Raw genomic sequence first — 43,199 nt, 5'->3', positions numbered from 1 at the left:
CGCTCTACCGGCACTTCCGCGGCCGCGAGGCCCTGCTGGAGGAGGTGGCCGAGCGGGGCTTCTCGGAGCTGGCCGCCCGCCTCGCCCGCGCCCTGCGCGGCCCCGGCACGCCGCTCGAGCGCTTCACCCGCATGGGCGAGGCCTACCTGACCTTCGCCGAGGAGGAGCCGGGCTACTACGCGGCGATCTTCGAGGCCCGCCCTCCCGGCCCGGACGGCTGCGCGCCGGTGCAGCCGCCGCGCGACCGCGACGCCTTCGGGCTCCTGGTCGAGGCCCTGCGCTCGACCTTCCCGGACGGCTTCTCCGCCGGCGTCGATCCGCGCTTCGTCGCCCTCGAGGTCTGGGCTCTCTCCCACGGCATCGCCACCCTGGCGGCTGCTGGCCGCCTGCCGACGGGGCCGGGCCTGCCGACCAAGTACGATCTCCTGCGGGCCGGCGTGCTCGCCATGGTGCACGGGGCCTCGGTGCGGGCAGGAGGGTGAGGCCCCCGGACGGCCGGAAGCGGATGCCGCGCTCGTCCGCGGTCCCGGTGCATTTTTACCCTGATCACCCTCCTTGAAACCACCAGGTCGGCCCCGCATGTAAATGTCGTTCACATTCACATCCTCCGGGAGGTCGTGACGTGTCGTATTCCTCTGCCCCCTGGTCGAGCGGTCGCGCCTGCCGCAACGGCCCGTTCCCGCGCCGCTCCATCGAGATCGGCGCGATCGTCATCGGTTTCATCTACGCGTGGCCCTTGGCCGCTGCCTACGTGGTGTGGAAGCTCATGGGATATCCGGCTCTCAACGAGATGAAGGCGTTCGCCGAGCGCTCCGTCCGCGGCGGCTTCGCGGGCTTCGGCGCCGCGCGCCAGGACAGCGGCAACTGGGCTTTCGAGGAGTATCGCCGCAAGGAGATCGAGCGCCTCGAGCAGGAGCGCCGCCGCCTCGAGGAGGAGAGCCGCGCCTTCACCGAGTTCGTGGACGAGCTGAAGCGCGCCCGCGACCGCGAGCAGTTCGACGCCTTCATGGCCCGCCGCCGCGCCGGCTCGAACTACTGATCGGCTGACGGGTGGCCCCCGCTGCCGCCAAGTTGGGCGCGGCGCCCAGGCCTTCGGCTTGACGCCACGAATCGCCTGGGCCACCCTCCATAAGGTCAAGCACACGACAGGCTCTCCGCGGCCCCCGCGGGGAGCCTTCTCCGTTGAAGGACGGCGCGGCCGCATGACCACTTCGAACCGCTCGACGCATATCCGGCTCACCTCGCATCCCGAGCCGGGCGCCGCCCGCTGGCCGATCCGCTGGGGCGCCGCCGATCCGCGCGAGCGCGGGCCGATCATCGGCACCGTGACCAACCCGGCCGACCGCAACGTCATCGGGGCGAATGGCGGCGCCTACTCCCTCTACCGGGCGCTCGCGATCGCGGGCCGGGCCCTCAACCCCATGACCCGGCCGGACCTCACCAACACCCATCCGGTGGTCGAGATCGGCCCGCACCCGCAATGGGCGGATCCGGAGAAGATCGTCTCCCTCGATCCCTGGGGGCATAGGCCAGGGGAGGTGTTCCGGGAGGCGATCGCGACCGGCACCGACATCCGGCCGACCATCGCGGTCACCAAGGCGCGGCTCAGCCTGCCCGAGATCCTGGCGGCGATGGGCGCCCATCGTCTGGCCGCCGACGGCACCGTGCTGCACACCACCGGCGACATCTCGGTCACCAAGATCGCGGTCGACCCGGTCTGGTACCTCCCGGGCGTCGCCGCCCGCTTCGGCACCAGCGAGACGGCCTTGCGCCGCACCCTGTTCGAGCAGACCGGCGGCATGTTCCCCGAGCTCGTCACCCGGCCCGACCTCCAGGTCTTCCTGCCGCCGATCGGCGGCTGCACCGTCTACGTGATGGGCGAGGTGGCGGGCCTGTCCGACCCGCGCCGGCGCATCGCCTGCCGGGTTCACGACGAGTGCAACGGCTCAGACGTGTTCGGCTCCGACATCTGCACCTGCCGGCCCTACCTCACGCACGGCATCGAGGAATGCGTGCGCGAGGCTCAAGGAGGGGGCACCGGCGTCATCGTCTACAACCGCAAGGAGGGGCGGGCGCTGGGCGAGGTGACGAAGTTCCTGGTCTATAACGCCCGCAAGCGCCAGGAGGGGGGCGATTCCGCCGCCACCTACTTCGAGCGCACCGAGTGCGTCGCCGGCGTGCAGGACGCCCGCTTCCAGCAGCTGATGCCCGACGTGCTGCACTGGCTCGGCATCCGCCGGATCGACCGGCTGATGTCGATGTCGAACATGAAGTACGACGCGATCACGTCCTCGGGCATCGAGGTCGGCGAGCGGGTGCCGATCCCGCCGGAGCTGATCCCGCCGGACGCCTCGGTCGAGATCGAGGCCAAGAAGGCCGCGGGCTACTACGCGCCGGACGGCACCACCGACGCCCTCGACGCCGTGAAGGGCCGCGACCTCGAGCGGTTCTGAAAGGAACCGAGCGGTTCTGAGCGAACCGAGCGGTTCCGAGCGAGCCGGCTTCGGCGCCCGCGCGACTTGCCTTTGGAGATGCCCGTGCCTGAGTTTTCGACCGCCCGCAGCCTGCTCTCGGCCCGGGCGGTGCGCGCCCGCGCCGAGACCCTGCTCAAGGCCGGGTTCGAGGGCCGGCTCGACCACTTCGTGGTCGATGCCGACCGCCTCGGGCCTTGCGCCGACGCGGTGGTCGAGACCATCCGGGACGCCTATCCGGACCTCGCGATCCCCTATCACGCCCGCTGGCGCCACTTCGCCGTTGGCGGCTTCGAGCGCTGGGGCTCCCTCGTCCACGCCGCTCCCTTCGCGGATCCCGCCGAGCAGGCCCGCGCCGCCTTCGACCTCGTGGTGGTGAGCGTGCTCCTCGATGCCGGCGCCGGCCCGACCTGGCGCTACGAGGAGGGCCGCACCGGCGAGACCTACGCCCGCTCCGAGGGGCTGGCGGTGGCGAGCTTCGACATGTTCGTGTCGGGCCTGTTCTCGTCCGAGCCCGAGGATCCGTTCCGGGCCGACGCCCGGGCGCTGGCGAGCCTGACCGAGGCGGAACTGGCGGAGGCCTTCCAGGCCGGGCCGACCAACCCCCTCGTCGGCCTGTCCGGCCGCACCGCGCTCCTCAACCGCCTGGGCCAGGTCGCGGCGGCCGACCCGGAGGGATTCGGGCCGCAGGCCCGGCCCGGCGGCCTGTTCGACCGCATGAAGGCCAGGGCGCGCGACGGCGAGGTGTCCGCCGAGACGGTGCTCGAGGTGCTGCTGACCCATCTCGGGCCGATCTGGCCCGGCCGCATCGTCCTCGACGGGGTCGATCTGGGGGATACCTGGCGCCATCCGCTGGCCGGCGGCATCGGGCCGACGGAAGGGCTGGTGCCGTTCCACAAGCTGTCGCAGTGGCTCGCCTACTCGCTCCTGGAGCCGCTGGAGGAGGCGGGCCTGACCGTCACCGGCCTCGGCGCGCTCACCGGCCTGCCCGAGTACCGCAACGGCGGCCTCTTCCTCGATACCGGCGTGCTCTCCTTGCGCCGTCCCGAGGAGGCGTCCCGGCCGCACCCGGTCGATTCGCGCCTCGTCGTCGAGTGGCGGGCGCTCACCGTCGCGCTCCTCGACCTGCTGGCCCCGCTGGTGCGCGAGCGGCTCGGGATCGCCGATCCGGACGCCCTGCCCCTCGCCAAGGTGCTGGAGGGCGGCACCTGGGCCACCGGCCGGCGCCTGGCAAGGTCCTTGCGCCCGGAGGGCGCGCCGCCGCTTGCCATCGACAGCGACGGGACGGTGTTCTGACCGCTATAGGAGTCCAGTGATCGTGAACGGGGAGACGGCGATGCAGGGTGCGGGTGCGCGCGGAGGGACGGGCCTGGCGCCGGTCACGGTGGTCGATCATCCGCTGGTGCAGCACAAGCTGACCCTGATGCGGGACAAGGCTCGCTCCACCAAGGGCTTCCGCCAGCTCCTGAACGAGATCGGGACGCTGCTCGCCTACGAGGTCACCCGCGACCTGCCGCTCGAGCCGGTGGAGATCGAGACGCCGCTGGTGCGGATGCAGGGGGCGCAGATCGCCGGCAAGAAGCTCGTGCTGGCGCCGATCCTGCGCGCCGGGGTCGGCTTCCTCGACGGCATGCTGTCGCTCCTGCCCTCGGCCCGCGTCGCCCATGTCGGGCTCTACCGCGACCCGGATTCGCTGGAGGCGGTGGAGTACTACTTCAAGGCCCCGTCCGACCTCGGCGACCGCACCGTGCTGGTCCTCGATCCGATGCTGGCGACGGCGAACTCGGCGGTCGCCGCGGTCGACCGGCTGAAGGAGCGCGGCGCCCGCGACCTGCGCTTCGTCTGCCTGCTCGCCGCGCCGGAGGGCCTGGCCAGGTTCCAGGGCGCCCATCCCGACGTGCCGGTCTGGACCGCCGCCATCGACAGCCACCTGAACGAGCACGGCTACATCCTGCCGGGCCTCGGCGACGCCGGGGACCGGATGTACGGCACGCGCTAGGAACAGGACGGGGCTGCCCCTTGCCGCCCCGCAGCCGGCGCGGCAGGTAAGGACGCGTCGCATCCCGCACAGCCGGAGCCGTCCCATGCCGTCGATCCCCGCCACCATGCGCCAGGTCCGCTTCAACGGGGCAGGCGGTCCGGAGGTGATCGGGATCGAGACCGTGCCGGTGCCGCGGCCTAGCCCGAACCAGGTGCTGGTAGAGGTCGTGGCAGCCGGCGTGAACCGGCCCGACTGCCAGCAGCGCGCCGGCAAGTATCCGCCGCCACCCGGCGCCACCGAGGTGCCGGGCCTCGAGATCGCCGGCCGCATCGTCGCCTTGGGGAGCGGCGTCACGGATCTGCGCGAGGGCCAGGAGGTCTGCGCGCTGACGATCAGCGGCGGCTACGCCGAGTACTGCGTGGCGGATGCCGCCCTCTGCCTGCCCCGGCCGGCCCCGCTCTCCCTCGTCGAGGCGGCTGGCCTGCCGGAGAACTACTGGACCGTCTGGACCAACGTGTTCGAGCGCGGCCGCCTGCAACGGGGTGAGCGCTTCCTGGTCCATGGCGGGTCGAGCGGCATCGGCTCGACGGCGATCCAGCTCGCCAAGCAGTTCGGCGCCACGGTCTATGCCACCGCCGGTTCGGCGGAGAAGTGCGCCTTCTGCGAGTCTCTCGGGGCCGACTACGCCATCAACTACCGCGAGGCCGACTTCGCCGCCGAGGTGAAGCGCCTGACCGAGGGCCAGGGGGTCGACGTGATCCTCGACATGGTCGGGGCCGCCTATCTCGAGCGCAACGTGAAGTCCCTCGCCCTGGAGGGACGGCTGGTCATCATCGCCTTCCTGCAGGGCTTCACGGCGGAGAGCTTCAATCTCACCCCGGTGATGATCCGGCGCCTCACCGTGACCGGCTCGACCCTGCGCCCCCGTACCGTGGCCCAGAAGGCGGCCATCGCGGAGGGCCTGCGCCGCGAGGTCTGGCCGCTCCTCGAGGCCGGCACCGTCAAGCCGGTGATCCACGCCACCTTCCCGCTGGAAGAGGCGCGGGCGGCGCACGAGCTGATGGAATCGAGCGCCCATCTCGGGAAGATCATGCTGCTGACAGGGAAGTAACCCGGGGAGCGCCCGAGGTCCGGCAGGAACCTCGGCCGATCGGTGACGTTGGCTGGTCACGACGATCATCGCTCGGTGCGACTGTCCGCCGAGCCCACCGCGAGGTGCCGCATGGATACCAACCGCCCCATCGAGACCCCGACCGAAGCCCGCCAGGGCGCGAAGGGCCGTCCCGTCCTCTACGTGCTGCTCGGCAGCCTCGCCCTCCTGGCGATCGCCATGGTGGCGCTGCTCGGCTGGAACGGCGCCAACGCCCCGAAGGACTACGCCAGCCAGAGCCAGGACGCCTCGCGCCAGCAGATCACCGGCTCGACGACGGGCAGCGGCAGCGGCACCTCGTCGGCGAACAGCGGCGGCGTGCCGGCCGGCAACCCGGCCTATCCGGCCCCGGCCGAGCCGAAGGCGACGGGCTCGACCAACGCCAAGTGAGGCGTCACGCCTGACGTGCGAAGGGCTGCCCCTCGGCCGAGGGGCAGCCCTTCGGCTATTCGGGGATGGGTCACCGACAGCCTTCGGCCTCTGATCGGCGATGTCCGAGCAGGTTCGGGTGATCAGACCTGATGATCTCGCGAAACCCGCCGCCCTGGTGCCGCTGATAGCTGGCGGCAAGGACGATGAGAGCCGATTCCAGGATGGCCCGGCACGATCGATCGGCCCCGGTCACGGAATCCGCTTCGCACGGAGATTTGATTCCGTTCAGCCCGACGCCTTCCGTAGGTTGTCGTTCCCTGCTGAGGGATCGTGTCGTAGCGATGCGACGCTTGATGAAGTTCCTTCACACGATGGGGGCCATCGGCCTGATGGGCGCGATGGCGTCCCTGATCGTGCTGCTGGGCCTCGTTCCTTCGCCATCCGCCTTGCCCAGCTACGCCCTCATGCGCGGCGCGATGGCCGCGGTGGCGACCTGGATCTTCCTCCCGTCACTCGCGCTGATGCTCGTGGCCGGATTGCTGGCGATCGCGCTCAACCGCGCCTTCCACACTGCCGGCTGGGCTTGGGTGAAGCTCGCGACCGGCATTCTGATGTTCGAGTACGGCTTCGTGGGCGTTCAGGGGCCGATGCAGCGGGAGGCCGATCGCAGTGCGCAAGCGCTCGCCGGCCGGGTCGACCCGGCAACGTTGGCCGAATCTCTTGGTGCGGAGCGAGGCACGCTGTGGGTGCTGCTCGCGATCGCGACGGCGAATGTCGTGCTCGGTGTCTGGCGACCGCGCATCATGATCCGGGTCCGCTGAAACGGGCCGCGGCGTCTCGCGAGGCGCCTGCTCGGAGCGGACGCGCCTCTCGAACCCCGGCGGCCGCAGGGTCGAAGCGGGACGAGCCCTCAGCGGGTCGGGACCGGCTCCGCCCCGCGATAGTCATAGAAGCCGCGCTTGGTCTTGCGGCCGAGCCAGCCGGCCTCGACGTACTTCACCAGGAGCGGGCAGGGGCGGTACTTCGAATCGGCCAGGCCCTCGTAGAGCACCTGCATGATCGACAGGCAGGTATCGAGGCCGATGAAGTCGGCGAGCTGGAGCGGGCCCATCGGGTGGTTGGCGCCGAGCCGCATCGCGGTGTCGATCGAATCGACCGAGCCGACGCCCTCGTAGAGGGTGTAGATCGCCTCGTTGATCATCGGCAGCAGGATGCGGTTGACGATGAAGGCCGGGAAATCCTCCGAGACCGTCACGATCTTGCCGAGGCGCTTCACGAAAGCCTTGGCCGATTCGTAGGTCGGGTCCTCCGTGGCGATGCCGCGGATCAGCTCGACGAGCTGCATCACCGGCACCGGGTTCATGAAGTGGATGCCGATGAACCGCTCAGGCCGGTCGGTCGAGGCGGCGAGCCGGGTGATCGAGATCGACGAGGTGTTGGTCGCCACCATCGTCTCGGGCCGCAGGGACGGGCAGAGCGCGTTGAAGATGCTGCGCTTGATCGCCTCGTCCTCGGTCGCGGCCTCGATCACCAGGTCGCAGGGGCCGAAATCGTCGAACGTGTCGACCGGCACGATCCGCTCGATCGCGTCCCGCCGCTGGTCGTCGGTGATCGCGCCCTTCGAGACCTGGCGCAGCAGGTTGCCGTTGACGGTCGCCAGCCCGTTCCTCAGGCGTTCGGGATCACGGTCGTTCATCCGCACGTCGAGCCCGGCCAGGGAGCAGACATGGGCGATGCCGCTGCCCATCTGACCGGCCCCGATGATGCCGACCGTCTTGATCTCGATGCCCATCACACCCCTGCCTTCCCACCGCGCCGACCCGAGCGTTCATATCACCGCGCCTTCGCAGATGCGAAGGGTTCCAGTGGACCCCGGGTCTTTGTACCGCCCCTCGCGCGGTTCCGCGCGAGGGGCGGCGTTCCTCAGCCCTTGGCCTTGGCGATCTCCTGCTGCAGGTCCGGCACCACCTGGAACAGGTCGCCGACCAGGCCGTAATCGGCGACCTGGAAGATCGGCGCTTCCTCGTCCTTGTTGATGGCGACGATCACCTTCGAGTCCTTCATCCCGGCCAGGTGCTGGATCGCCCCCGAGATGCCGACCGCGACGTACAGGTCCGGCGCCACCACCTTGCCGGTCTGGCCGACCTGCCAGTCGTTCGGGGCGTAGCCCGCGTCTACCGCTGCCCGCGAGGCGCCGACCGCCGCGCCGAGGGTGTCGGCCAGCGGCTCGATCAGCTCCTTGAACTTGTCGGCCGAGCCCAGCGAACGCCCGCCGGACACGATGATGCGAGCCGCCGCCAGCTCCGGACGGTCGGACTTGGCGATCTCCTCGCCCTTGAACGACGACTTCGTCTCGGGAGCGGCGGCCGCGGCAGCGGCCTCGACCGGGGCGGCGGCCCCGCCCTCGCCCGTCGCCTGGAAGGCGGCGGTGCGCACCGTGATCACCTTCTTGGCGTCGGTGGCCTGCACGGTCTGGATCGCGTTGCCGGCGTAGATCGGCCGCTCGAACGTGTCGGGCGAGACCACCTTGATGATGTCCGAGACCTGCGCGACGTCGAGGAGGGCGGCGACGCGCGGCAGCACGTTCTTGCCCTCGGTCGAGGCGGCGGCGATCACGGTGTCGTAGGCAGCGGCCAGCTCCGCCACGAGCGCGGCGGTGGGCTCGGCGAGCAGGTGATCGAAGGCGGCATCGGAAGCCACCAGCACCTTCTCGACCCCGTCGAGTTTCGCGGTCGCCTCGGCGGGGCCTTGCGCGTCAGCGCCGAGCAGCAGGGCGTGGACGGGTGCGCCGAGCTGCTTGGCGGCGGTGAGGGCCTTGACGCTGGCGTCCTTCACGGCGCCGCCGGCATGCTCGACCAGCAGGAGGGTGGTCATGGCGTGATCGTTCCTTCCGGTTGAGGGAGGCTCGGGCGTCCTCAGAGGACCCCGGCCTCGACCTTCAGCTTGTTGACGAGCTCGGCGGCGCTGGCGACCTTGACGCCGGCCTTGCGGCCGCCCGGCTCGACGGTCTTGAGCACCTTCAGCCGCGGCGCGACGTCGACGCCGAGCGCCTCCGGCTCGACCGTGTCGAGAGGCTTCTTCTTCGCCTTCATGATGTTGGGCAAGCTCGCGTAGCGCGGCTCGTTGAGGCGCAGGTCCGTCGTGACGATCGCGGGCAGCGTGAGGTTCAGGGTCTGCAGGCCGCCGTCGATCTCGCGGACGACGTCGAGGCTGCCCTCGGCCACCTCGAGCTTGAACGCGAAGGTGCCCTGCGGCCAGCCGAGCAGGGCGGCGAGCATCTGGCCGGTCTGGTTGGAATCGTCGTCGATCGCCTGCTTGCCGAGGATGACGAGATCCGGGCTCTCCTTCTCCACCAGCGCCTTGAGGAGCTTGGCGACGGCGAGCGGCTCGACGGCGGCGTCGGTCTTGACCAGGATGCCGCGGTCGGCGCCCATGGCGAGCGCGGTGCGGATGGTCTCCTGCGCGGCCTGCGGGCCGATCGAGACGGCGACGATCTCGGTGACCTTGCCCTTCTCCTTGAGGCGGATCGCCTCCTCGACCGCGATCTCGTCGAAGGGGTTCATCGACATCTTGACGTTGGCGAGCTCGACGCCGGATCCGTCCGGCTTGACCCGGATCTTGACGTTGTAGTCGACCACCCGCTTGACGGGCACCAAGACCTTCATGATCGTCGCATCCTTCAGGACCAAGGGACGATCGTGGCCGGGCCCTCCCTCGGCCAGCCAGCGATCATCCCCGATGAGCAAGGTGGCGCGGACCGTAGCGGCCGATTTTCCGAATTGTCAACGCGCGCCGGAGGGCCGCGCCTCCCCGTCAGGTGCGGGTCTTGCCCGGCACCCAGAGCACGTCCGCGGCGCCCCCGTCATTCGCCACCCGGGCGGCGACGAACAGGAAGTCGGACAGGCGGTTCAGGTACTGGATCGCCACCGGCGAGACGGTCTCCCCGGGCGTGGCCGCCAGTGCCACCGCCAGGCGCTCGGCCCGGCGGCAGACCGTGCGGGCGAGGTGGAGCGCGGCCGCCGCGGGCGAGCCGCCGGGCAGGACGAAGGAGCGCAGGGGCGAGAGCCCGGCATTGAGCGCGTCGATCTCCTGCTCCACGCGCTCGACCTGGGCGGCCACGATCCGCAGGGGCTCGTAGGAGAGGGGCTCGCCGGTCTCCGGGGTGGCGAGGTCGGCGCCGAGATCGAACAGGTCGTTCTGCATCCGGCCCAGCATGGCGTCGAGTTCGCCCCTGGTGTGCAGACGGACGAGGCCCAGGCAGGCGTTGGTCTCGTCGACCGTGCCGTAGGTCTCGACGCGCAGGTCGGCCTTCGAGCGCCGCTCGCCGCTGGCCAGGGCCGTGGTGCCGGAATCGCCGGTGCGGGTGTAGATGCGGTTGAGGACGACCACGGGCACTCTCCGTCTCTCGCGTGGAGCCGCCCAGAGGCCCGCATGCCCGTCCACCGCGGGCGGGCCCGCTTCGGCGGCAGGGTTCGGGCGACCCTATATCAGATCGCCCCTGTCCGCTGCCGCCGGGATGCCGTCAGAAGGTGTAGGAGATCTTGCCGCCGTAATTGGTCAGGCCGCGGTTCTCGACGCAGAGGCCGGCATTCGACATGTGCTCGATCGTCGCCATCACGCTCCAGCGCTCGTTGATCCGGAAGCCGATGGCGGCACCCTCGCGGAACAGCGGCGAGCAGCCGAGAGAGTTGTAGATCTTGGGCACGTAGAGCTTCGGCCCGGTATAGCCGTCGTGGAACGCGGCGCCGAAGAAGCCCTCGACGAAGATCCGGTCCGTGACGTCGAAGGTCCAGGTGGCACCGAGATAGGCGTAGCTGGTACGGCCGTCGACGTTGTAGCTGCCGCCGACCGTCGGGCGCGGCACGAAGGCCGCCCAGAACCGGTCGAGCCCGGTGACCGGCTTGGCGAACAGCAACTCCGCGTTGATGTTGCTGGTGTTCTTCTCGTTGCTGCCTGGGTCCTGGGCGGAGCCGCCGATGCGGAACTCTGAGACGATGCTCAGCGGCTGGACCGGCGGCCGGTAGGACGGGACCAGGACCGAAGGTTCGGCGGCCTGGGCAGCCGGCGCCGCCATGAGGAGTGCGGCCGCGAGGCTCGGGGGGATTACGCGCATCTGTCGAAACGGTCCACCGCCCCTTGGTGGGGCGGCGTTCACCCTAGCCAGAGGCCTCGCGTCTCGTCTCGCTTAACAATCCGTCTCGCCGCGGTTTTCCACCCCGTGCGACCGCACCGCCACACTGCCGCAGGGTCATCCCCCGCGCCACCACAGCACCCCCATGATGACCAGGATGGCGACGAACTGAAGCACGACCCGCAGCCGCATCAGCCGCTGCGAGAGGTTGGCGCTGCCGCCGCGAAGCATGTTGGCGAGGCCGAACAGCAGCACCACGGCGACCGCGAGGCAGGCGATGAGAACGACGGTGTTGCCGGACATGGATGAGGAGGCTCGCGACAGGGAACGGCCTGATAAGGCCGATCCCGGCCTGCAGGGGAGGCGGCCCCGCGACGCAGGGAATGCGTGGGAGTGACGCGCGGCAGCCGGCTCGCCGGCCGACTCGTGAGCTTCCTACTCATGACCTGTGCTCAACCTGCCGTCACGACAGTCCCGCGAAGTCGACCGGCGGCATTGGGACGGCGCGTTAAGATTTAATTCATGATTAAAGCCCGTCCGCAGTGTTGCAAAAATGCGATAGACGGAACAGGCCTCAGGCGGCTATCTGCCAGGGTCCAGTCACGGCTCGCCGGAATTGTCGCGCCATCTTCAGGGCGGCGCAGGTCGCGAGCGTGGTCTTGCACATGGCTGGGTCGCTGCGCGATCGGCCGGAATCGAACAAACCGTTTGGGGATTGATAACGTGAAGTCGTCTCTGCTCGCAGCTGCCAGCCTGCTGACGCTGATGGGCGGCGCGCATGCCGCCGACCTGCCGCGCCGGGCCGCCCCGCCGCCGGTCATCGCCGCGCCGCCCGCCTTCACCTGGACCGGCTTCTACGCCGGCGTGAACGCCGGCGGCGCCGTCGGCGGCGACTTCCGCGCCGCGACGACGGCCCCGCGCCCGGCCGCCCTGCCGCCGAGCCGGGCGGAGGTCTCGGCCGCCGGCTTCGTGGCAGGCGGCACCCTGGGCTACAACTATCAGTTCACGCCCAACAACGGCTTCGTCGTAGGCGTCGAGGCCGACGCGGGCTACTCCGACATCCACAACGAGTTCCGGGTGTCGTCGGGTGCCGCCGGCACCGCCAGCGGCGGCCTGAAGACGGACACCTACTTCGTCACCGTCCGGGGCCGCGTCGGTTACGCCTGGGGGCCGCTCCTGGCCTACGTCACGGGCGGGTGGGCCTTCACCGAGATCGGGGCCCGCGGCAGCGTCGCGGCGCCGGGCCTCCTGGCCCCGGCATCGTTCAACGCCTCCATCCCGGTCGACGGCTACACCGTCGGCGCCGGTCTCGAGTACATGATCACCCCGAACCTCTCGGTGAAGGGCGAGTACCTGTACGCCGACTTCGAGCGCGACGTCCGCTTCCGGGCGCTGGGTACCCAGTTCGGCGTGCGGACCGGCCTCGACACCCACCAGCTGAAGGTCGGCATCAACTACCACTTCAACCTGTTCAACTGACGGGGCACGGCGCCCGATCGCCAGGCGGTCGGTCTGCCGTCGTTGGATGGTCTCCGCTGACGGCGCGATTCCCCCGGGGATCGCGCCGTCGCCCGTTGAAGGGCGATCTCAGTTCCGCCGCAGCAGGCGCTCGAAGTAGTCGAGCTCCTCGGCCGGGCGGCTCGGGTCGCCGAGCTTGCGCCGCAGCTCCTCCAGGATGCGCCGGGCCCGCTCGACGCCAGACTCCTCGGCGGTTGGCACGCGCACCCGGCCGTCCGAGAAGTCGCGGCTGCGGGTCGGGCGGCCGAGGGGATCGTTGTCCCGCGCGCCCTGCCGGCCGGGCTGGTTCGGGTTACCCTGGCCCTGCTGCCCGTCGGCCGATTGCTGGCCCTCGCCCTCCTGGCCCATCTGCTGCATCTGCTGGGCGAGCCCCTGCGTGCCGCGCTGCAGCCCCTCGAGGGCGCGCCCCTGCGCGTCGACGGCGGAGCCGTCCTGGCCCTGACTGATCGCGTTCTCGGCCTCCCGCATCGCCTGCTCGGCGTCGGAGAGGCCCTGCTCACCCTGCATGCCGAGCTCCTTCATCCGCCGCTGCAAGTCCTCCAGGCGCTGGCGCAGGGCCTGCTGGCGGTCGCCCAAGCCCCCCTGCTGCCCACCCTGCTGGCCGCGCTGCCCCGGCTGCTGGCCCTCGGAGCCCTGCGGCTCACCACCGCGCTGACCCTGCTGGCCGCGCTGGCCCGGCTGGCGCTGCCCCTGCTGGCCGGGCTGCGGCTGGCCGCGGTTGCCGAAGCGGCGTTCCTGCCCCTGGCGGAAGGTCTCGTCGCGCAGGCCCTGCTGCTCCCGGGCCATCGCCTCGAGATCCTGCATCGAGCGGTTCATCTCGCGGGCCGTGGGGTCGCTCATGCGCGAGTTCGGCTGGGCGGTCTGCAGGTTCTCGAGGATGCCGCGGAGCTGGTCGAGGAGGCGCTGGGCCTCCGCCACGTCGCCGCGCTTCATCGCCTCCTGCATCTGGTCGAGCATCTTGGAGAGATCGTCCGGCGTCACCGTGCGGTCGGCCTGCCGGTTGTTCTGCTCGGCCCCTTGCGGGTTCTGCTGCTGGCGCTGGGCGAACTCCTTCAGGAAGCGGTCCATCGCCTGGCGCAGCTCGTCGGTGAGCTTCGCGATCTCCTGGTCGGAGGCGCCGCGGTCGAGGGCATCCTTCAGCCGGTCCTGGGCGGCGCGCAGGGCCTTCTCGGCGTCGGAAAGGTCGCCCTCCTCGATCTGCAGCGCCATGGTCCAGAGCAGGTCCGCAACCTCGACCAGGGCCTCGTCGCTCTTGGCCGCCCGCAGGCGCCGCGCCGCCTCCTTGAGGCCGAGGAAGACGCCCCATTGCGGCGTGAAGCGCTCGGGCGCGATCAGGAGCGCGTCGAGGGACGCCTCGACCCGGGCGCGGCCGCCGTCGGGATCGAGGACGAGGCGGCGACGCTCCTCGGCCAGCGACCGGGCCAGGGGCTTCGTGAAGAAGCGGCCCGGCAGCGTGAAGGCGAGAGAGGGGCTGCGCCCCTCCTGCCCGGCCTCGTCCTTGGCCACCAGGGTCAGCAGCACCTTGGCGCCGGCCCAGGGATTGTCGGTGAGGTCGATCAGGGTGCGGGTGTCGCTGGTGCCCTGCGCGTCGGCGGGCAGGCTCAGGGTCAGGCGCGGCGGCGGCACCAGGCTGCGCCCCTTCGCCTGCGGCTCGACGAGGCCCTCGGCAGAGGCGAGGCCATAATCGTCCTTGGCCCGGTAGGCGAGGGTGAAGGTGCCGCGCCCGTTCGGTTCGGGCTGGCCCGCGAAGGCGATCTCCGGCGGCCGGTCGGGGATCGTCTCGACGGTGAGGCGGTGGCTGGTGGAGAAGCCGGTCTGCACCGTGACGTCGGCGGTGCCGCCCGTGAGGGTGAAGCGCTCCTCGCGCAGGTCGGGCCGGGGCGGCGACGCGGCGGGCAGGGCCTTGAGGCCGCTGCCCGGCGTCACCGTGGCATCGCCCGCACCCGCGACGCGCACCACGAGGGTCGAGTTCACCGGCGCCCGCAGACGCTGGCCCGCCTCCGCCAGAGTGACGATGAGGGGCGGCATCCGGGTGTAGAGCGGCGGGTCGATCCAGCCGTCGACCCGGAACGAGGGCGCCGCCGCCACCGGCCCGCGCCAGTCGAAGGCGGCGCGCAGGCGGTCGCCCGCCTCCGGACCGGCCACGAAGGCGCCGGCGACCGCGGCCAGGATCGCGCCGGCGCGCAGGGCGAAGGGATCGCGCCGGACCATCCCGGGCTGCGGCCCGGAGACCTTCAGGCGCTGCACCGCCGCCGCGGCCCGGCGCCGGTGCAGGGCCCAGAGGGCCTGGGCGCCGGGATCGTCCCGGCCGAGGGCGAGGGTGTCCTCGAGCGCCCGGGCCGGGCGATGGCTCAGGCCCGCGTCGCGGTCGATCCGCGCCAGGGCCTGCGTCCGGGCGATCCGCCGCAGGCGCAGGAGCGGCGCGAGGGCGACCGCCAGGGCAATTCCGAAGGCTGCGACCCCGGCCATGCGCAGGGTCGGCCCGGCATCGAGCCAGAGGCCGAGCCACGAGGCCGCGAGGAAGAGCAGCACCACCGCGAGGCCGCGCCACAGGATCGGCCAGGCCTGCTCCCACAGGGTCACCCGCCCGGCGCGGACCACGAGCCGGTCGAGCCCGGCGCGCACCGGGTCGGGCTGGCCGCCCGCGGCGGGGCTGCGTCGCGCGGTGTCCGGCTCGGCCTTCGTCATGCCTTGGCTCCCGGTGGCACCCGTCCGCGGACGGGCGAAGGGGGCAGGCTAGCACGCCGGCCGGAGCGGGCCAGCGGGTCAAATCGGCTCAGGGCCGGTCAGCCGCCGCGCGGCCGGTCCGCGGGGGTCTGGGGCTCGACCTCGCCCTGCCGCGCCGCCGCCTCGCGCAGGGGCTGCACCGCGCTGCGGGCCTGGGCCAGGGTGGCCTGGTGCTCGGCGACGATGCGGAACGCACGCTCGACCACGGCCTCCGCGCGGGCGAGCAGACTGCCTTGAGGCGCCATGGCTAGAGGTACTCCCGTGACATGCCGGGACCTTACCGCGAGAGGTCTGGCCGGTCGGTTCGGAAATCCCCTCGAATTTTAGCGATCTGCGTTCCGGCGCACGGTGCGTCAGCCCGCCAGCCACTCCGGCACCCGGTCCAGCCCGATCAGCTCCTCGTAGGATTGCCGTGGCCGGATCACCGCGTGGTCTGAACCGCGCACCAGCACCTCGGGCACGAGCGGCCGGGTGTTGTAGGTGCAGGCCTGCACCGCGCCGTAGGCGCCGGCGCTCATCACGGCGATGAGGTCGCCGGGCTTGACCTCCGGCATCTCGCGGGCGAGCGCCAGGTAGTCGCCGCTCTCGCAGACCGGGCCGACCACGTCGGCGGTGAGGCGGCCGGAATCCGGGCCGGGCTCGGTCACCGGGCGCAGGGCGTGGTAGGCCTCGTAGAGCGTCGGGCGGATCAGGTCGTTCATCGCTGCGTCGACGATCACGAAGGTGCGGCCCTCGCCGTGCTTCACGTACTGGACCCGCGTGACCAGCACGCCGGCATTGCCGGCGATCATCCGGCCGATCTCGAAGACGGGCTTGAGGCCCAGCGGCCGGAAATGCGGCCGCAGCACCGCCGCGAAGGCGGCCGGGTCGGGCGGAGGGGCGTTGTCGTCCCGGTACGGAATGCCGAGGCCGCCGCCGAAATCGACGTGGTGCAGGCGGTGGCCCGCCGCCATCAGGTCGCGGGCGAGGCCGCACAGCAGGGCGGCGGCGTTGTCGTAGGGGGCAAGGTCGGTGATCTGGCTGCCGATATGCATGTCGACGCCGACGAGCGACAGGCCGGGCAGGGCGGCGGCCCGGGCGTAGACCTCCCGGGCCCGGGAGATCGGGATGCCGAACTTGTTCTCCGACTTGCCGGTCGAGATCTTGGCGTGGGTGCGGGCGTCGACGTCCGGGTTGACCCGGATCGACACCGGCGCGGTCGCGCCCTTCTGGACGGCGACCCGGGAGAGCAGCTCCAGCTCCGGCTCGCTCTCGACGTTGAAGCACAGGATGCCGGCCTCGAGGGCCGCCGCCATCTCGCGCTCGGTCTTGCCGACGCCCGAGAAGACGATCCGCTCGCCCGGGACCCCGGCGGCGAGGGCGCGGCGCAGCTCGCCCTCCGAGACGATGTCCATGCCGGCACCGAGGCGCGCCAGGGTGGCGAGCACCGCCTGGTTGGAGTTCGCCTTCATGGCGTAGCACACGAGGGCGTCATCCCCCGCGAAGGCCTCGGCGAAGACCCTGTAGTGCCGCTCCAGGGTGGCGGAGGCGTAGCAGTAGAACGGGGTGCCGACCGCGTCTGCGAGCCGGGCCAGGTCGACATCCTCGGCGTGAAGCACGCCGTCGCGGTAGCTGAAGTGATGCATGAGGCTGACTTGACGGTCCGGGCGCCGGCGCGCCGAAAGAGGCGCTGCGCCCTCTACACGAAAGCGGCGGCCCTTTGCACCCTTCCGTCCGGTGCGGCCGCCGTCAGAGCAGCGGGTCGAGGGGGAACGGCTCCTTCGGGACCAGGTAGCCCTTGCGGCGCCGGGAGGAGGACTCGGTCGGAGCCGGGATCCCGGTCGGCGCCGAGACGGCCGCGGCCGGCAGCTCGTCGCCCTCCTCGGGAGCGTTGGTGCCGGCCTGGAGCCCGATCCCGCTCGGCAGGGTGTTGACCGCCGCGGCCCCGGTCCTCGGGCGCGGCGCCGTGGCGCCGGCCTGCGGCTGCACCGCCGGGGCCGCCGCGGGCGGGGGCTCGAGCGGACCGCGCCGGCCGCAGGCGGCGGCCGAGAGGGCGATCAGGCCGAGGAGGACGAGGGTACGGGTACGGAGCACGGGCGAGGTCCGGGCACTGGAGCATCCGCCGACCGAGCGGGCATGGGGTCGTCGCGGAGGATGCGTCACGATCGGAAGCCTGGAGCAGGGCCCGACAGCACCGCGACCGGGCGCCGCTCCAAGCGTGGCGGGAGCACCATAGCGGCCGGCAGCCCGCGAGGCGAGCCCGGCCGCGCGGGGCGTTGCGCGGCATTCGAGCGTGGCCGTTAAGGAGGCGTTGGACGGAGGACCGGAAGAGTGCGTCGGCAGCGTCCCGCCGATGCCCGGGCGACACACCACCCGGACAACGGCGCGCCCGGCCGGCGCCGGGCGACGGATTAGCGATCGTTTCGCTCGCCATTCCGTTAATGAACGGTTAAGCTTCTCGCCGATCGCCGCGTCGGCTTCCGTCGCGTTTGTGAGTGTCCCGTGAGCCTTTCGACGGTGCGGCTGCACCAGCTCCTCGTCGCCGCGGCCTTCCTGGTGCCGTGCGTCGTCCTGGTGGGCGCGGCGTGGTGGAACCGGGCCGAGGTCCTGCGGGAAGAGGACAGCGCAGTGGTGCGCACCGCCGCGGTGATGCACGAGCACGCCTCCAAGGTGTTCGACACCGCGGAACTCGCGATGGACCGGGTCGACGACTACGTCTTCGACCGCAGCTGGAGCCAGATCGCCGCGAGCGCCACCGGCGGCTTCCTGGCGAGCCTCAAGGCGCCGCTGGCCCAGGCCCGGGCGGTCTGGGTCGTCGACCCGCAGGGCCGGGTGCAGGCCTCGAGCCGCGAGGGCGACCTCGGCCGCGACCTGTCGGAGCGGGACGTTTTTTCGGTCCACCGCCAGCGCGACATCGGCATCTACGTCAGCCCGGCCGTCCGGGAGCCGGACGGGCTCACCGCCTTCATGGTCAGCCGCCGCCGCTCGACCGAGGACGGGCGCTTCGACGGCGTGATCGTGATCGCCCTCGGCACCGAATACTTCGCCCGCTTCTACGCCGAGATCGCCGCGCCGACGGCCCACCAGGCGATGCTGCTGCGGGCCGACGGCGCCCTCCTGGTGCGCGATCCGCCCGGCCCAGAGGCCGACGCGCGGCTGGCGCCGAGCGATCCCCTGCTGCGGGCGATCCGGGCGAGGCCGCAGGGCGGGGCGGGCTCCGGCACCCCGCCGGGGGAGACCGAGCGGCTCTACGCCTGGCGCCGGATCGGCGACTATCCGGTTCAGGTCGCCTTCTCGGTCGAGACCACGGTTGCCCTCGACCGCTGGTACGACAACCTGCGGGTCTACGGCCTCGTCGCCACCGTCTCGGCCCTGACCCTGGTCCTGATGGCCTGGCTGGCGCTCGCGCGGGCCCGGGCCGAGCAGCAGGCGCTCTCCGACCTCAAGCGCGAGCACGCCCAGCGCCTCGCCGCCGAGAGCCAGCTGCGCCAGTCGCAGAAGATGGAGGCGGTGGGCCAGCTCACCGGCGGCATCGCCCACGACTTCAACAACCTGCTGGCGGTCATCACCGGCTCCCTCGAATTGGTCCAGCGCCGCATCGCCCGGGGCGACACCGATGTCGGCCGCTTCATCGCCGGCGCCCTCGACGGGACCGACCGGGCCGCCAAGCTCACCCACCGCCTTCTCGCCTTCGCGCGCCAGCAGCCTCTCGAGCCCCGCCCCACCGATCCGAACCGCCTCATCACCGGCATGGTCGACCTGCTGCGGCGGACGCTGGGGGAGACCGTCCGGGTCGAGACCCGCCTGATGGCCGATCCGCCGGCGGTGTTCGTCGACCAGAACCAGCTCGAGAACGCGATCCTGAACCTCGCGGTCAATGCCCGCGACGCGATGCCGGGCGGCGGTCGGCTCACCCTCGAGACCACCGCCGGCACCCTCGAGGACGGCACCTCCGCCGTCGCCGTCACCGTGCGGGACACCGGCACCGGGATGCCGCCGGAGGTGGTGGCGCGGGCCTTCGAGCCGTTCTTCACCACCAAGCCACAGGGGCGGGGGACGGGTCTGGGGTTGAGCCAGGTCTACGGCTTCGTCACCCAGTCCGGCGGCCGCGTGCGCATCGACAGCCGGCCGGGACAGGGCACCGCCATCGAGCTGACGCTGCCGGTGAGCCTGGAGGGCGTGCCGGCCGAGACCGCCGGGCGGGCGAGCCTCGCCGCGCCTGCCCCCGGCCGCGCGGCCCAGACCGTGCTGGTTGTGGAAGACGACGCCGCCGTGCGCCTCGCCAGCGCCGAGACGATCGGCGAGCTCGGCTACCGCACCCTGACGGCGCCGGACGGGGCGGCGGCGCTCGCCACCCTCGACCGCGAACGGGAGGTGGCGGTGCTGTTCACCGACGTGGTGATGCCCGGCATCGACGGGCCGACCCTCGCGGCGGAGGCCCGGCGCCGGCGGCCGGACCTGCGGGTGATCTTCGCCACCGGGCATCCGCGGGACGACCAGCAGGAGGGTCCCCGGCCGGCGCCCGGCGAGACGGTGCTGCGAAAGCCCTTCACCATCGAGGCCCTGGCCGAGGCCCTGGAGGCGACGAACCGGGCCGAGGCGTCGGCGTGAGACCGCTCACGCCGCCCGAGGAGCGGGGACGCCCCCGGGCCGCTTGGATCCGGCATCGTCCCGGAGCCGCGACGCGCGGCCCGGAACGCTGATGGCGCATCGGGCGACGGCCGGCCCGACCTGCGGCCTGCCCAGTCCCGGGAGGCCTACTTGTGGGTCTGCTCGTAGTAGTCGATCGCCCGCCGGCAGTTGACCGAAATCTTTTTCATGTTCTTCTCGAAGCAGCGATCGACCTCGGGGCTCTCCGGCGGCAGGTTGCCGCAATAGGTCATGTAATCGCCGGTGCAATATTTCTTCAGATTAGGGTCGTCGCGCTGGGCGGAAGCAGGGCCAGCGAGCAGCATCAGGCTGCCGGCGGTCAGGAGGGCGAGCGACATCGGCCTGAGCATCATGTCTGTCGAAGCCTTGCAGAGGGTGGGAAGTCGCAGCGAAATGGCCCGAAACAGGCGACCTGGCAAGGGTTGCGGGACGCCGCAGGGACGCGCGGTCGATCCGATCGGGCCGGGGAGGTCGGTCGAGCGAAGCGGGAAAGTCGAGCATTGACAACGGGATAGCGCGTGTTTCCGGGGCGTTTCCAATCCGGTGCGCCGGGGCCGCGGGCGGAGGTCTCGGGCCGCGATGTGCTCTGCGGCACATCACGCCGCAGGTTCACCCGGCGGCGACGGGCGTCGGCAGCGGCGTCGCCGGGGGCAGCCGCGGCTCGGGCGGCCGGCCCTGCGCCTGCATCAGAGCATCCGCCACCTCGGCGATCCGGCGCTCCAGGGCAGCGTTCTCGGCGGCGACGCGCTCGGGCGGCGGACCGCCGGCACGCTCCGCCGCCTCCCGCAGCCGCGCGATCTCGGTCCGCGCTACCTCGCTCTCGGCGGCGTAGCGGGCGTTGAGGTCGGCCAGCGCGTCCTCGAGGGCCTGGATCTGCTCGCGGGCGGCGCTGGCAATGCTCTCGCCCGCCGCGGCCACCCGCCCGCGGGCCGCCCGCGCCTGCTCCTCGGCCAGGCCCTTCGCGGCCTCGGCCTCCACCTGGCCGCGGGTGCTGGCCTCGACCTCCCCCCGCAGGACGGCGAGATCGGCGAGCGCCCGCTGGTAGGGGCCCTCAAGGGCCCGCATCGCCTCCTCGGCCGCCGCGCGGGCGGTGCGGGCCTCGGCGAGCTCGCCCTCGGCCCGGGCGAGGCCGCCGCGGGCCTCGACGAGGTCGCGCTCGATCTCGGCGAGGCGCGCGTCCCGGCGCTCGATCTCGGAGGTGAGCGTTCCGATGCGCACGGCGCGCCGGCCCAGCTCCTCCATCTCGGCCTGGCGGCCGGCCTGTGCCTCCTCGACCCGGCGCTCGAGCTGCCGCTCGCGCACGGCGAACTCGGCCCGCAGGTGGTCCTTCTCGGCGGTGAGCTCGACGATCGACATCGGATAGAGCGCCTCGAGCCGGCGGCGCGTCAGGCGCTCGGCCCGGGCATTGAGGGCCGGCAGGATCAGCAGGGCGCACAGGCTGGCGCCCAGGAACCCCAGCGCCGCGAACATCAGGGACTCGATCACCCGGGCGATACTCTCTCGGCGTCCGCGCGCGGCCTGACGCGCAGGCCCCGGGACGCGGACGGTTGACGACACCTAAGCAGAACGGCATGCCGCAGTTCCGCTCTTCCCCTCGTTCTTACATCATTTTCGTCGCCGAACCGGGAGCCGGTTCGGCACCGGTCGCCGGCGGCCGGCACAATGATGCTGCGCGAGCATCCGCGGTCGGGCGCGGGCGTCGCGGCCGGACCCTGCCACGGGACGGCCCCGAGGACCAGCGCCGCCCTTCGCCCGCGCCGCGTCAGAACGGATTCCAGGTCGGCGAGTCGGTGAACTTCATGTAGCCGACATTGATCCCGAAGCGCGCGCCGACCCCGGCCCGGATCGGCACCACCACGATGTTGTCGGCGGTGACCGCCGACATGCCGAAGCCGCCGACCACGTAGGCCGAGCCGTCCATGCCGACGAAGCGGCGGTAGAGCGCGTCGACCCGCGGCAGGTTGTAGACCAGCATCATGGTGCGGGCGCCGTCGCCGCCGACGTCGAAGCCGAGGGACGGCCCCTGCCAGAACACCTTGCGCTGGCCGGCGTTGCGCGTGAACAGCGTGCCCTCGCCGAAGCGCACGCCGCCGATGATCGCGCCGGAGGCCTCCTGGCCGAGGATGTAGCCGTTGGGCTCGCCCCAGCGGCGGGTCGCCTCCTGCACCGTCAGCGCGAGGCCGCGCGACACCGAACCGAAGAACTGGTGGCCCGAATCGACGATCTCCCGCGGCTGGAAGGTGCCCGGATCGCCCGGGCCGCGGCCCTGGGCGGCGGCTGGGCCGGGCAGGAGCGCCGGCGCGAGCCCGGCGAGCGCCATCGGCACGGCGAGGAGGAGAGCGGCGAGGGGGCCGGAGCGGGTGCGCCGGCGCGGCGGTTCCGCGGGCTGCCGAGGCGAGACTGCTTGCCGAGCCGAGGGAGCGGAGGAGGCTGAGAGCATTCGTTAGGCATCCCGGCTTAGAGAGGTCCTGACCGACCCGGCCGGCGGACCCGGCCGAACCGGCGCGGACGGGCGGCGGGATGCCACAGTTGCTGCGGATATGGGTAAGATCTGGTTAACGCGGCGCGGCCTGCTGTCGCTTCTCGCCGCCGCGACGGCCCGGCCGGCGCGCGGCGAGACGCCCCTCGGCGTGCCGGCCCTCTACGCCGCCGATCCCCTGACCGGGCTCGCGTTGCGCGGCTTCGACCCGGTCTCCTACCGGCTCGGGCCGGAGCCGCGCGCCGGACTGGCGGCGCACGAATTCGTCTGGTCCGGCCTCGTCTGGCGCTTCTCCGGCGCGGCGAACCGGGCGGCCTTCACGCGGTCGCCCGACACCTACGCGCCGCGCCTCGGCGGCTACGATCCGGAAGGCGTGGCGGGCGGCCGCCTCGTCGAGGCCGATCCCCTGGTGGCGGTCCTGCGCGACGACCGGCTCTACCTCTTCCGCTCCGCGGAGCACCGGGCGCGGGCCGATGCCACGCTCATCGAGGCGGCGGAGGCGCGCTGGCCCGCGCTCGGCGCGGGTGCCGCGATCGGCGGGTGATCGTCCGGGTTACCGGGACGGGCTCTCCGGCGGCAGGGTGACGCGGCCGGCATAGGACGGGTCGCCGAGGGCCGCGAACGGGCCGTTCCGGTACTGGCCGGGTCGGCGGCCGTAGCCGAAGGGCCGGCCGTCGGGGCCGACGAGGCAGCCACCGGCCTCGGTGAGGATGTGGTCGCCCGCCGCGGTGTCCCACTCCATCGTCGGGCCGCAGCGGACGTACAGGTCGGCCTCGCCGCAGGCCAGCAGCCCGAACTTCAGCGCCGAGGAGGCGCCGCGCCGGTGCCCGACCGGCAGGACAGCGAGGCAGGCCTCGTCCGCCGCCTCGCCGTGGCTGCGGCTGACCAGGGCGGTCATCCCCTCCGGCGGGACGGGCCGGGCCGAGACCGGCGCGAACGCGCCGGGGCGCCCCTCAATGATCGGGGCTTCCACCGCCCCGGCGCCGGCGGCCCAGACCCGGCCGAGGGCCGGAGCCGCCAGGGCCGCCGCGACCGGCCGCTCGCCGGCCACGAGGGCGATGTTGACCGTGTACTCGCCGGTGCCCTTCAGGAAGTCCTTGGTCCCGTCGAGGGGGTCGACCAGGAAGAACAGCGCCGCGGGAGCGGCCTCGGCGGCGGTCTCCTCGGCGATGACCGGGATGCCGGGCCAGGACTGCGCCAGGGCGGCCACGATCTGCGCCTCGGCGGCGAGGTCGGCCTGGCTCGTCGGCGAGCCGTCCGGCTTGAGGTGGTGGCGGCACCCGCCCAGCTCGAACTGCCTTAAGGTCACGCCGGCCGCACAGGCGATCTCGGCGAGCCGGAGCGCGATGGCGTCGCGCTCGGCGGGGGTGGGCACGGAGCCGTGTGCCGATGGATAGGTCATCGCGTCGTCATGCCCGGCGCCGGCGCGTTTGTCGATCCGTCCCGGCGATTTCGAATGGGCTCGCCCGGGGCGGGATGGGTGACGTCGCGCTCGCCTTTTCAAACCCGCGCGCGACGGCTATCCGTGCCGGCAAACCGTGGCGAAAGCCGCCGCGACACCGAAATCCAGCCGGCCCCGCGGAGCGCGCCCCATGACCACCGTCACCCTCGACGCCCTCGACCTCTCGGCGCTGCTCTGCTCGCGGGTCTGCCACGACGTCATCAGCCCGGTCGGCGCCATCGTGAACGGCCTGGAGGTGCTCGAGGACGAGGACAGCGCCGAGATGCGCGACTTCGCCCTCGACCTGATCCGCAAGAGCGCCAAGCAGGCCTCGGCCCGGCTGCAATTCGCCCGCATCGCCTTCGGGGCGGCGGGCTCGGCGGGGGCCAGCATCGACCTCGCCGACGCCGAGAACGTCGCCCGCGGCATGTTCGGCGACGACAAGACCCAGCTGACCTGGAGCGCCCCGCGGGCGCTGTTCCCGAAGAACAAGGTCAAGCTGCTCCTGAACCTGGTGGTCATCGCCGTGACGGCGATTCCCCGCGGCGGCGCCATCGACGTCACCGTCACCGGGGAGGGCGAGGCGCCGGTCTTCGTCCTCGTCGCCAAGGGCGCCTATGCCCGCATCCCGCCCCACGTCGAGGCGCTCATCGCCGGCGAGCCGGAGAGCGGCACCGTGGACGCCCACGCGATCCAGCCGTTCTACGCCGGCCTGGTGGCCCGCGCCGCCGAGATGGGCGTGCGGTTCTCGATCGAGGGTGACACCGTCACGATCCGGGCCGAGGCCGCCTGAGCGGGCGGCGCCCCCCTAACGGCATCTAACTCCGCGGCCCGCCGCCGGGCGGACCGCGCGTTCCTCGTGTCGCCGGGGAAACGGGACCGGAACCTCGCGGTGTGAGGATTTCCGGCAACGGATCATAAAGGCTCGCATGGCAGCGTGGAGACTGCGCAGAGATCCTGCGTGGATCGACGAGTGGCCGCGATGGATGATTTGTTGCGTGAGTTCCTGACAGAGACAGGCGAGCACCTGGACACTGTCGACCTCGAACTCGTCCGATTCGAGCAGGATCCCAACAACCAGACGATCCTGCGCAACATCTTCCGGCTGGTGCACACCATCAAGGGCACCTGCGGCTTCCTCGGCCTGCCCCGCCTCGAGGCGCTGGCGCACGCGGCCGAGACCCTGATGGGCAAGTTCCGCGACGGCATGCCGGTGACGAGCGCCGCCGTGAGCCTGATTCTCCAGACCCTCGACCGCATCAAGCTGATCGTGGCCGAGCTCGAGCGCACCGCCGCCGAGCCGGCCGGGATCGACGAGGACCTGATCGGCGCCCTCGAGCGCATGTCCGAGGAGCCGGCGCCGGAGCCGGTGCCCGTGGCGGCGCCGGTCACCGCCGGCATCCTCGTGCCGCAGATCCTGGAGCGCGCGCTGAAGCCCGGCGAGGTCTCCCTCGACGACCTCGAGCGCGCCTTCCGCGACACCCCCGGCCCCGAGGCCGAAGCCCCCTCCGCCGCAGTGCTGCCGATGCCGGCACCCGAGCCGGTTCGGCAGGAGGCGGTCCAGCACGCGCCGGCGACGGTCGAGGCCCGCCGGCCCGAGCCGGCGCGGTCCGAGCAGCCGGCCGCCGAGGCCGAGGGCTCCCCGGTCAGCAAGGTGCAGACCATCCGGGTGAACGTCGACACCCTCGAGCACCTGATGACCATGGTCTCGGAGCTGGTGCTCACCCGCAACCAGCTCCTCGAGATCGCCCGCCGGCACGAGGACGGCAACTACAAGGTGCCGCTGCAGCGCCTCTCCCACGTCACCGCCGAGCTGCAGGAAGGGGTGATGAAGACCCGCATGCAGCCGATCGGCTCGGCCTGGCAGAAGCTCCCACGGGTGGTGCGCGACCTCTCGTCGGAACTCGGCAAGAAGATCGACCTGGTGATGCAGGGCGCCGAGACTGAGCTGGACCGCCAGGTCCTCGAGGTCATCAAGGACCCGCTCACCCACATGGTGCGCAACTCGGCCGACCACGGCATCGAGTCAGGGGCCGAGCGCAAGTCCGCCGGCAAGCCCGAGAAGGGCACGATCCGTCTCAACGCCTTCCACGAGGGCGGCACGATCACGATCGAGATCGCCGACGACGGCAAGGGCCTCGACCTGTCGGCGATCCGCCGCAAGGCGGTCGAGCGCGGCGTCGCGACCGAGGCCGAGGTCGAGCGGATGACCGACGCCCAGGTGGCGAAGTTCATCTTCCACGCCGGCTTCTCGACCGCCAAGGCCGTCACCTCGGTCTCCGGCCGCGGCGTCGGCATGGACGTGGTCAAGACCAACATCGAGCTGATCGGCGGCACGATCGACATCCAGACCCAGCTCGGTCGCGGCACCACCTTCACGATCAAGATCCCGCTGACGCTGGCGATCGTCGCGGCGCTGATCGTCTCGGCCCGCGAGCACCGCTTCGCGATCCCGCAGGTCTCGGTGCTGGAGCTGGTGCGGGTGCAGCCCGGGACCGACCACGCCGTCGAGCGCATCAACGGCTCGCCGGTGCTGCGCCTGCGCGACCGCCTGCTGCCGATCGTGCCGGTGGCGGCGATGCTCGGCCTCGACGCGCCCGACGCCCCGGCCTCGACGGACGAGGGTTTCGTGGTGGTGAGCCAGGTCGGGCGCCAGCGCTTCGGCATCCTGGTCGACGGCGTCTTCCACACCGAGGAGATCGTCGTGAAGCCGATGTCCTCGAAGCTGCGGCACATCCCGCTCTTCTCCGGCAACACGATCCTCGGCGACGGGGCGGTGGTGCTGATCATCGATCCCAACGGCGTCGCCCGGATGGTGGGCTCGGGCACCGCCAGCGGCCAGCCGTCGGAGGCCGAGGCCGAGGGCGAGAACGAGGAGAATGCCGGCGATCAGGCGGTGACCCTCCTGGTGTTCAAGGGCGGCGGCGATTCGCTCAAGGCGGTGCCGCTCTCGCTGGTCACGCGCCTGGAGGAGATCGATGCGGGCAAGATCGAGTGGGTCGGCGGGCGCCCGCTGATCCAGTACCGCGGCCGCCTGATGCCGCTCGTGCCGGCGGATCCGGCCCAGGCGATGAAGCGCGAGGGCGCCCAGGCCCTGGTGGTGTTCTCCGACGGCGAGCGCTCGATGGGTCTCGTGGTCGACGAGATCGTCGACATCGTCGACGAGGTGCTCGACGTCGAGCTGGTGACCGAGCGCTCCGACCTGATCGGCTCGGCGGTGGTGCGCAACCGGGCCACCGAGATCGTCAACATCGCCCACTACCTGCCCCTCGCCCACGACGACTGGGGCCAGCCCTCGCACCGCGCGGTGCCCAAGGCCCCGAGCCTGCTGCTCGTCGACGACTCGGCCTTCTTCCGCGAGATGCTAACCCCGGTCCTCAAGGCGGCGGGTTTCCGGGTTACCCCGGCGGCGGATGCCGAGGAGGCCCTGCGCCATCTCGGCGGCGAGGCCCGGTTCGACCTCGTGGTCTGCGACCTCGAGATGCCGGGACGCTCGGGCTTCGACCTGATCGAGGCGATGCGCAAGGGCGGCGGGCGGCTCGCCGGGATGCCGGTGGTGGCGCTGGCCGGCACGATGGCGCCCGACTCCCTCGCCCGCGCCCGGGCGCTGGGCGTCGCCGACTGCGTGGCGAAGTTCGACCGGTCCGGCCTGGTGGCGGCCGTGAACGAGGTCTCCAGCACCCCCCTCGAGGCCGCGGCCTGATCCGCTGATCCCGCTGTCCGGAAGGGAGCTTCCGGACGGCCCGACCGCCCGAACCGGGTGCGCCCCGCCGCCCGAGACCGCCCTTCAGGAACCCGAGCCCCGCTCATGATGGCCGCCAACACCAACACCGCCGGCACCGCGGCGCCCGCCACCGGCGAGACCACCGATTACGTCACCGTGCTGCTCGGCGACGAGCTGTTCGGCCTGCCGATCGACCGGGTGCACGACGTCTTCATCGCCACCAACCTCACCGACGTCCCCCTGGCGCCGCCGGAGATCAAGGGCCTGCTCAACCTTCGCGGCCGGGTCGTCACCGCGCTCTGCCTGCGCCGGCGCCTCGGCCTGCCCGACCGCACCGGCGACGGCCGCAACATGGCGGTGGGGCTCGAGCACGGCGGCGAGGCCTACGGCCTGCTCGTCGACCAGGTCGGCGAGGTGATGAAGCTCTCCGCCGACACCTTCGAGCCGAACCCGGTCCACCTCGACACCCGCTGGCGGGCGGTCTCGCGCGGGGTGCACCGCCTCGACGGCCGCCTGCTGATCATCCTCGACGTCGAGGCCGTGCTCGCCTTCGGCGACGATCGGCCCACCGCCAGCGCGGCCTGACGCCGAGGGATGCATGGAGAGGGACGCATGGGCATGAGAACCTGCCTGATCGTCGACGACTCGGCGGTGATCCGCAAGGTGGCGCGCCGCATCCTCGAAGGCCTGGGCTTCCGGGTGGCGGAAGCCGAGGACGGCCGCGAGGCGGTCGCGCAGTGCCGCGCCGGCATGCCGGACGCCATCCTGCTCGACTGGAACATGCCCCACATGGACGGGTACGAGTTCCTGCGCACGCTGCGGCGGCTGCCCGAGGGCGACCATCCGAAGGTGCTGTTCTGCACCATCGAGAACGACGTCGCGTCGATCGCCCGGGCGCTGCACGCCGGCGCCGACGAGTACATCATGAAGCCCTTCGACAAGGACATCATGACAGCGAAGCTCCAGGAGGTCGGCCTCACCTGAGGCCGACCCCGCCCCGGGCCTCGGATTGCGGCCGGCCCGGCCGGGACCACCGCCCCCTGCGCCCTGGCCTGCCCAGGGCCGATCCTTCCTCCTCGCCCGCCCGTTCGAGCGGCGCGCCGACCGAGAAACGCCATGGCCGCATCCGCAGCGCCCGCAAGTTCATCCCCGAGCGCCGCGCCGCGCATCCGCGTCCTCGTCGCCGACGATTCCGTCGTGGTGCGCGGCCTCGTCTCCCGCTGGCTCGAGGAGGCCGGCTGCGAGATCGTCGGCACCGCCTCGAACGGCCGCATCGCGCTCGACGCCCTCGACCGGGTGCAGCCCGACATCGTGCTCCTCGACATCGAGATGCCCGAGCTCGACGGCACCCAGGCGCTGCCCAGGATGCTGGCCAAGCGCCCGGGGCTCCAGGTCGTGATGATGTCGACCCTGACCCAGCGCAACGCCGAGATCTCCCTGCGCTGCCTGGCGCTCGGCGCGATCGACTACCTGCCGAAGCCCGAGGGCAACCGCGGCGTCACCACGCAGGCGAGCTTTCGCGAGGACCTGGTCCAGAAGATCCGGATGCTGGGCGCCGATCTGCGCAACCGGCCCCGGCCGCGCCACGCGGCCGGCCCCGAGCGGGCCGGGCCGGCGGGAGCCGGCCACTCCGGTGTCGCGCAGCAGCCCGCCGGGCCGCCCGAGCGCCTGGCGGCACCGGCGCCGCGCCCCGCCGCGGCGGTGACCGTGCGCCCGCGGCCGCTGCGCACCACGCCGCCGCGCTGCCTGCTCGTCGGCGCCTCGACCGGCGGCCCGCGGGCAGTGGGGGAGGTGCTCGAGGGCATCGGTGCCGCCACCCTGCGCCGCCTGCCGATCCTGATCGTCCAGCACATGCCGCCGGTCTTTACGGCCGTGTTCGCCGAGCATCTCGGCGCGCGGATCGGCCTTCCGGCGGCGGAGGCCAAGCACGGCGAGCCGGTCCGCCCCGGCATCGTCTACGTCGCCCCCGGCGGGCGCCACATGGGCCTGTCCGGCACAGCCGCCGAGGCGGTGATCCAGCTCAACGACGGCCCGCCGGTCAATTTCTGCCGGCCCGCGGTCGACGTGATGTTCCGCAACGCCGCCGAGGTCTACGGCGCCGCCACCCTGTCGGTGGTGCTCACCGGCATGGGCTCGGACGGCACCAAGGGCGCGCAGGCCCTGGTCGAGGCCGGCGGCACGATGCTGGCCCAGGACGAGGCGACCTCGACGGTCTGGGGCATGCCCGGCAGCCTGGTGCGGGCCGGCTACGCCCACGAGATCCTGCCGCTCCCCGCCATCGGGCCCGCCCTCAGGGCGGCGATCGCCGGCCCCGGGGCCGGCCACTGATGCGCGCCCTGCCACGGCTCCGGGGGAGGATGCCGCGCCGATGACCGAGACCGAGTTCGATTTCCTCCGCGGCTACCTCAAGCAGCGCTCCGGCCTCGCCCTGACGGCGGAGAAGCGCTACCTGGTGGAGAGCCGCCTGTCGCCGGTCTGCCGGCGCTTCAACCTCGCCGGCCTGACCGAGCTGATCGGCTGCCTGCGGGTCGCCCGCGACGGCGCCATCGAGCGCGCCGTGGTCGAGGCGATGACCACCAACGAGACCTTCTTCTTCCGCGACCGCACGCCGTTCGACCTGTTTCGCGACGTGCTGCTGCCGGGGGCGCTGGCGGCCCGGGCCGGGCAGCGCCGCCTGCGGATCTGGTGCGCCGCCGCCTCGACCGGCCAGGAGCCGTACTCGCTGGCGATGCTGCTGGCCGAGGCGGCGCCGCGGCTCGCCGGCTGGCGGGTCGAGATCGTCGCCACCGACCTCTCGACCGAGGTGCTGGAGAAGGCCAAGCTCGGCCTCTACAACCAGTTCGAGGTCCAGCGCGGGCTCCCCGTGCAGCTGATGCTCAAGTACTTCACCCAGGCTGGGGAGCAGTGGCGCATCAGCGAGACGCTGCGCCAGATGGTCGATTTCCGGCCGCTCAACCTGCTGCAGCCGTTCGACCATCTCGGCACCTTCGACATCGTCTACTGCCGCAACGTGCTGATCTATTTCGACGCGGCGACGAAGGGCGACGTGCTGCGGCGCATCGCCGACCAGCTCGCCCCCGACGGGGCGGTGCTGCTCGGCGCCGCCGAGACGGTGATCGGCATCACCGAGACGCTGATGCCGGACCCGGAGCATCGCGGCCTCTACCGCCACGGCCGCGCGGCGGCGCCGATGGGCGTGGCGGCGTCGGGTGTCGGGACCTCGACTCTCGGGGCACCCGCCGCGATGCCGGCCCCGGCGGGCCTGCGCTGGGCGGTCCGCTGAGTGCCTGCCGGCTGAAGCACGTACATGCGCTCACCGGCGTGACAGGGGCGATTACCCAATGGTGTAGTGGTGCGGATCAATCCGCAGACGATCTCCGCCGCTGCCGATCGCTCTGCGGGGCCGCCTGCGGATCGGCAGGCCGTCGCGAGACGTTCTTCCGCCCGGTCACGGATCACGGACGTCACGACGGCTGCCGCCTTCCGATAAGAGGCCGTGGCAGACTTGGCAGGGCTCGAACCCGCGACCAGACCGTTATGAGCGGCCGGCTCAAGCACCGGCGCTGCAGGACTACGATCCCAGCAGCTGCCGGAGAGGCGGCCGAGCCGGGAGTGCCGTCCCAAGAGCTCGCGGGGTAAGCCGTTTGCCCCCTGCGTTGATCCGCGACGCGCAGCGTTCACCGCACCCTGTCCGGGCTGCCCGGTCGCCGTAGGGGTACATTCCCGACGTCGCTGCCCAGCGACCCCGTTGCCGTCGACTCGAGGCGTGCAGGACCGCGAGCAGTCATCCAGGGGCGCCCACGAAAAAACCCCGCCGACGCGGGGTTCTTTCGTCGTCCGACCCGATCGGGATCGGCCGTCAGACCGCGATGCGGTCCTCGCCCTCGGTCGGCTCGCGCAGCACGTAGCCGCGGCCCCAGACCGTCTCGATGTAGTTCTTGCCCTGGCTGGCGTTGGCGAGCTTCTTGCGCAGCTTGCAGATGAACACGTCGATGATCTTGAGCTCGGGCTCGTCCATGCCGCCGTAGAGATGGTTCAGGAACATCTCCTTGGTGAGGGTGGTGCCCTTGCGCAGGCTCAGGAGCTCCAGCATCTGGTACTCCTTGCCGGTGAGGTGGACCCGGGCGCCCGACACCTCGACGGTCTTCTGATCGAGGTTCACGATCAGGTCGCCGGTGGTGATCACCGACTGCGCGTGGCCCTTCGACCGGCGCACGATCGCGTGGATTCTCGCGACCAATTCATCTTTGTGGAAAGGTTTGGTGAGGTAATCATCGGCGCCGAAGCCGAGGCCCTTCACCTTGTCCTCGATCCCGGCCATGCCGGAGAGGATCAGGATCGGGGTCTTGACCTTGGCCACCCGTAGCGAGCGCAGAACCTCGTAGCCCGACATGTCGGGCAGGTTCAGGTCGAGCAGGATGATGTCGTAGTCGTACAGCTTGCCGAGATCGACACCCTCCTCGCCCAGGTCGGTCGTGTAGGTGTTGAAGTTCTCGGACTTGAGCATCAACTCGATGCTCTGCGCCGTCGCGCTGTCGTCCTCGATCAGAAGTACCCGCATCTCAGGTCCCCAAGCCCTGGCCCTCAAGGGTTAAGGCAAGCCCCCGCCGCCCGTCTCCCACCGGCCCGTGGGTGACGCCCGTTATCTTCCGAACCGCGACGCTAGGCCCGAACGGTTAACAAACCCTGCTCCTGTCCCGCAAGCGGTCATCAAACCGCAAGGTGGACCGGCCGCTTACGGGTTTGCGTTCCGTTCTGGCCGAATCGCGATAGCATACCTGCATCCCGCCTGCGCCGGGCATGCCGAATTGGCTCGCGCCGTTCGACCCGCCCGTCATGTTGCGTCCGCGACACGCCCCCGGAGAACATCCGCGAGCCCATCCCGGATCCCACGTGTCCCAGTGTTAAGGAGAGGGGTAAATGGATCGTTGATGGAACGCGGCAATGGCAGCGGCACGGTTCGGGAAAGCGCCTCGTATCAACAGGATGATGCCGTGACGGGCTCCGACGCCGCGGGCGGCCGCTTGGTTGCCGGACGCCTCGACTCCGCCCGCGCCCTGCTGGCGGGCGTCGAGGAGGTCGAGGTGTTCGGCCGCGTGGTGGCGGTCCGCGGCCTGCTGATCGAGGTCGCCGGTCCGGTGGCGGCGATGCGCCTCGGCGGCCGGCTCGACGTCGTGGTGAACGAGGTCGCGGGCGCCGCCGTGCCGTGCGAGATCATCGGCTTCTCCGGCCCCCACGCGCTCGCGATGCCGTTCGGCTCGCTCCAAGGCGTGCGCCGGGGCTGCCCGGCCCGGGTGCGGGCGGAGGGCGCCGGGGCGATCCGGCCGAGCCGTGCCTGGCTCGGCCGGGTGATCGACGCGCTCGGCCGGCCCATCGACGGCAAGGGACCGCTGCCGCCCGGACCCGTTCCTTACGGCCTCCAGGCCGATCCGCCGCCAGCCCATGCGCGGCGCCGGGTCGGCCCGCCCCTCGATCTCGGGGTGCGCTGCATCAACACCTTCCTGACGCTCTGCGCCGGCCAGCGCATGGGCATCTTCGCCGGCTCCGGCGTCGGCAAGTCGGTGCTGCTCTCGATGCTGGCCCGCTACACCGCCGCCGACGTCGCAGTGATCGGCCTCGTCGGCGAGCGCGGCCGCGAGGTGCAGGAATTCCTCCAGGACGATCTCGGGCCCGAGGGCCTCGCGCGCTCGGTGGTGGTGGTCGCCACCTCCGACGAGCCGGCGCTGATGCGCCGCAACGCCGCCTACGTCACCTTCGCGCTCGCCGAGCATTTCCGCGATGCCGGCGCGCAGGTGCTATGCATGGTCGATTCGATCACCCGCTTCGCCATGGCCCAGCGCGACATCGGGCTCGCCGCCGGCGAGCCGCCGACCGCCAAGGGCTATACGCCGACCGTCTTCTCCGAATTGCCGCGCCTGCTTGAGCGGGCCGGGCCCGGGACGGGGGAGGGGGCGATCACCGGCCTGTTCACCGTGCTGGTCGAAGGCGACGACCACAACGAGCCGGTGGCGGACGCCGTGCGGGGCATCCTCGACGGGCACATCGTGATGGAGCGGGCCATCGCCGAGCGCGGGCGCTACCCGGCGATCAACGTGCTGCGATCGGTCTCGCGCACCATGCCGCGCTCCTGCGATCCAGCGTACTTGCCCGTGGTGCGCCGCGCCCGCCGGGTGCTCTCGACCTACGCCGACATGGAGGAGCTGATCCGGCTCGGCGCCTACCGTCCCGGAAGCTCGCCGGAGGTCGACGAGGCGATCGGGCTGATGCCCGATCTGGAGGCTTTTCTGGGGCAGGGTAAGGAAGAAGCAACCTCCATCCGCGAGGGTTACGAACGCCTCGCCGCGATCGTCGGCGAGCCGTGAGGGCCGGTCGTGCGGCCCGCCCCGCGGCCGCGTAGCGGCGCGTGGCGGGCGGGTCTCGGCCGCATGCCGCTGGCGGGAGTGAGATTCAGATGAAGTCGCGGGACACGCTCATCCGGCTGCGCCGCTTTCAGGCCGACGAGAAGCGCCGCAAAGTCGCGCAAATCGAGGCGATGATCGCCGATTTCGCCCGTATGGCCGCCGATCTCGACCGTGAGATCGGCCAGGAGGAGCAGCGGGCCGGGATCTCCGATCCGGCCCACTTCGCCTATCCGACCTATGCCCGCGCCGCCGCCCAGCGCCGCGACAACATCCGCCGCTCCGCCCAGGACCTCGATGTCCAGCTCGCCGAGGCCAAGGCGGCGCTCGCCGAGGCGTTCGAGGAGCTGAAGAAGGTCGAGATCCTCGACGACCGCGAGCGTACCAGCGAGCGCGCCGCCGAGAATGCCCGCGACCAGGCCAGCATGGACGCGATCGGGCTCGGCCGCGCCCGGGCCTGACGCCTCGTCCTCCCGCGCCTCGCCATCGACGGAGCGATGCCGGGGCGCCCGGCGCATGAGAACCGGCACCCCTTCGAGCGGGTGCGTTCGGAGCCGCCGACGTCTCAATCTGCCAAGAGCGGGATCTGCCCGGCCGCGTCGCGCGGCAGGTCCCCGGTGAGCCGCGGGTCCGGCGTCACCTCGATCGCCCGGGCGTAGGCGCGAAAGCCCGAGCGCCGGTAGAACGCCACCGCGCCCGGATGGTCGAGGGTGCAGGTATGCACCCAGAACCGCCCGATCGGGCGGGCGAAGGCGCGGCGCAGGGCCTCATCCACCAGCCGCCGCCCGAGGCCGCGGCCGACCGCCTCCGGGACGAGCCCGAAATAGGCGAGCTCCGCCTCGCCGGGCCGGCGCCAATCGAGCTCGAGGAGGCCGATGTCGCGTCCATCCTCGGTGAGGGCCAGGGCTTCGACGTCCGGATCACCCAGGATTCCCGCGAGCGCGTTGTCTCCCATGCGGGCGCGGCCGAACCACAGCCAGGGCGCCCCGACAGCCCCGTAGAGCGACCGGTAGCGGGCGATCTCCGCGCCGATGGGCGCGAGCGGCAGGCGGTCCCCGGTTCGTAGGGGAGGGGGCTCCCGCATCTCAAGGTAGGTGACGACGGTGGCGACGTGGGTCGGCGGGACCGCCGTGTAGCCGTCGAGGCTCAGGCGCGGGCCGTTGGTCGGATGGTCGCTCACGGGAACTCTCCTCCTCTTGCCGGCGTGGCCGGCGCGCAGAAAGGGACCGGCCCGTTACACCTGCGTCAAGCTTTCCGCGGGCAGACTGGGCGGACGGGGCTCGGCCGATAGATTCCCGGCGGGAAATGGCTCGCCGCCGGCGGAGCCGGAGAGGCGGGCCGCCGCAGCGGCCCGATGAGAGGCACGAGGATGCACGAGGCTCACGCGCGGGACCGGCGCCGCTTCACCGTCGTCACCGAGCCGCGGGCTCAGGTGTCGCGCCGCATGCTCGAGCGCCGCGACGGCCCGCCCCTCGAGTGGATCGAGGCCGAGCCGGCCGGCACGCCCCAGGGCGCCCCCCTCCTGTTCGTGCACGGGGCCTTCGGGGGCGCCTGGATGTTCGAGGAGATCTTCCTGCCCCACCTCGCCCGGCGCGGCCGCCGGGCCGCCGCCGTGAGCCTGCGCGGCCATGGCCGCAGCGCCGGCGGGCGGGAGCTGCGGACCGCGTCGCTGACCGACTACCTCGCCGACCTGCGCCTGGCGCTGTCGCAGTGGAACGAGCCGCCGGTGCTGGTCGCGCACTCCCTCGGCGGGCTCCTGGGCCAGCGCCTCCTCGGCCAGGTGCCGCTGCGGGGCCTCGTGCTGCTGGCCTCCCTGCCGCCGGAGGGGCTCGGCTTCGTCGGGCCGCGCATCGCGATGACCGATGCGGGGTTCTGGGTCGAGGCGCTGGCCGGCTCGCTCCTGCCCGGCCGGGAGCCGGCGGTGGCGCTCGCCCGGCACTGGCTCTTCTCCGAGGGGCTGCCGCTCGAGCGGGCCCAGAACTACGCCGGCCGGATGTCGGCCGAGAGCCCGGTCGCGCTCGCCGAGGCGCATTGGCCGGTCCTGCCGCTCTCGGCGGCCTTCGCCGGGGTGCCGACCCTGGTGCTCGGGGGCGCCGACGACCGCATGATCTGGCCGGCGACGACGTGGCGCACCGCGCTCTACCACGGCGCCGAGCACCGCACCGTGCCGGGAATCGCCCATTTCCTGCAGCTCGACCTCGGCTCCGAGGGCGTCGCCCGCCTGATCCTCGACTGGCTCGAGGCCCGCGGAACCTGACGCGCCTGACCGCGGGTCGGCACGAAACCGTCACGATCCCATGAAAGGAGGGACGGCGCGCGCCGGAACCGTCCTTGCGGTCACCCGCAGGGTCGGGCAGAAGCGCGCGCGAGAATGGGGACGCGACGAGACCGCGATGAAGAAGATCAAAGAGTTCATCTGGCCGGTCATCGGCCTCGGGGCCGTCGTCGTGTCGGTCTACCTGCTGTGGCACCTGCTCAAGGGGCTGTCCTTCGCCGACGTGAAGGCCAGCCTCGCGGCGATCCCGCCGCACCGCTACGCCCTGGCGGTCCTCTCCACCCTGGTCGCCTACGGGGCGCTCGCCTGGTACGACCGGATCGCGCTGCTGCATCTCGGCGTGAAGGGCATCTCCTGGCTCTTCGTCTCGGTCTGCTCGTTCACCACCTACGCGCTGTCGCACAACATCGGCGCCTCGGTGTTCTCGGGCGCCGTGGTGCGCTACCGCGCCTACACCTCGAAGGGGCTCACCGCCGCGCAGGTGGCTGTGCTGGTGGCGCTGTGCTCCTTCACCTTCGGCCTCGGCACCGCGCTCCTCGGCGGCCTGGTTCTGACGCTCGAGCCCGAGCTGCTGCAGCGCGTCAGCAGCCTGCTGCCGTCGATGCTGGCGAGCCCGACCACCGCCCGCCTCGTCGGCGCCGGCCTGCTCGGCTTCGTCGCCCTCTACGTCATCGGCTCGATCCTGCAGCTGCGGCCGCTCCACATCCGCTCGTTCAAGATCGAGTATCCCCGCCCCAACATCATGGGCCGCCAGCTGATCGCCGCCCCCCTGGAGCTGCTGGGTGCGGCGGGCATCATCTACTTCGCTCTGCCGGAGGTCGGGAATCCGGGCTTCCTCGTGGTGCTGGCGGTGTTCCTCGCCTCGTTCTCGGTGGCGCTGGTCTCCAACGCGCCCGGCGGCATCGGGGTGTTCGAGCTCGTCTTCATCACGGCGATGCCGGACCTGCCGAAGACCGACGTGCTCGCCGCCGTGCTGATCTTCCGCCTGTTCTACCTGCTCGTGCCCTTCGCCCTGGCGATCGCCGTGGTGCTGCTGTTCGAGCGCGGTCGCCTCGCCGACGCCCTGCGGAACAAGGCGCGCTCCCCCGCCGCCGTGCCGCCGCCGCCCGTCGACGGCCCCGGCATCACCCCGGACCTGCGCGACGCGCAGGTGCGCAAGGCGGTATGAGCCGCGCCGCAGGTGGGCAGCGCCAGAGCGCCCGCACCCGCCTGCGCGTCCGCCTCCGGCGGGCCGGGCTCGGTCTTGGCACCCTGCTCGGCCTGCCGTCCGGCGGCTTCCTGATCCCGTACCGGCATGCCGGTGCGGCGCGGGCGGAGGGCTACCCGGCCCTCCGCCCGATCTTTTCCGAGGCCGAGCCGGAGTTCCGGGCGGTCCTCGCGGCGATCGAGGCGTTCGCCCCGGACCTCGACCGCATCGCTGCCGGCGGCCCAGGCCTCGTCGGCGAGCGGCCGGCGCGGTTCACCCAGGACTGGTTCCCGCGCCTCGACGCGGCGGCGGCCTATGCCCTGGTGCGGCGGGAGCGGCCGGGCCGCATCGTCGAGATCGGCTCGGGCCACTCGACCCGCTTCCTCGCGCAAGCCGTCCGCGACGGCGGCCTCACCACCGCGATCACCTGCATCGATCCGGCGCCGCGGGCACCGCTCGCCGGCCTCGGCGTGCGCCATGCGGCGCGCCTGTTCGGGCCGGAGGATGCGGCGGCCGCCTCGTCCCTCGATCCCGGCGACGTGCTGTTCATCGATTCGAGCCACGTGGCGATGCCGGGCACGGATGTCGACCGCCTGATCCTCGACGTGCTGCCGCGCCTTCGCGCCGGCGTCATCGTGCATCTGCACGACGTGTTCCTGCCCGACGCCTATCCCGAGGAATGGGCCTGGCGCGGCTACAACGAGCAACTGATGGTCGGGGCGCTCCTCCAGGGCGGCGCCTACGCCCCGCTCTTCGCCAGCCGCTACGTCGCGATGCGGACCGGCTGGTCCCTTGATGGCGTCCTGACGCGCCTGCCCCTGCCGCCGGGCGCCTTCGAGACCAGCCTGTGGCTGCGCAAGCGCTGAGACCGAGCCGAGATCGCGCCCCGATCGCCCGGAGCGAACAACCGGGTCTCGTCCGGTGAAACCGCCTGGATCCGTCGAATGCCGTCGATCGGTTTAAGCCGCGGCTGAGGGCCGCCGGGCGAAGCTCGTCCCGTATCCGGTCGCCCGCGCGCGGCGGTGCGCGGCGGTGGAGGAGGGGTGACGCGATGCGTGCAGGTCTGGTGCTCGGGCTGGTCGCCCTTGGTGGGGTCGCGGTATCGGCGCTCGCGGCCTCTGCACCCGCCGAGGCGAAGGGCCGGCGCGGCACCGTCTTCGTTGCCCGGAGCCACGACGCTCCGTCCCACACGCCGGAGGAGCCGCCGCGGGTGCAGACGGCGGCGGTCGAGGCCGGTGGGCCGGAGCCGATGACGACCGGCACCACCGCGCCCGTCATGCGGCGCGAGGCTGCCCCCGCGCCGGCGCCGGTCCCGGCCAAGCCCTGGTGCACCGGTCGGGTCTTCGGCTCCGGCGCGGGGTTCTGCGCGATCAACTAGTCGGCGCGGACAGGCGCTCGACGTTGTTGCGGACGTGCTCGCGATAGCGGTCGATGACCGCCTCCGGCGTGCCGCCGCCGAGCAGGGTCCCGGTTGCTTCGAGGGCAGCGCCGATCTTCTCGCTGACCATGCGCTGCGCCTCGACCTGGCCGGCGACGCCGCCCCAGGCCAGCTTGACGAGCCGGAGCTCGATCACCTTCTGGGATTCCATGGCGAGCATCGCCGTCGCGTACCAAGCGTCCAACATCCCAGTCTCCTTGCGTGAGCCAATCGTGAGCCGACCCCGTCACGCGTCGGGTCGGTGCGCCGCGGAAGGCCGGCACCCGTGAGAGTGCCGGCACCGGCATCCGTGAGGATGCCGGCCGATGGGCGGCGTCAGGCGGCGCGGGCCTGGAGCGGCGCGAGAACGCTGTACCGACCCATGCGGCGGGCGAGGTCGGTCCAGCAGGCGAGGGCGGCGTCGAACGCCCGGCTCACCTCGGCAGCGTGGAGCTGCACGAGGTCGCTCGGGGTGCGGGCGGTGAGCGCGGCCTGCCAGAAGGCCAGGGCCGCCTGGCTCTCGCCCTGCAGGAATGCCACCACCCGGCCGTTGATCTCGATGAAGCCCTGCATGGCTGCGAGCGGAACCTCCTCTCGGCCCGGCGCCCCGGCCTTGGACGTCGATTCAGGCTTGGCCCCGGCCTCCGGCGCGGCGGCGGGTGCCTCGGACACGGACTCCGCGGCCGGAACCGGCGGCTGTTCGGCAGGCGCCTCGGCCGCCTGAACGGTGGTCTCCTGCGCTGCCGGCTCCGTGCGGCCGTCGGCCGCGAGGTCCTCGGCGACCGGCTCGTCGATCGCTGCCGGCGTGTCCTGCTCGGCGGCAGGCTCCTGAATGGCGGTCTCCGGCGCGTCGGTCGCCTCGTCCTCCGAGGATTCCTCCGTGGACGCGTCCTCCGAAGCCTCCTCCGGCGCGCCCTGGGCGTCGTCGGACGCCTCTGCGGCCGGCGCGGCGCCGGGCTGATCGGCCTCGTCCGTCGCGGCGAGCATCCCGGGACCCGCCTCCGGCTCGACGTCGGCGGTCTCGGCCAGCTCTCCGGACGTGGGGAGTTCACCGGACTTCGGCAGGTCTCCGGACTTGGCGCTGTCATCCGTCCGCGCCGCGGTCCGGACGGGGGCGCGGCGGGTCGGCTTGCGGGTCTTGTCGGTGCGGCGGATGGTCATGACTCGGCCTCCTCGGATTGGCGGACGCCGCGTCCCTGGCGCGGCGCCTGGCGAGCGCGTCGCTCCCGCCCCGTGCGAGGGCTAACGCGCGAAGCCGGAGCGCCGGCAGGCTGGTCCGGGGCACCGGCAGGTCGGCGCGGGCGATGCCGCGCGGCCATCCGCGACGCGCCGAAGCGCGCCGCCGATGTCATCCCCTCGTCAGGGCACGGGACGCCGCCCCACGCTCATCCGCGGGAAGGCCGCCCGAAGAACGGAACAGCCGGCGATCGCGCGCACGGGCGCCGGTCCCGGCACGCCGGTGGAGTCTCGTGCAAGAACAATCCGGCCCGGAGACGGCGCTCCGGGCGCAAGGCGATCGATGAGACCGGGTCGCCGGTACTGTTCCCAGGCGAAGCCCGCGGGCCCCGGGGACGGGAGACCTTACGCCTTGGCCTCGGTCTTGTTCAGGTCGGCCTTGATCGACTCGGACAGGGTGGCGAACTCCTTCGCCTGGGTCTGCAGCGCGCTGATCTGGTTGCGCATGTACTCGCCCTGCAGCTCCAGCGCCTCCTTGACGTCGCGCGTGCGCACCAGCTTCTCGGCGAGGTCGAAGGTCGCGCTGGCGTGCTGCTCGGTGTAGTCGAACCCGCGGGTGACGGCAGCACCCATGCCGGTCTGCGAGGTGTTGGTCGAGGACTGCACCGTCTCGGCGAGCTTGCGGGCGGTGCCCAGGAAGGTGCCGAATGCCGTGCGGGCGTTGTGCACGCCCTTCTCGGCGAAGTCGCGCATCTCGGTGGGAATCTCGAAGGGCTTCTGGGTGCTGCTCATGGGCGTTCCCTCTGGCAATCGCAACGCGCGCCGCCCGTGAGGATTTGTGCGACGCAGCAAACACGATGCTGCAACGCAGCGCGCGTGTCAACAGGTCGCGCTCGGCCGGGCCGCGCCGCGGCTATTGCGTCAGCCGGAACTGCGCGATCGAGCTGCCGATGCTCTGGAACGCGGGCTTGAGGTCGTCCGCCGTGATGACGTTGTAGAAGAACCCGTCCTTGCTGGCGCACGACTTCAGCATGCTCGCGTTTCCGTCGATCACCCGCACCGTGTAGATGGTGATCCCGGCATTCTTCGCCGCCGTGCAGGCCGAGAGGGTGCGGGCGTCGATGACGCTGTCGTCGACGCAGCCGGAGAAGAGATCGGCGAACCAGTTGCCGGTGCAGGCGGTGTTCCAGCGGTTCGCCGTGTTCAGGCCGTCGGTCAGGACGACCATGATCTTGGTGACGCGATCGTTCGAGAGGCTCGTGGCGGTGCTGAGCGGGCCGTAGGGCGTGAGCGCCTCGGTGCCCCAGGCCACCCCGATGGTGACGTTGGTGTTGCCGCCCGCGGTCATGCTGTCGATGGCGGTGCCGAGGGCGCCGTAATCGGTGCTGAGCGGACGGATCGCCGTCAGGGTCGGCACGCCGTTCGAGGACGAGCTGCACTTGTCAGCCGGATAGGCGCCGGCGCCGGTCGGCTCCGCGTTCGGGACCTGCACGTCGTAGGGCTGGTCGCGGTCGGTGATGCAACCCTTCCAGGTCGCGCTCGTGACGGAGCCGACCTTCGTGTAGCTCAGCCAGCCCGCGCTCGTGACCGTGGTGCCGAGGTTCACCTGGGTGGAGAACGGCACCAGGGCGACCTTGGCGTCGGAGCGGCTGACGACGACCTTGTCGAGGTAGCTCAGGAAATCCTTGGCCGCCTGCTTCAGGGCCGGGAGCTTGCCGGAATCGTTCATCGAGCCGGTATTGTCGAGCACCAGCGCGATCTCGACCGCCTTGCCGCCGGACATCGCCTGCGACGCGCCGCTGACTTCCAGGGGATCCGGATGCATGAGGCGGCCGAGGGTCATCTCCACCTGCGCGGTGGCGGTGATCGTCACCTGGGTGCCGGCCCGGGTCGGCGTGAAGCGCGTCACCGTCACGCCCGCCTGCGGGGGGAAGCTCGCGTCGAAGAACGCCCTGGCGCGGCTCTGGAAATCGGCGTCGGCCCGCAGGGTCGGCACCTCGCGGATCACCGCCAGCACCGCGGCGTCGGTGGCCGTCTGGATCTTCGCCTTGACGGCGGTGGCGCGGGCGTAGTCCACGCCGGCACCCACCAGGAAGGTCACGGGGATCATCGCGAGCGCCATGATCACCGCCACGCTGCCGCGGCGGTCGCGGCGGAAACGGACGAACGGCCGCCTCATCGAAGCCCACTCTCCTGGCTCGCTTAAGTTCTAACATCAAGGACTAACATTTCGGAGGTTAAGAATTCCGTGACCTGATGGGTTGGCAATCACCGATACAGGTGATGTTCCATTAAGGTTTCGAACGGCGAATCGCAGCAAGGCGTCGTTAACGAAGATCCGTCATCGTCTGGATCAGTCGTGATCCCGGGTTCGGGACCTCCTCGGCCGCCGTGCGGCGGCCCCACCCGTCTGTGACGAGGACTGCCGATGCGTCCCCTGCGGTTCCGCCCCACTCCCGCCGCCCTCGTGGCCGGTTTCCTCGGCCTCGGTGCCCTGTCGGGCTGGAGCGCTTACGGCGTCGCCGCCTCCGGCCGGAGCGCGCTCCAGGCCCAGCTGACGGAGACTGAGAGCCAGCGCGACGCCCTCGCCGCGCGCTTCAAGCAGTTCCAGGACGTCGAGGCCGAGCTGCGCGACCGTCAGGCCAGGATCGCCGCGACGCGGGACGAGATCGCCCAGCTCGGCGCGACCCGCGACAAGGCGAAGGCGCAGCTCGCCACCACGCAGCGCGACCTCGCCTCCCTGACCAAGCGCCTCGACCAAGCGAAGGAGAAGGTGACCCAGACCGGCAGCATCACGCCCGCGGCCGACCCGGCCAAGAAGCCGGCGCGCTGAGGCACCCGCACGCGGAGCGGCCGCGGAGCCGCTCCGCGTGCGAGGTTACGAGAGATTGATGCCGGCGGGCGGGGAGGGCCTGGGCTTGGGCTGTGCAGGCCCTCAGGCCGGGACGGGGGTGAGATCCGCGGCCTGCGCCAGCGGGTGCTGGAGGGCCGTCTCGGCCTCGCGCCGGGAGAGGCTCTCGACCAGGGCGGCCCAGCGCATGCCGACCTCGTGCCCGAGGGTGAGGTGCCCCGCCTCGTCGTAGCGGCGCCAGCCGCAGCGCGGCGCACCATCCGCCCCGACCTC

General features: G+C 72.0%; 45 protein-coding genes (1 of these 45 only partly in view). 24 read left to right on the top strand and 21 right to left on the bottom strand.

The window, feature by feature from the left end; genetic code table 11:
• The 8 genes from VQ02_RS09230 to VQ02_RS09195 form a co-directional block, all read left to right on the top strand.
• On the top strand, positions 1–482 hold a 482-nt coding region (locus VQ02_RS09230), incomplete at its 5' end, for a TetR-like C-terminal domain-containing protein (protein ID WP_048443871.1).
• Between the two features lie 140 nt (positions 483–622).
• A complete protein-coding gene (locus VQ02_RS09225) occupies positions 623–1,039 on the top strand; it encodes a DUF2852 domain-containing protein (RefSeq protein ID WP_048443870.1) in 417 nt (138 codons plus the stop codon).
• A gap of 163 nt (positions 1,040–1,202) precedes the next feature.
• Positions 1,203–2,453: a GTP cyclohydrolase II gene (locus VQ02_RS09220; RefSeq protein ID WP_048443869.1), complete on the top strand. Its 1,251-nt coding sequence runs from the start codon at positions 1,203–1,205 to the stop codon at positions 2,451–2,453.
• Between the two features lie 78 nt (positions 2,454–2,531).
• On the top strand, positions 2,532–3,767 hold the full coding sequence (locus VQ02_RS09215; RefSeq protein WP_048443868.1) for a URC4/urg3 family protein: 1,236 nt from the start codon (positions 2,532–2,534) through the stop codon (positions 3,765–3,767).
• A gap of 40 nt (positions 3,768–3,807) precedes the next feature.
• Entirely contained in the window at positions 3,808–4,470 is a 663-nt protein-coding gene (gene upp / locus VQ02_RS09210; RefSeq protein ID WP_048443888.1) for a uracil phosphoribosyltransferase, read from the top strand.
• Between the two features lie 85 nt (positions 4,471–4,555).
• Positions 4,556–5,563 (top strand): NAD(P)H-quinone oxidoreductase, encoded by a 1,008-nt coding sequence (locus VQ02_RS09205; protein ID WP_048443867.1) that lies wholly within the window; start codon positions 4,556–4,558, stop codon positions 5,561–5,563.
• A gap of 111 nt (positions 5,564–5,674) precedes the next feature.
• The gene (locus tag VQ02_RS09200) at positions 5,675–5,992 is read left to right on the top strand and encodes a hypothetical protein (protein WP_048443866.1); all 318 of its coding nucleotides are present in this window, start codon (positions 5,675–5,677) and stop codon (positions 5,990–5,992) included.
• Between the two features lie 323 nt (positions 5,993–6,315).
• Entirely contained in the window at positions 6,316–6,795 is a 480-nt protein-coding gene (locus VQ02_RS09195; protein WP_048443865.1) for a hypothetical protein, read from the top strand.
• Positions 6,796–6,884: 89 nt separating this feature from the next.
• Here VQ02_RS09195 and VQ02_RS09190 read toward each other — a convergent pair whose 3' ends face one another.
• The 6 genes from VQ02_RS09190 to VQ02_RS09165 all read right to left on the bottom strand — a co-directional run bounded on the left by VQ02_RS09190 (position 6,885) and on the right by VQ02_RS09165 (position 11,408).
• Complete coding sequence (locus VQ02_RS09190; protein ID WP_048443864.1) at positions 6,885–7,766, bottom strand: 3-hydroxybutyryl-CoA dehydrogenase; 882 nt, start codon at positions 7,764–7,766, stop codon at positions 6,885–6,887.
• 131 nt (positions 7,767–7,897) lie between these two features.
• Complete coding sequence (locus VQ02_RS09185) at positions 7,898–8,848, bottom strand: electron transfer flavoprotein subunit alpha/FixB family protein (protein WP_048443863.1); 951 nt, start codon at positions 8,846–8,848, stop codon at positions 7,898–7,900.
• A gap of 41 nt (positions 8,849–8,889) precedes the next feature.
• On the bottom strand, positions 8,890–9,639 hold the full coding sequence (locus VQ02_RS09180; RefSeq protein ID WP_048443887.1) for an electron transfer flavoprotein subunit beta/FixA family protein: 750 nt from the start codon (positions 9,637–9,639) through the stop codon (positions 8,890–8,892).
• 148 nt (positions 9,640–9,787) lie between these two features.
• Positions 9,788–10,363, bottom strand: a complete 576-nt coding sequence (locus VQ02_RS09175; protein WP_048443862.1) for a cob(I)yrinic acid a,c-diamide adenosyltransferase — start codon at positions 10,361–10,363, stop codon at positions 9,788–9,790.
• A 133-nt stretch (positions 10,364–10,496) separates the two neighbouring features.
• Positions 10,497–11,087 (bottom strand): acyloxyacyl hydrolase, encoded by a 591-nt coding sequence (locus VQ02_RS09170; protein ID WP_048443861.1) that lies wholly within the window; start codon positions 11,085–11,087, stop codon positions 10,497–10,499.
• Positions 11,088–11,222: 135 nt separating this feature from the next.
• Positions 11,223–11,408: a twin transmembrane helix small protein gene (locus VQ02_RS09165; protein WP_048443860.1), complete on the bottom strand. Its 186-nt coding sequence runs from the start codon at positions 11,406–11,408 to the stop codon at positions 11,223–11,225.
• 420 nt (positions 11,409–11,828) lie between these two features.
• On the opposite strand from VQ02_RS09165, the gene VQ02_RS34680 reads away from it, so the two are divergent.
• A complete protein-coding gene (locus VQ02_RS34680; RefSeq protein WP_053080294.1) occupies positions 11,829–12,584 on the top strand; it encodes an outer membrane protein in 756 nt (251 codons plus the stop codon).
• 108 nt (positions 12,585–12,692) lie between these two features.
• On the opposite strand, the gene VQ02_RS09155 is transcribed toward VQ02_RS34680, so the two are convergent.
• From VQ02_RS09155 to lptM, 4 genes are all read right to left on the bottom strand, one after another.
• Complete coding sequence (locus VQ02_RS09155) at positions 12,693–15,311, bottom strand: TIGR02302 family protein (RefSeq protein ID WP_048443859.1); 2,619 nt, start codon at positions 15,309–15,311, stop codon at positions 12,693–12,695.
• Between the two features lie 98 nt (positions 15,312–15,409).
• A complete protein-coding gene (locus VQ02_RS09150; protein WP_048443858.1) occupies positions 15,410–15,595 on the bottom strand; it encodes a hypothetical protein in 186 nt (61 codons plus the stop codon).
• A 108-nt stretch (positions 15,596–15,703) separates the two neighbouring features.
• Entirely contained in the window at positions 15,704–16,975 is a 1,272-nt protein-coding gene (gene lysA, locus VQ02_RS09145) for a diaminopimelate decarboxylase (RefSeq protein ID WP_048443857.1), read from the bottom strand.
• A gap of 103 nt (positions 16,976–17,078) precedes the next feature.
• On the bottom strand, positions 17,079–17,423 hold the full coding sequence (lptM, locus tag VQ02_RS09140; protein WP_048443856.1) for an LPS translocon maturation chaperone LptM: 345 nt from the start codon (positions 17,421–17,423) through the stop codon (positions 17,079–17,081).
• A gap of 408 nt (positions 17,424–17,831) precedes the next feature.
• On the opposite strand from lptM, the gene VQ02_RS09135 reads away from it, so the two are divergent.
• Positions 17,832–19,940 (top strand): hybrid sensor histidine kinase/response regulator, encoded by a 2,109-nt coding sequence (locus tag VQ02_RS09135; protein ID WP_048443855.1) that lies wholly within the window; start codon positions 17,832–17,834, stop codon positions 19,938–19,940.
• Positions 19,941–20,086: 146 nt separating this feature from the next.
• On the opposite strand, the gene VQ02_RS09130 is transcribed toward VQ02_RS09135, so the two are convergent.
• The 3 genes from VQ02_RS09130 to VQ02_RS09120 all read right to left on the bottom strand — a co-directional run bounded on the left by VQ02_RS09130 (position 20,087) and on the right by VQ02_RS09120 (position 22,419).
• Positions 20,087–20,332 (bottom strand): hypothetical protein, encoded by a 246-nt coding sequence (locus VQ02_RS09130; protein ID WP_048443854.1) that lies wholly within the window; start codon positions 20,330–20,332, stop codon positions 20,087–20,089.
• Between the two features lie 256 nt (positions 20,333–20,588).
• Positions 20,589–21,464 (bottom strand): coiled-coil domain-containing protein, encoded by an 876-nt coding sequence (locus tag VQ02_RS09125; RefSeq protein WP_048443853.1) that lies wholly within the window; start codon positions 21,462–21,464, stop codon positions 20,589–20,591.
• Positions 21,465–21,741: 277 nt separating this feature from the next.
• Positions 21,742–22,419, bottom strand: coding sequence for a DUF1134 domain-containing protein (locus VQ02_RS09120; protein ID WP_425339889.1), 678 nt, complete (start codon positions 22,417–22,419; stop codon positions 21,742–21,744).
• Between the two features lie 100 nt (positions 22,420–22,519).
• On the opposite strand from VQ02_RS09120, the gene VQ02_RS09115 reads away from it, so the two are divergent.
• Positions 22,520–23,002 carry a YHS domain-containing (seleno)protein gene (locus VQ02_RS09115; RefSeq protein ID WP_048443852.1) on the top strand — a complete coding sequence of 161 codons (483 nt, stop codon included), beginning with the start codon at positions 22,520–22,522 and terminating at the stop codon, positions 23,000–23,002.
• A 9-nt stretch (positions 23,003–23,011) separates the two neighbouring features.
• Here VQ02_RS09115 and VQ02_RS09110 read toward each other — a convergent pair whose 3' ends face one another.
• Positions 23,012–23,860 (bottom strand): 3'(2'),5'-bisphosphate nucleotidase CysQ family protein, encoded by an 849-nt coding sequence (locus VQ02_RS09110; protein ID WP_048443851.1) that lies wholly within the window; start codon positions 23,858–23,860, stop codon positions 23,012–23,014.
• 190 nt (positions 23,861–24,050) lie between these two features.
• On the opposite strand from VQ02_RS09110, the gene chpT reads away from it, so the two are divergent.
• The 6 genes from chpT to VQ02_RS09080 all read left to right on the top strand — a co-directional run bounded on the left by chpT (position 24,051) and on the right by VQ02_RS09080 (position 30,906).
• Complete coding sequence (gene chpT / locus VQ02_RS09105) at positions 24,051–24,692, top strand: histidine phosphotransferase ChpT (RefSeq protein WP_048443850.1); 642 nt, start codon at positions 24,051–24,053, stop codon at positions 24,690–24,692.
• A gap of 189 nt (positions 24,693–24,881) precedes the next feature.
• Positions 24,882–27,602, top strand: coding sequence for a hybrid sensor histidine kinase/response regulator (locus VQ02_RS09100; protein ID WP_048443849.1), 2,721 nt, complete (start codon positions 24,882–24,884; stop codon positions 27,600–27,602).
• 105 nt (positions 27,603–27,707) lie between these two features.
• A complete protein-coding gene (locus tag VQ02_RS09095) occupies positions 27,708–28,208 on the top strand; it encodes a chemotaxis protein CheW (protein WP_048443848.1) in 501 nt (166 codons plus the stop codon).
• Positions 28,209–28,241: 33 nt separating this feature from the next.
• Positions 28,242–28,607 (top strand): response regulator, encoded by a 366-nt coding sequence (locus VQ02_RS09090; RefSeq protein WP_048443884.1) that lies wholly within the window; start codon positions 28,242–28,244, stop codon positions 28,605–28,607.
• Positions 28,608–28,739: 132 nt separating this feature from the next.
• The gene (locus VQ02_RS09085; RefSeq protein ID WP_048443847.1) at positions 28,740–29,951 is read left to right on the top strand and encodes a protein-glutamate methylesterase/protein-glutamine glutaminase; all 1,212 of its coding nucleotides are present in this window, start codon (positions 28,740–28,742) and stop codon (positions 29,949–29,951) included.
• A 40-nt stretch (positions 29,952–29,991) separates the two neighbouring features.
• Positions 29,992–30,906, top strand: a complete 915-nt coding sequence (locus tag VQ02_RS09080; protein WP_048443846.1) for a CheR family methyltransferase — start codon at positions 29,992–29,994, stop codon at positions 30,904–30,906.
• A gap of 576 nt (positions 30,907–31,482) precedes the next feature.
• Here the strand turns inward: VQ02_RS09080 and ctrA are convergent.
• Positions 31,483–32,184, bottom strand: coding sequence for a response regulator transcription factor CtrA (gene ctrA, locus VQ02_RS09070; RefSeq protein WP_048443845.1), 702 nt, complete (start codon positions 32,182–32,184; stop codon positions 31,483–31,485).
• Between the two features lie 433 nt (positions 32,185–32,617).
• Between ctrA and fliI the strand changes: the two genes are divergently transcribed.
• Both fliI and fliJ read left to right on the top strand, forming a co-directional pair.
• The gene (gene fliI / locus VQ02_RS09065) at positions 32,618–33,985 is read left to right on the top strand and encodes a flagellar protein export ATPase FliI (protein ID WP_245239669.1); all 1,368 of its coding nucleotides are present in this window, start codon (positions 32,618–32,620) and stop codon (positions 33,983–33,985) included.
• A gap of 89 nt (positions 33,986–34,074) precedes the next feature.
• The gene (gene fliJ / locus VQ02_RS09060) at positions 34,075–34,482 is read left to right on the top strand and encodes a flagellar export protein FliJ (protein ID WP_048443844.1); all 408 of its coding nucleotides are present in this window, start codon (positions 34,075–34,077) and stop codon (positions 34,480–34,482) included.
• Positions 34,483–34,586: 104 nt separating this feature from the next.
• Here fliJ and VQ02_RS09055 read toward each other — a convergent pair whose 3' ends face one another.
• Positions 34,587–35,201, bottom strand: a complete 615-nt coding sequence (locus VQ02_RS09055) for a GNAT family N-acetyltransferase (protein WP_245239668.1) — start codon at positions 35,199–35,201, stop codon at positions 34,587–34,589.
• Between the two features lie 189 nt (positions 35,202–35,390).
• On the opposite strand from VQ02_RS09055, the gene VQ02_RS09050 reads away from it, so the two are divergent.
• The 4 genes from VQ02_RS09050 (at position 35,391) to VQ02_RS09035 (ending at position 38,860) form a co-directional block, all read left to right on the top strand.
• Complete coding sequence (locus tag VQ02_RS09050) at positions 35,391–36,278, top strand: alpha/beta hydrolase (RefSeq protein WP_048443843.1); 888 nt, start codon at positions 35,391–35,393, stop codon at positions 36,276–36,278.
• 136 nt (positions 36,279–36,414) lie between these two features.
• Entirely contained in the window at positions 36,415–37,464 is a 1,050-nt protein-coding gene (locus VQ02_RS09045) for a lysylphosphatidylglycerol synthase domain-containing protein (protein ID WP_048443842.1), read from the top strand.
• Positions 37,461–38,348, top strand: coding sequence for a class I SAM-dependent methyltransferase (locus VQ02_RS09040; RefSeq protein ID WP_048443841.1), 888 nt, complete (start codon positions 37,461–37,463; stop codon positions 38,346–38,348). The genes VQ02_RS09045 and VQ02_RS09040 overlap by 4 nt, the downstream gene beginning before the upstream one ends.
• 185 nt (positions 38,349–38,533) lie before the next feature.
• On the top strand, positions 38,534–38,860 hold the full coding sequence (locus VQ02_RS09035) for a hypothetical protein (RefSeq protein ID WP_048443840.1): 327 nt from the start codon (positions 38,534–38,536) through the stop codon (positions 38,858–38,860).
• Here the strand turns inward: VQ02_RS09035 and VQ02_RS09030 are convergent.
• The 4 genes from VQ02_RS09030 to VQ02_RS09015 all read right to left on the bottom strand — a co-directional run bounded on the left by VQ02_RS09030 (position 38,853) and on the right by VQ02_RS09015 (position 42,254).
• Positions 38,853–39,107, bottom strand: coding sequence for a hypothetical protein (locus VQ02_RS09030; protein WP_048443839.1), 255 nt, complete (start codon positions 39,105–39,107; stop codon positions 38,853–38,855). The genes VQ02_RS09035 and VQ02_RS09030 overlap by 8 nt on opposite strands.
• 128 nt (positions 39,108–39,235) lie before the next feature.
• Complete coding sequence (locus VQ02_RS09025; RefSeq protein WP_048443838.1) at positions 39,236–40,060, bottom strand: phasin family protein; 825 nt, start codon at positions 40,058–40,060, stop codon at positions 39,236–39,238.
• Between the two features lie 420 nt (positions 40,061–40,480).
• On the bottom strand, positions 40,481–40,867 hold the full coding sequence (locus VQ02_RS09020; RefSeq protein WP_048443837.1) for a phasin: 387 nt from the start codon (positions 40,865–40,867) through the stop codon (positions 40,481–40,483).
• A 121-nt stretch (positions 40,868–40,988) separates the two neighbouring features.
• Positions 40,989–42,254, bottom strand: a complete 1,266-nt coding sequence (locus VQ02_RS09015; RefSeq protein ID WP_048443836.1) for a TadE/TadG family type IV pilus assembly protein — start codon at positions 42,252–42,254, stop codon at positions 40,989–40,991.
• A 249-nt stretch (positions 42,255–42,503) separates the two neighbouring features.
• Here VQ02_RS09015 and VQ02_RS09010 point away from each other — a divergent pair, with 249 nt between their 5' ends.
• Positions 42,504–42,908 carry a hypothetical protein gene (locus VQ02_RS09010; RefSeq protein WP_048443835.1) on the top strand — a complete coding sequence of 135 codons (405 nt, stop codon included), beginning with the start codon at positions 42,504–42,506 and terminating at the stop codon, positions 42,906–42,908.
• 102 nt (positions 42,909–43,010) lie between these two features.
• Here the strand turns inward: VQ02_RS09010 and VQ02_RS09005 are convergent, their stop codons facing one another.
• A protein-coding gene (locus tag VQ02_RS09005; protein ID WP_048443834.1) for a hypothetical protein crosses the window boundary here: on the bottom strand, positions 43,011–43,199 show its 3' portion. It continues 168 nt past the right edge of the window; the window shows 189 of its 357 coding nt (coding positions 169–357); the start codon falls outside the window, past its right edge; its stop codon occupies positions 43,011–43,013.

Source organism: Methylobacterium variabile, assembly GCF_001043975.1.
GTDB classification, from domain to species: domain Bacteria; phylum Pseudomonadota; class Alphaproteobacteria; order Rhizobiales; family Beijerinckiaceae; genus Methylobacterium; species Methylobacterium variabile.
Note: the sequence above shows the minus strand (reverse complement) of the source record. Positions and strands in the feature narration are given on the sequence as shown.

Coding starts and splice junctions, on each gene's coding strand:
- VQ02_RS09220 (WP_048443869.1), top strand. CDS start 1,203: ATGACCACTTCGAACCGCTCGACGCATATCCGGCTCACCTCGCATCCC.
- VQ02_RS09215 (WP_048443868.1), top strand. CDS start 2,532: ATGCCCGTGCCTGAGTTTTCGACCGCCCGCAGCCTGCTCTCGGCCCGG.
- upp (WP_048443888.1), top strand. CDS start 3,808: ATGCAGGGTGCGGGTGCGCGCGGAGGGACGGGCCTGGCGCCGGTCACG.
- VQ02_RS09205 (WP_048443867.1), top strand. CDS start 4,556: ATGCCGTCGATCCCCGCCACCATGCGCCAGGTCCGCTTCAACGGGGCA.
- VQ02_RS09200 (WP_048443866.1), top strand. CDS start 5,675: ATGGATACCAACCGCCCCATCGAGACCCCGACCGAAGCCCGCCAGGGC.
- VQ02_RS09195 (WP_048443865.1), top strand. CDS start 6,316: ATGCGACGCTTGATGAAGTTCCTTCACACGATGGGGGCCATCGGCCTG.
- VQ02_RS09190 (WP_048443864.1), bottom strand. CDS start 7,766: ATGGGCATCGAGATCAAGACGGTCGGCATCATCGGGGCCGGTCAGATG.
- VQ02_RS09185 (WP_048443863.1), bottom strand. CDS start 8,848: ATGACCACCCTCCTGCTGGTCGAGCATGCCGGCGGCGCCGTGAAGGAC.
- VQ02_RS09180 (WP_048443887.1), bottom strand. CDS start 9,639: ATGAAGGTCTTGGTGCCCGTCAAGCGGGTGGTCGACTACAACGTCAAG.
- VQ02_RS09170 (WP_048443861.1), bottom strand. CDS start 11,087: ATGCGCGTAATCCCCCCGAGCCTCGCGGCCGCACTCCTCATGGCGGCG.
- VQ02_RS09165 (WP_048443860.1), bottom strand. CDS start 11,408: ATGTCCGGCAACACCGTCGTTCTCATCGCCTGCCTCGCGGTCGCCGTG.
- VQ02_RS09155 (WP_048443859.1), bottom strand. CDS start 15,311: ATGACGAAGGCCGAGCCGGACACCGCGCGACGCAGCCCCGCCGCGGGC.
- VQ02_RS09150 (WP_048443858.1), bottom strand. CDS start 15,595: ATGGCGCCTCAAGGCAGTCTGCTCGCCCGCGCGGAGGCCGTGGTCGAG.
- lysA (WP_048443857.1), bottom strand. CDS start 16,975: ATGCATCACTTCAGCTACCGCGACGGCGTGCTTCACGCCGAGGATGTC.
- VQ02_RS09130 (WP_048443854.1), bottom strand. CDS start 20,332: ATGATGCTCAGGCCGATGTCGCTCGCCCTCCTGACCGCCGGCAGCCTG.
- VQ02_RS09120 (WP_425339889.1), bottom strand. CDS start 22,419: ATGCTCTCAGCCTCCTCCGCTCCCTCGGCTCGGCAAGCAGTCTCGCCT.
- VQ02_RS09115 (WP_048443852.1), top strand. CDS start 22,520: ATGGGTAAGATCTGGTTAACGCGGCGCGGCCTGCTGTCGCTTCTCGCC.
- VQ02_RS09110 (WP_048443851.1), bottom strand. CDS start 23,860: ATGACCTATCCATCGGCACACGGCTCCGTGCCCACCCCCGCCGAGCGC.
- chpT (WP_048443850.1), top strand. CDS start 24,051: ATGACCACCGTCACCCTCGACGCCCTCGACCTCTCGGCGCTGCTCTGC.
- VQ02_RS09100 (WP_048443849.1), top strand. CDS start 24,882: ATGGATGATTTGTTGCGTGAGTTCCTGACAGAGACAGGCGAGCACCTG.
- VQ02_RS09095 (WP_048443848.1), top strand. CDS start 27,708: ATGATGGCCGCCAACACCAACACCGCCGGCACCGCGGCGCCCGCCACC.
- VQ02_RS09090 (WP_048443884.1), top strand. CDS start 28,242: ATGAGAACCTGCCTGATCGTCGACGACTCGGCGGTGATCCGCAAGGTG.
- VQ02_RS09085 (WP_048443847.1), top strand. CDS start 28,740: ATGGCCGCATCCGCAGCGCCCGCAAGTTCATCCCCGAGCGCCGCGCCG.
- VQ02_RS09080 (WP_048443846.1), top strand. CDS start 29,992: ATGACCGAGACCGAGTTCGATTTCCTCCGCGGCTACCTCAAGCAGCGC.
- ctrA (WP_048443845.1), bottom strand. CDS start 32,184: ATGCGGGTACTTCTGATCGAGGACGACAGCGCGACGGCGCAGAGCATC.
- fliJ (WP_048443844.1), top strand. CDS start 34,075: ATGAAGTCGCGGGACACGCTCATCCGGCTGCGCCGCTTTCAGGCCGAC.
- VQ02_RS09050 (WP_048443843.1), top strand. CDS start 35,391: ATGCACGAGGCTCACGCGCGGGACCGGCGCCGCTTCACCGTCGTCACC.
- VQ02_RS09045 (WP_048443842.1), top strand. CDS start 36,415: ATGAAGAAGATCAAAGAGTTCATCTGGCCGGTCATCGGCCTCGGGGCC.
- VQ02_RS09040 (WP_048443841.1), top strand. CDS start 37,461: ATGAGCCGCGCCGCAGGTGGGCAGCGCCAGAGCGCCCGCACCCGCCTG.
- VQ02_RS09035 (WP_048443840.1), top strand. CDS start 38,534: ATGCGTGCAGGTCTGGTGCTCGGGCTGGTCGCCCTTGGTGGGGTCGCG.
- VQ02_RS09030 (WP_048443839.1), bottom strand. CDS start 39,107: ATGTTGGACGCTTGGTACGCGACGGCGATGCTCGCCATGGAATCCCAG.
- VQ02_RS09025 (WP_048443838.1), bottom strand. CDS start 40,060: ATGACCATCCGCCGCACCGACAAGACCCGCAAGCCGACCCGCCGCGCC.
- VQ02_RS09020 (WP_048443837.1), bottom strand. CDS start 40,867: ATGAGCAGCACCCAGAAGCCCTTCGAGATTCCCACCGAGATGCGCGAC.
- VQ02_RS09015 (WP_048443836.1), bottom strand. CDS start 42,254: ATGAGGCGGCCGTTCGTCCGTTTCCGCCGCGACCGCCGCGGCAGCGTG.
- VQ02_RS09010 (WP_048443835.1), top strand. CDS start 42,504: ATGCGTCCCCTGCGGTTCCGCCCCACTCCCGCCGCCCTCGTGGCCGGT.